Source organism: Streptosporangium sp. NPDC004379 (assembly GCF_042873875.1).
In the GTDB taxonomy this organism is placed as follows: Bacteria; Actinomycetota; Actinomycetes; order Streptosporangiales; family Streptosporangiaceae; genus Streptosporangium.
In genome coordinates, this window is record NZ_JBIAMC010000013.1 from 224,289 (window position 1) to 264,954 (window position 40,666).

At 71.4% G+C, this 40,666-nt stretch carries 38 protein-coding genes (1 of these 38 running past the window's edge); 15 read left to right on the forward strand and 23 right to left on the reverse strand.

The annotated features are described in order from the left end of the window. Positions 1 to 672, forward strand: the final stretch of a protein-coding gene (locus tag ACFYSC_RS26735; RefSeq protein WP_389967024.1) for an MFS transporter. The gene continues 702 nt to the left of window position 1, outside the view; only the last 672 of its 1,374 coding nucleotides appear in the window; the start codon falls outside the window, past its left edge; its stop codon occupies positions 670 to 672. Here the strand turns inward: ACFYSC_RS26735 and ACFYSC_RS26740 are convergent. Further along, the gene (locus tag ACFYSC_RS26740; RefSeq protein ID WP_389967027.1) at positions 605 to 2,959 is read right to left on the reverse strand and encodes an elongation factor G; all 2,355 of its coding nucleotides are present in this window, start codon (positions 2,957 to 2,959) and stop codon (positions 605 to 607) included. The two genes, ACFYSC_RS26735 and ACFYSC_RS26740, sit on opposite strands and share 68 nt — an antisense overlap. Before the next feature lie 643 nt (positions 2,960 to 3,602). After that, entirely contained in the window at positions 3,603 to 4,469 is an 867-nt protein-coding gene (locus ACFYSC_RS26745; protein ID WP_389967030.1) for a helix-turn-helix domain-containing protein, read from the reverse strand. 122 nt (positions 4,470 to 4,591) lie between these two features. Here ACFYSC_RS26745 and ACFYSC_RS26750 point away from each other — a divergent pair, with 122 nt between their 5' ends. Further along, positions 4,592 to 5,953, forward strand: coding sequence for an MFS transporter (locus ACFYSC_RS26750; protein ID WP_389967033.1), 1,362 nt, complete (start codon positions 4,592 to 4,594; stop codon positions 5,951 to 5,953). Positions 5,954 to 5,978: 25 nt separating this feature from the next. Here the strand turns inward: ACFYSC_RS26750 and ACFYSC_RS26755 are convergent, their stop codons facing one another. The 8 genes from ACFYSC_RS26755 to ACFYSC_RS26790 form a co-directional block, all read right to left on the reverse strand. Then, positions 5,979 to 6,302, reverse strand: a complete 324-nt coding sequence (locus tag ACFYSC_RS26755) for a MazG nucleotide pyrophosphohydrolase domain-containing protein (RefSeq protein ID WP_389967036.1) — start codon at positions 6,300 to 6,302, stop codon at positions 5,979 to 5,981. A 98-nt stretch (positions 6,303 to 6,400) separates the two neighbouring features. After that, positions 6,401 to 6,541 carry a hypothetical protein gene (locus tag ACFYSC_RS26760; RefSeq protein ID WP_389967039.1) on the reverse strand — a complete coding sequence of 47 codons (141 nt, stop codon included), beginning with the start codon at positions 6,539 to 6,541 and terminating at the stop codon, positions 6,401 to 6,403. Next, complete coding sequence (locus ACFYSC_RS26765) at positions 6,541 to 6,858, reverse strand: hypothetical protein (protein ID WP_362945082.1); 318 nt, start codon at positions 6,856 to 6,858, stop codon at positions 6,541 to 6,543. The genes ACFYSC_RS26760 and ACFYSC_RS26765 overlap by 1 nt, the downstream gene beginning before the upstream one ends. 247 nt (positions 6,859 to 7,105) lie before the next feature. After that, positions 7,106 to 7,483, reverse strand: a complete 378-nt coding sequence (locus ACFYSC_RS26770) for a hypothetical protein (protein WP_389967043.1) — start codon at positions 7,481 to 7,483, stop codon at positions 7,106 to 7,108. Between the two features lie 121 nt (positions 7,484 to 7,604). Beyond that, a complete protein-coding gene (locus ACFYSC_RS26775; RefSeq protein ID WP_389967046.1) occupies positions 7,605 to 8,789 on the reverse strand; it encodes a helix-turn-helix domain-containing protein in 1,185 nt (394 codons plus the stop codon). 178 nt (positions 8,790 to 8,967) lie between these two features. Then, the gene (locus tag ACFYSC_RS26780) at positions 8,968 to 9,306 is read right to left on the reverse strand and encodes a DUF6300 family protein (RefSeq protein ID WP_389967049.1); all 339 of its coding nucleotides are present in this window, start codon (positions 9,304 to 9,306) and stop codon (positions 8,968 to 8,970) included. Beyond that, complete coding sequence (gene dnaE / locus ACFYSC_RS26785) at positions 9,303 to 12,851, reverse strand: DNA polymerase III subunit alpha (RefSeq protein WP_389967052.1); 3,549 nt, start codon at positions 12,849 to 12,851, stop codon at positions 9,303 to 9,305. The genes ACFYSC_RS26780 and dnaE overlap by 4 nt, the downstream gene beginning before the upstream one ends. Before the next feature lie 302 nt (positions 12,852 to 13,153). Further along, positions 13,154 to 13,657, reverse strand: coding sequence for a MarR family winged helix-turn-helix transcriptional regulator (locus tag ACFYSC_RS26790; RefSeq protein ID WP_389967055.1), 504 nt, complete (start codon positions 13,655 to 13,657; stop codon positions 13,154 to 13,156). A 67-nt stretch (positions 13,658 to 13,724) separates the two neighbouring features. On the opposite strand from ACFYSC_RS26790, the gene ACFYSC_RS26795 reads away from it, so the two are divergent. Continuing rightward, a complete protein-coding gene (locus ACFYSC_RS26795) occupies positions 13,725 to 14,159 on the forward strand; it encodes a MarR family transcriptional regulator (RefSeq protein ID WP_389967058.1) in 435 nt (144 codons plus the stop codon). Here ACFYSC_RS26795 and ACFYSC_RS26800 read toward each other — a convergent pair. Both ACFYSC_RS26800 and ACFYSC_RS26805 read right to left on the reverse strand, forming a co-directional pair. Further along, positions 14,143 to 15,339: an acyltransferase family protein gene (locus ACFYSC_RS26800; protein ID WP_389967061.1), complete on the reverse strand. Its 1,197-nt coding sequence runs from the start codon at positions 15,337 to 15,339 to the stop codon at positions 14,143 to 14,145. The genes ACFYSC_RS26795 and ACFYSC_RS26800 overlap by 17 nt on opposite strands. Positions 15,340 to 15,488: 149 nt before the next feature. Then, positions 15,489 to 16,010 (reverse strand): TIGR03086 family metal-binding protein, encoded by a 522-nt coding sequence (locus ACFYSC_RS26805; protein WP_389967064.1) that lies wholly within the window; start codon positions 16,008 to 16,010, stop codon positions 15,489 to 15,491. Positions 16,011 to 16,029: 19 nt separating this feature from the next. On the opposite strand from ACFYSC_RS26805, the gene ACFYSC_RS26810 reads away from it, so the two are divergent. Further along, positions 16,030 to 16,875 carry a DUF6597 domain-containing transcriptional factor gene (locus tag ACFYSC_RS26810; protein WP_389967066.1) on the forward strand — a complete coding sequence of 282 codons (846 nt, stop codon included), beginning with the start codon at positions 16,030 to 16,032 and terminating at the stop codon, positions 16,873 to 16,875. Here ACFYSC_RS26810 and ACFYSC_RS26815 read toward each other — a convergent pair. The 3 genes from ACFYSC_RS26815 to ACFYSC_RS26825 all read right to left on the reverse strand — a co-directional run bounded on the left by ACFYSC_RS26815 (position 16,854) and on the right by ACFYSC_RS26825 (position 19,740). Next, complete coding sequence (locus ACFYSC_RS26815; protein ID WP_389967068.1) at positions 16,854 to 17,399, reverse strand: dihydrofolate reductase family protein; 546 nt, start codon at positions 17,397 to 17,399, stop codon at positions 16,854 to 16,856. The two genes, ACFYSC_RS26810 and ACFYSC_RS26815, sit on opposite strands and share 22 nt — an antisense overlap. A 148-nt stretch (positions 17,400 to 17,547) precedes the next feature. After that, a complete protein-coding gene (locus ACFYSC_RS26820) occupies positions 17,548 to 18,249 on the reverse strand; it encodes a helix-turn-helix domain-containing protein (RefSeq protein WP_389967071.1) in 702 nt (233 codons plus the stop codon). A gap of 132 nt (positions 18,250 to 18,381) precedes the next feature. Beyond that, positions 18,382 to 19,740 carry a PHB depolymerase family esterase gene (locus ACFYSC_RS26825; RefSeq protein ID WP_389967074.1) on the reverse strand — a complete coding sequence of 453 codons (1,359 nt, stop codon included), beginning with the start codon at positions 19,738 to 19,740 and terminating at the stop codon, positions 18,382 to 18,384. Positions 19,741 to 20,272: 532 nt separating this feature from the next. Between ACFYSC_RS26825 and ACFYSC_RS26830 the strand changes: the two genes are divergently transcribed. Both ACFYSC_RS26830 and ACFYSC_RS26835 read left to right on the forward strand, forming a co-directional pair. Continuing rightward, a complete protein-coding gene (locus tag ACFYSC_RS26830) occupies positions 20,273 to 21,766 on the forward strand; it encodes an endo-1,4-beta-xylanase (RefSeq protein WP_389967077.1) in 1,494 nt (497 codons plus the stop codon). Between the two features lie 182 nt (positions 21,767 to 21,948). After that, the gene (locus ACFYSC_RS26835; protein WP_389967080.1) at positions 21,949 to 23,985 is read left to right on the forward strand and encodes a cellulose binding domain-containing protein; all 2,037 of its coding nucleotides are present in this window, start codon (positions 21,949 to 21,951) and stop codon (positions 23,983 to 23,985) included. Positions 23,986 to 24,065: 80 nt separating this feature from the next. Here ACFYSC_RS26835 and ACFYSC_RS26840 read toward each other — a convergent pair whose 3' ends face one another. After that, positions 24,066 to 25,661: an MDR family MFS transporter gene (locus ACFYSC_RS26840; RefSeq protein ID WP_389967083.1), complete on the reverse strand. Its 1,596-nt coding sequence runs from the start codon at positions 25,659 to 25,661 to the stop codon at positions 24,066 to 24,068. Between the two features lie 368 nt (positions 25,662 to 26,029). Continuing rightward, complete coding sequence (locus ACFYSC_RS26845) at positions 26,030 to 26,455, reverse strand: hypothetical protein (protein WP_389967086.1); 426 nt, start codon at positions 26,453 to 26,455, stop codon at positions 26,030 to 26,032. Positions 26,456 to 26,696: 241 nt separating this feature from the next. Between ACFYSC_RS26845 and ACFYSC_RS26850 the strand changes: the two genes are divergently transcribed. The 3 genes from ACFYSC_RS26850 (at position 26,697) to ACFYSC_RS26860 (ending at position 29,497) form a co-directional block, all read left to right on the forward strand. Further along, positions 26,697 to 27,068: a YciI family protein gene (locus ACFYSC_RS26850; RefSeq protein WP_389967089.1), complete on the forward strand. Its 372-nt coding sequence runs from the start codon at positions 26,697 to 26,699 to the stop codon at positions 27,066 to 27,068. After that, positions 27,065 to 28,306, forward strand: a complete 1,242-nt coding sequence (locus ACFYSC_RS26855; RefSeq protein ID WP_389967093.1) for an RNA polymerase sigma factor — start codon at positions 27,065 to 27,067, stop codon at positions 28,304 to 28,306. The genes ACFYSC_RS26850 and ACFYSC_RS26855 overlap by 4 nt, the downstream gene beginning before the upstream one ends. Positions 28,307 to 28,531: 225 nt before the next feature. After that, complete coding sequence (locus ACFYSC_RS26860; protein ID WP_389967095.1) at positions 28,532 to 29,497, forward strand: hypothetical protein; 966 nt, start codon at positions 28,532 to 28,534, stop codon at positions 29,495 to 29,497. 70 nt (positions 29,498 to 29,567) lie between these two features. Here the strand turns inward: ACFYSC_RS26860 and ACFYSC_RS26865 are convergent, their stop codons facing one another. After that, positions 29,568 to 31,163 carry a serine/threonine protein kinase gene (locus tag ACFYSC_RS26865; RefSeq protein WP_389967098.1) on the reverse strand — a complete coding sequence of 532 codons (1,596 nt, stop codon included), beginning with the start codon at positions 31,161 to 31,163 and terminating at the stop codon, positions 29,568 to 29,570. A 222-nt stretch (positions 31,164 to 31,385) separates the two neighbouring features. Here ACFYSC_RS26865 and ACFYSC_RS26870 point away from each other — a divergent pair, with 222 nt between their 5' ends. Next, complete coding sequence (locus ACFYSC_RS26870; RefSeq protein ID WP_389967101.1) at positions 31,386 to 32,282, forward strand: hypothetical protein; 897 nt, start codon at positions 31,386 to 31,388, stop codon at positions 32,280 to 32,282. 180 nt (positions 32,283 to 32,462) lie between these two features. On the opposite strand, the gene ACFYSC_RS26875 is transcribed toward ACFYSC_RS26870, so the two are convergent. Further along, positions 32,463 to 32,693, reverse strand: a complete 231-nt coding sequence (locus tag ACFYSC_RS26875) for a hypothetical protein (RefSeq protein WP_389967104.1) — start codon at positions 32,691 to 32,693, stop codon at positions 32,463 to 32,465. 220 nt (positions 32,694 to 32,913) lie between these two features. On the opposite strand from ACFYSC_RS26875, the gene ACFYSC_RS26880 reads away from it, so the two are divergent. Together ACFYSC_RS26880 and ACFYSC_RS26885 are read left to right on the forward strand one after the other, a co-directional pair. Further along, the gene (locus tag ACFYSC_RS26880) at positions 32,914 to 33,567 is read left to right on the forward strand and encodes a 1,4-alpha-glucan branching protein (RefSeq protein ID WP_389967107.1); all 654 of its coding nucleotides are present in this window, start codon (positions 32,914 to 32,916) and stop codon (positions 33,565 to 33,567) included. Between the two features lie 269 nt (positions 33,568 to 33,836). After that, positions 33,837 to 34,880: an NBR1-Ig-like domain-containing protein gene (locus ACFYSC_RS26885; RefSeq protein WP_389967150.1), complete on the forward strand. Its 1,044-nt coding sequence runs from the start codon at positions 33,837 to 33,839 to the stop codon at positions 34,878 to 34,880. 80 nt (positions 34,881 to 34,960) lie between these two features. On the opposite strand, the gene ACFYSC_RS26890 is transcribed toward ACFYSC_RS26885, so the two are convergent. Further along, positions 34,961 to 35,899, reverse strand: a complete 939-nt coding sequence (locus ACFYSC_RS26890; protein WP_389967110.1) for a SpoIID/LytB domain-containing protein — start codon at positions 35,897 to 35,899, stop codon at positions 34,961 to 34,963. A gap of 61 nt (positions 35,900 to 35,960) precedes the next feature. Further along, entirely contained in the window at positions 35,961 to 36,806 is an 846-nt protein-coding gene (locus tag ACFYSC_RS26895; protein WP_389967113.1) for a peptidoglycan-binding protein, read from the reverse strand. 141 nt (positions 36,807 to 36,947) lie between these two features. Here ACFYSC_RS26895 and ACFYSC_RS26900 point away from each other — a divergent pair, with 141 nt between their 5' ends. Next, positions 36,948 to 37,172 carry a hypothetical protein gene (locus ACFYSC_RS26900; protein WP_389967116.1) on the forward strand — a complete coding sequence of 75 codons (225 nt, stop codon included), beginning with the start codon at positions 36,948 to 36,950 and terminating at the stop codon, positions 37,170 to 37,172. 70 nt (positions 37,173 to 37,242) lie between these two features. On the opposite strand, the gene ACFYSC_RS26905 is transcribed toward ACFYSC_RS26900, so the two are convergent. Next, a complete protein-coding gene (locus ACFYSC_RS26905; RefSeq protein ID WP_389967119.1) occupies positions 37,243 to 37,767 on the reverse strand; it encodes an Lrp/AsnC family transcriptional regulator in 525 nt (174 codons plus the stop codon). 99 nt (positions 37,768 to 37,866) lie between these two features. Here ACFYSC_RS26905 and ACFYSC_RS26910 point away from each other — a divergent pair, with 99 nt between their 5' ends. Together ACFYSC_RS26910 and ACFYSC_RS26915 are read left to right on the forward strand one after the other, a co-directional pair. Further along, a complete protein-coding gene (locus ACFYSC_RS26910) occupies positions 37,867 to 39,090 on the forward strand; it encodes a PLP-dependent aspartate aminotransferase family protein (RefSeq protein ID WP_362945130.1) in 1,224 nt (407 codons plus the stop codon). Positions 39,091 to 39,277: 187 nt separating this feature from the next. Next, the gene (locus tag ACFYSC_RS26915; protein ID WP_389967123.1) at positions 39,278 to 39,640 is read left to right on the forward strand and encodes a nuclear transport factor 2 family protein; all 363 of its coding nucleotides are present in this window, start codon (positions 39,278 to 39,280) and stop codon (positions 39,638 to 39,640) included. Between the two features lie 114 nt (positions 39,641 to 39,754). Here the strand turns inward: ACFYSC_RS26915 and ACFYSC_RS26920 are convergent. Next, positions 39,755 to 40,666: IS256 family transposase (locus tag ACFYSC_RS26920; RefSeq protein WP_389967126.1), on the reverse strand; the 912-nt coding region annotated here is incomplete at its 5' end.

Below are 40,666 nucleotides of genomic sequence, written 5' to 3' on the forward strand. Positions count from 1 at the left end.
GGCCCGCAGGCGGTCGGGATGTTCGCGCTGGTCAACGCCGTCACCATGGTGTGCACACCGGTCGCGGGACGTCAGGTGGACCGGCGGGGATCCGATCCGGTCAACCTCGTCTGCATGATCGGGGTCATCGTGTCGGCCGCCGTCCTCGCGGCGGGGAGCCTCGGCGGTGTCGCCGGCCTGGTGGCGCTGGCGCTGGGCACGCTGCTGCTCGACGTCGCGATGCAGTCCGGCATGGTCGCCAACCAGACGCGGATCTACCGGCTCCGCCCCGAAGTGCGGAGCCGGCTCAACACCGCCTACATGACCTGCGCGTTCCTCGGCGGCAGCGCGGGCTCCTGGCTCGGCGCCCGGGCCTGCGAGAGCCTCGGCTGGCCGGCCGTGTGCGCGCTCGTGGCTCTGCTCGCCACGGCGGCCCTGATCCGTCACCTGGCGGCCCTGAGGAGACGAGACGCCGGACCGGCGGCCTCGCGGCCACCGCGCCCGGCGTCGGTCCCCACCACGCCGGCGCCGGCCCCTCCCGGACCTGCGTCCCATCGGCAACCGCACCCGGCACCGGTCCCTCCCGGGCCTGCGTCCCTTCGGATACCGTGCCCGACGTCCGTCCCTACCGGGCCGGAGCCCCTTCGGGCACCGCGCCCGGCACCGGGGCGTACCCGGCGGCCCGGCTGGTGAAGGTCCCCCGGCCCCGGGTGCGGCCGCGCAGCGCGGTCGCGTAGCCGAACAGCTCGGCCAGCGGCACGGTCGCGGTGACCGCCACCGTACCCGCCCGGGTGACCGATCCCGACACCCGGCCGCGCCGGGCCGCCAGGTCGCCCAGCACCCCGCCGACGGCGTCGTCCGGAACGGTGACCGTGACCTCGGCCATCGGCTCCAGCAACGTCATCGCGCAGGCCCTCAGCGCCTCCCGCAGCGCGAGCCGGCCGGCCGTACGGAACGCCATCTCCGAGGAGTCCTTGGGATGGGTCGTCCCGTCGGTCAGCGTCACCCGCAGGCCGGTCACCGGATGACCGCCCAGGGGGCCCTCGGCCAGGGCGTCCCGGCAGCCCGCCTCGACCGCCCGGACGTACTCCTTCGGCACCCGCCCGCCGACGACGGCCGAGCGGAAGACGAAGCCCGCCGTACCACCGTCGCCGCCGCCGCTGGAACCACCGGAGCCGCCGGAGCCGTCCGGGGCGCCGATGCCGCCGGGTTCGCCCGGGGCACCGGGGGCGCCGTCCGGGGCGGAGCCCAGCGGCTCCACGCCGAGGACGACGCAGGCGAACTGACCGGCGCCGCCGTCCTGCTTGACGTGCCGGTACGACAGCCCGGACACCCCGCGCACGACGGTCTCCCGGTAGGTCACCCGCGGCCTGCCGACGCCGACGGCCAACCCGTGGGCACGGCGGATCTTCTCCACCGCGACCTCCAGGTGCAGCTCGCCCATCCCCGACAGCACCGTCTGACCGGTCTCGGGGTCGGTCCGGACCGACAGCGAGGGGTCCTCCTCGGCCAGCCGGGCCAGCGCCGCCGCGAGCCGGCCCGCGTCGGCCCTCCCGCGCGCCTCGACCGCCACGGAGACCACCGGATCGGCCGTCACCGGCGGTTCGAGGACCAGCGGGGCCTCGGGAGCGCACAGCGTGGCCCCGGTGCGGGCCGTCTTCAGCCCGACCACCGCGACGATGTCCCCGGCCACCGCCCGGTCCACCTCCGTGTGCCGGTCGGCCTGCACCCGCAGGATCCGGCCGATCCGCTCGGTACGGCCCGCGCCCGCGTCCAGCACCACGTCCCCCTTCCGTACGGTCCCCGAGTACACGCGCAGGTAGGCCAGCCGCCCGGTGGCGGTCGAGCTCACCTTGAAGACCAGCGAGGCGAACGGCGCCGCCGGGTCGGCACGCCGTACCTGTGCCGCGTCGTCCGCGGCGGACGGCGTCGCCTGGCCGACGGGCCGTGCCGGTGTCGTACCGTCCGGTGCCGATGGCGTCGCCGGGCCGGTGGGTCGTACCCGTTCCGGATCGTCCGAGGCGGGCGGCGCGACCGGGCCTACGAGCCCTACCCGCGCCTCACCACTGGAGGCGCCCCGTACCGGCGGCACGTCCAGCGGCGAGGGCAGGTAGGCCACGACGGCGTCCAGCAGCGGCTCGATCCCGCGGTTGCGGTAGGCCGACCCGCACAGCACCACCACGCCCTCGCCGGTACGGGTCAGGTCGCGCAGCGCGGCGGCGAGGGTCTCCCCGGAGATCGCGGGCTCCGCGCAGAACTCCTCCAGCGCGCCCGGATGCAGCCCGGCCACCGCCTCCTCGAGGAGCCGGCGGCGCCGGTGCGCCTCCTCGCGCAGACCGTCCGGCACCGGACCCTCCACCGGGCCCTCCCCGGCGGCCTCGCGGTCGCCGGGCCAGACCAGAGAGCGCATGCGCGGCAGATCGACCACTCCGGTGAACCCGTCCTCCCGCCCGATCGGCAGCTGGACCACCAGCGGGGTCACGCCCAGCCGGTCACGGATCGCCGTAGCCACCGCGTCGAGGTCGGCGCCGGCGCGGTCGAGCTTGTTGACGAAGGCGATCCGCGGCACGCCGTGCCGGTCGGCCTGCCGCCACACCGACTCGCTCTGCGGCTCGACCCCCGCGACGCCGTCGAACACCGCGACCGCGCCGTCGAGCACCCGCAGCGAGCGCTCGACCTCGTCGGAGAAGTCGACGTGGCCGGGGGTGTCGATGAGGTTGATCCGGTGGCCGTCCCAGGCGCAGCTCACCGCCGCGGCGAAGATGGTGATCCCGCGGTCGCGCTCCTGGGAGTCGAAGTCGGTGACGGTGGTCCCGTCGTGCACCTCGCCACGCCGGTGGACGGCGCCGGTGGCGTACAGGATCCGTTCGGTGATCGTGGTCTTCCCCGCGTCGACGTGGGCGAGGATGCCCAGGTTCCGGACGCCGGTCAGCGGTTCGGTGAGGTGGTCGGTGAGATGAAGGTGCGGGTTCGCACGCATGCCCATGGCTCCTGAATGGATTTCGGACAGGACAGCGCGATTAATGACAAAACGCCCAAGCCTAGATCAGGCGAGGACCCCTTCCCATGGAACCGCCACGCCGGTGCACGCCCGAGGCGTGCCGCACCGGAGCACAGCCGGACGACCGATCCGGCTTCGTAAGGGCACCGCCGTCGCGATGCCGTACCGGGGCACGGCCGCTGGTGAGGCTTCCGGCTCTATGCGGGCACCGTACCGGGGCACGCCAGGACGGCCGGTTCGCCGTCCGGCGGAAGGGGGTCAGGCGTTCGTCACGGACATCCGGCGCCGACCGCGCGGCCGACGCCGGGAACCGTCGAAGACACCAGAATCACGTCGTACCGTGACCGTGACCGTGACCGGGGGACGATCCCGACGGTGCGGTGATGGTGACGCACGGCCGGTTCCCCTCTCATTCGTCAAGGCACGCGCCGCGGTGCGCGGCAGCGTTTTCCCGACGAATGTAGCCAACCGGCCAATCCCAGGAAACCGGTTTTCCGAGTGGCGCCGTACGACCGCGGACGTCCCGGCCATGGACCCGCGCGACCTGGCCGGGACGGTTTCCTTCGGAGGCCTCGTACGGCGCGGCGGGCCCGGTGGGTCGCACGCGGCCGTCCCACCCGTCTCAGGCCGACGACGCGGGGCCGGACGGTGCGCGTGTGGTGGTGGCGGCCAGGTGCCGCAGCTTCTCCTCCGACGCGGAGCCGGGCTCGGCGGCGAACAGGTCCATCCCCTGCAGCTCGGGGTCGCCGGGGAGGCCGACGAGTTCGGCGGACAGCCGCAGCTCACCCACGAGCGGATGGTCGAGGACGTAGTCGCGGTGCGTCGCGACGGCCACGTGGTGCTCGTGCCACAGGCGGCCGAACTCGGGGCTCCGCCGGCAGATCGCGTCGACGTGCTCCATGACCCGCGGGTTCGTGGGATACCGCGCGGCCAGGACACGCAGCTGGGCCACGTGCTCGCGGGCGAGCCGCGGCCAGCCCTCGCCGTGCATGCGCCGGATGTCCTCGTCCAGGAAGATCAGATGGGCGATGGTCCTGCGCTCCTCGGGGAGCGCGGCGAAGTCGGCGAAGACGGCGGCGGCGAGCCTGTTCCAGGCGATGACGTCGGCGTGCCGTCCGAGGACGAAGGCGGGCGTGAGGACCATGGAGTCCAGCAGCCGCTGCAGCCCCGGTCGGAGCGGGACCTGCGGGACGTCTCGGCACCGGTGCGCGGGGTGGGCCAGCGCGTGCAGGTATCCCCGCTCGTCCCCGGTGAGCCGCAGCGCGTCGGCGATGGCGTCCAGCACCTCGGCCGAGACGTTCCGGCTGCGGCCCTGCTCCAGCCGGGTGTAGTGGGTGACGCTCACCCCGGCGAGCATCGCCAGCTCCTCCCGGCGCAGCCCGCGCACCCGCCGTGTCCCGGCGCTCCGGTACGGCAGGCCGGTGTCCTCCGGACGCAGCCGCGCCCTGCGGGACTTGAGGAACTCGCTCAGTTCGGCACCACGATCCACGATCACCCAGCCTAGGCAGAATTTGACCAGTCAGAGCACGGACCTGGCTGGCGGCCGGGGCCCCGAGCAGGCTGTCCGGCATGCGACCTGTGATCCCTCTTGTCCTCCTCGGCTTGGGCAGCATGACCACAGCCCTGGACTTCACCATCGTCTACGTCGCGCTGCCGCAGATCGCGCGTGACGTGGGGTTCTCCCCCTACGCGCTGCAGTGGGTGGTCAGCGCCTACGCGGTGCCCTTCGGAGGCTTCCTGCTGCTCGGCGGCCGCCTGTCCGACCTGCTCGGCAGGCGGCGCATGTTCGTCCTCGGCCTGCTGCTGTACGGCGTCGCCTCGCTCCTCGGCGGCCTGGCCACCGCCCCGGCCCTCCTGGTCGGCGCGCGGGCGCTGCAGGGACTCGGCGGCGCGGTGCTGATGCCGGCGACCCTGTCGCTGGTCGTCACCATGTTCGAGGAGGGGCCGGCCCGCAACCGGGCGATGACCGTGTGGGCGGTGTGCGGCGCCGGTGGGCTCAGCCTCGGCGCACTGCTCGGCGGCGTGCTGACCGGCGCGTTCGGCTGGGAGGCGGTCTTCTTCGTCAACCTGCCGCTGACCGCGGCCGGCGCCGCCGCGGCGTTCGCCGTCCTGACACCGGACGGCCCGCGACGGGCGGGCGGGTTCGACCTGCCCGGCGCGCTCACCGGCACCGCGGGCGTCACGGCGCTCGTGTTCGCCATCGCGCGCGGCGCGGAGCCGGGCCCGCTCTCCCCCGAGGTCCTGGCGTCCCTCGCCGCCGCCGTGGCGCTGCTCGCCGCGTTCTTCGTGATCGAGGCGCGCAGCCGCAACCCGCTGATGCCCCTCCGGCTGCTGGCCAACCGGCACACGAGCGCCGCCGCCGGAGCCATCCTGGTCTACGGCCTGACCCTGCAGTGCGTGCCGTACTTCCTCACCCTGCATTTCCAGGACGTGCTCGGCTACGACGCCCTGCGGTCGGGCCTGGCCTTCCTCGGGCCGACCCTGGGGATCACGGCGGGCAACCTGGCCGCCGAACGACTGATCCCGCGCGTCGGGACGCGCGGCACGCTGGTCCTCAGCGTGCTCGTGGGAGCGGCCGGCACGGCGGTGCTGGCGTCGAGCCTGTCCGCCGACGGCTCCTACCTCGGCCTGCTGGCCGGGCTCGCCGGTTTCGGCCTGGGGTCGGGGTTGTCGTTCAACACCATGTTCATCGTCGCCTCGACCGGCGTGGCCCCGCACGAGCAGGGCGCGGTCTCCGGCCTCTCCTCCACCGTCCTGCAGGCGGGCGGCAGCGCGGGCCTGGCCGTACTGGTGGCCGTGGCCGGTCGCGACACCGCCGGCCTGACCGGGCACGCGCTGCGCGCCGCCACCGCCGACGGGTTGCGATCCGCCCTCTTCACCGCCGCGGCCCTCGCTTTGATCGGCGTGGTGGCCGCGCTGGCGATCCCCCGGACCGCCGCCCGGGAGGCGGGTCACCGCGTACCGTCCTCGTAGTCCTCGTAGCTGATACAGCCTCGGCCTATGTCCAGACGCGTGTCTCGTTGACCTGCTCTTTCTCCCGCAGGGCTTCGGACAGGTCGACTCCGGCGCGGTTGGCGATCGACGCGACGTAGATGAGGACGTCCGCGAGCTCGGCGCCGACGCTTCCCGTCAGGCTGGTGGGGTCGATCGACAGGGAGGTGTGCTTGCGCACGGCCTTGCACACCTCTCCGGTCTCCTCGCTGAGCTTCAGACACTGCTCGATGATCGTGCTGTCGGAGAAGCCGCGTTCCTTCTCCATCTCCGCGACATACCGCTGGAGCGTCTCCAGCGACGGAGAATGCGTACTGGGAAGAGGCTGCATGGTGATCCCGGATGTGACGGGTGAGAACGCCGCCACGCTAGCAGCACCGCCTGTAGCCCCTCACGAAAACCAGGCTTCCGCATGCCGCGAAGCGCGCCTCAGCCCGGGACGCGGTGAAGACCGGACCGCAGGATGGCGGCCGCGGCGACTGCGACGCGGGCCTCGGTGTGGCCGGCGTTGACGATGCCGCGCAAAGCGTCACGCTCCCGGAAGCGCAGCGTGGCGGCGGCGAGCTCCATCAGGGGACCGGTGCCGGTTCGGCGTAGACCAATTCGGCGATCCGGCGGGCCGCGCCGGCCAGGTCGGAAGCGGGGGCGTTCTCAACAGGGATGCCCGGTTCGGGGCTCCAGTAGACGACCTCGCCGTTGTAGCCGGTCCACACGGTCAGTGCCTCGCCGATGAGCAGGTGGGGCCGGCTGTCCTCCCGGATGAGCCGGGGGAAGATCTCGTGGTCGGTGAGCCTGGTGCGCAACCGCTGAAGGGTGGCGGTGGCCAGGCCCCATCGGGTGATCTGCTGGAGCCGGTCGCTCGCGGGGGTGCCGGGTGTCGGAATCATGCTGGTGCGGGTCCTCTCGTGCGGTGAGAGCGGATGAGGGAGATGAGCGGCCCCGGGGTCTTCCGGCGGGGAACGCCGGTGATCGTCTCGGGGCCGCCTCCGGCGGGCGTCGGGCGGCCGGGCCGTGTCGGGGGCGTGGGCCACGGCCGGTACAGAGCCCCGCCAGAGCTGGAAGTCAAGAGCCGTCGGCCGGACGGGGCCGGACGAGTCGGACAGGTGTTGAGCGGGGTGGACGGGGTCGTCCGGGTCAGACGGGTGCGGCTCCGGCGGGCTTCGTGAGCGTGTCCAGATACTCCCGTTGACGGCGCAGGCTCGGGTTCCGGCCGAACAGCTTCGCCAGGAGGCCGGCGGCCCCCTCGGGGTCGGTCGAGGGGTGGCGGACCATGCCGCCGCCGTCGAACCAGCGGAATGCGTCCGGGACGCTCCAGACGAGCAGGCCCGGTGCGAGGCTCAGCGTGTAGTGGCCGCCGGACGTTCTCATGACGTCACCGTCCGGCGTCGCCACGCCGTGGCCGTGCAGGGCCTGGCGAAGCAGCCGCATCGCGTCGGCGGGGGTGGCGGAGGCGTGTGGCGGCTCGGGGAGGCCGTGGAGGCCGCGCCGTTCATCCGCTCGGTAACGGGTCATGTACCGATGGTGATGGCGCGGGAGATGGACCACCAGGGACGCGATGTCCCGCCCTCTCACTCGCCCGCCGGAGGAGGAGGACGCCCTGCCCCACCCGCCTTGAGGCGAGCGGGACGCGGGTCTACCGGGTCAGGTGGAGGGAGCGCACCAGCGACCGGACGGAGGGCGACGGGCGCGTCTCCTGCTCCCGGATCTCGGCCACCAGGGAACGGGCGACGCCTTGGTGACGGAACCACACCGGCGACAGCGCGTGCGCCTCCTGGAGTCGTTCGACGGCCGCCTGCCGGTGCCGGGCGTCCAGGTGTGCCTGGGCGACATCGATGAGATGACGACCGTAGGAGATGCCTGAAAGATCGCCGGGCCGGACGCGGCCGGCCGCGTTCAGTGCCTTGTCCGCCTCCTTCCGTACGGCGTAGACGTGCGTGGCCTGCATCGCCACCGTTGCCGGGCCGAACGCGGTGTTGTAGACCGGTGTCCGCCGACCGAGCCGTTCGGCACCCGCGGAGGCCAGCGCGATGTAGTCCGCGACCTCCCGGCCGGCCGCCGCCGCCGGGGCCAGGGCGGTCATCAGCAGGTTGCCCCACGCGGCCACGTGAGCGGCCGGAGCGGAGAACGACGGCTCGATCCGGGCCGCCATACCGGCGGCGAGCTCCTCGGCTTCCCTGGTTCGGCCCTGGTGCAGCAGCACCCATGAGTACGTGGCGTGCAGGGTCATCCACAGCAGCTCGTCATCGCCGCCGTGTGCGACGGTGATGGCCCGCTCCGCGCCGATCGCCGCCAGGTCGTCCCGTCCGAGGTGCACCATCACGCTGGCCGCCAGGTCATAGGCCATGGCCAGCGGATACACCGCCGCCGCGCCGTACGCCGCGTGGGACAGCCGCGCCTCGGCGATCAGTCCGGGAAGCCGGGCGATCAGGGCGGGGAAGTCACCGGCCCAGTAACGGCGGCAGGCGTCGTCCACCGCGGCCCGCACGTCCGCCACCGGCGTGGGCTCCCCGTCGTGGCCGTCGTCCACCCCGGGCAGCAGGGACGCCGACAGCAGGGCGTCCCGCAGCTTCAGGACGCTGGCGCCGTCGCGTTCGCCGCCCATGCGGTCGCGTTTGCCGGTCAGCGCCGACAGGTCCACGTCCAGCGCGTTCGCCAACCGCATCAAGGTGGTCAGCCGCGCCGACTCCCGGCGGCCCTGCTCCAGCTTCGCGACGATGTCCCTGCTGACCCCGGCCCGTTCGGCGAGCTCCTCCTGCGTCCAGGAACGGTCGCCACGGATCTTCCTGAGCCGGTCTCCGATGGTGCAACCGTCGTCCATGGGCTCCGCCTCCCCCTGGTGATGTCGCGTTTCCAGGCTAAGCCGCGGACCCGCTCATTGACAGGCGTTCCCGGGTGGAAGAGCCTGCTCATCGCCATGCCGTCGGGACCACCGGGCGTCGGCCTCCAGCACGGTCTCCGCCCCGGTGGAACGAGGCCGGGGCGGAGGCCGTGCCTCGTCACAGTTCGCCGCGGCGCCAGGCGTCGGCCTCCCGTGTGGACTCGTCCGGCGCGGGAGGCCGCACGCAGCCGGTCCACCGGTCGAGCAGCCGCGCGAACTCCTCGGCGACCTCGCCGGTGACGGTCTCGTGGACGTGGAACCAGGTGATGAGCGGCGCGGCGAGCGGGTCGCCGGAGTCGCATCCCGCGCACAGCACGACCGGCACGTGGCCGCGCACCGCGGATCCGCGGGCGTTGGTCCAGCCGTGGCCGACCATCACCGACAGCAGGCCCTCACCGTCGCAGCGCGGGCACACCGGAGGCTCCACGACCGAGACGACCTCGACGGGGCGGCTCACAGGGCGATCGCGTCCGACCCGAACAGCGCCTTGACGTCCCCGGCGAAGGACGGGGCCGCGTCGACCTGGTAGTCCGGCAGCGCCATGACCACCGTCCGGCCGGTGTGACGGCGCAGCCGTACCTGCACCGGCACCTTGCCCTCGTGTGTCTTGAGGATGTTGCGCAGCTCCTCGACCAGTTCGGCGGTGACCCGCTCCTCCCGCAGGAAGATCGTGACGGGCGGTCCGGAGTCGCCGGCGGCGATGGAGACGTCGATGACGGTGAGGTCCTGGGCGAAGATCGAGATCGCTCCGTCGCGGTTGTTGACCTGGCCCCCCACCGACACCACGGCGTCCTCCCGCAGCATCGGCCCGTACAGCTCGTAGTTCTTGGGGAAGAACAGGCACTCGACGGCGGAGTCCATGTCCTCGACCACGACGATCGCCCAGAGGTTCCCGGCCTTGTTGACGCGCTTGTCGACCTTCGTGATGAGACCGCAGACCCGGACGTCGCCGCGTTCCCGGCCGCTGTCGAGCAGTTCGACGATCGTGGTGTCACGGTTGCGCGCCAGGAGGCGCTCGGTTCCGGCGAGGGGGTGGTCGGAGACGTACAGGCCGAGCATCTCCCGCTCGAAGTCCAGGCGCGTCTTCTTGTCCCACTCGGTGTCGGGGACGGTGACGGTGAAGACGTTCTCCTCGGTGTCCTCGGTACCGCCGAAGAGGGAGTCCTGGCCGTTGGCCTCGTTCTTCTTGATGTCGATGACGGAGTCGACGGCCTGTTCGTGGGTGAGCAGCAGCCCCTTGCGGGGGTGGTCGAGGGAGTCGAAGGCCCCGGCCTTGATCAGGGACTCGATGACGCGCTTGTTGCAGACCTGCAGCGGCACCTTGCCGAGGAAGTCGTTGAAGTCGGTGTAGCCGTCCTTCTCCTGGCGGGCCTTGATGATGCCCTCGACGACGTTCTCGCCGACGTTGCGGACCGCGCCGAGACCGAAGCGGACCTTGTCGTCGCCGACCGCGGCGAACGTCAGGTCGGAGTCGTTGACGTCGGGCGGCAGGACCTGGATGCCCATCTTGCGGCATTCGGCGAGGTAGATGGCGGCCTTGTCCTTGTCGTCGCCGACGCTGGTGAGCAGGGCCGCCATGTAGTCGGCGGGGTAGTTGGCCTTGAGGTAGGCCGTCCAGTACGCGACGAGGCCGTAGCCGGCGGTGTGGGACTTGTTGAAGGCGTAGCCGGAGAACGGCAGCATGACGTCCCACAGCGCCTGGATCGCCCCGTCGCTGTAGCCGTTGCCGCGCATGCCCGCCTGGAAGTTGACGAACTCCTTGGCGAGGATCTCGGGCTTCTTCTTGCCCATGGCGCGGCGCAGCAGGTCGGCGCCGCCGAGGGTGTAGCCGGCCAGCTCCCGGGCGACCGCCATGATCTGCTCCTGGTAGACGAGCAGGTGGAAGGTGGATCCGAGGATCGGGTCCAGGGCGTCCTTCAGTTCCGGGTGGATCGGGGTGATCTCCTGGCGGGCGTTCTTTCGGTGGGCGTAGTTGGTGTGGGCGTTGGCGGCCATCGGGCCGGGCCGGTACAGCGCGAGGACGGCGGCGATGTCCTCGAACCGGGTGGGCTCCATCAGCTTCAGGAGCTGCCGCATGGGGCCGCCGTCGAGCTGGAAGACTCCCAGGGTGTCGCCGCGGGCCAGCAGCCTGTAGGTGGTCGCGTCGTCGAGGGGGATCTCCTCGGTACGGATCGTCACGCCGCGGTTCTGCTCGATGATCTTGATGGCGTGGTCGATGATGCCGAGGTTGCGCAGGCCCAGGAAGTCCATCTTGATCAGGCCCATGGACTCGCAGGACGGGTAGTCGAAGCCGGTGATGACCACGCCGTCCTTGTCCCGCATGTGCATCGGGATCAGGTCCAGCAGCGGCGCGGACGACAGGATGACCGCGGCGGCGTGCACGCCGGTGCCGCGGATCAGGCCCTCGATGCCGCGGCCGGTGTCGATGACCTTGCGCACGTCGACGTCCGACTCGTACAGGGAGCGGATCTCGCCGCCCTCGACGTAGCGGGGGTGCTCGGGGTCGAACATCTTCGCCAGGGGGACGCCCTTGCCCATGACGTCCGGCGGCATCGCCTTGGTGATCTTGTCGCCCATCGCGAAGGGGTAGCCGAGGATGCGGGAGGCGTCCTTGACGGCGGCCTTGGCCTTGATCGTGCCGAAGGTGTTGACCTGCGCGGTGTACTCGTTGCCGTACTTCCGGGTCACGTAGGACACCATGCGGTCGCGCTGGCGGTCGTCGAAGTCGAGGTCGATGTCGGGCGGGCTGATGCGCTCGGGGTTGAGGAACCGCTCGAACAGCAGGCCGTGCTCCAGCGGGTCCAGCTCGGTGATGCGGGTCGCGTAGGCGACGATCGAACCGGTCGCCGACCCCCGGCCGGGTCCGACGGCGATGCCGTTGTCCCGGGCGTACTTGCAGATGTCGGCGACGACGAGGAAGTAGGAGGAGAACCCCATGGGGCCGATGACCTTCATCTCGGTCTCGTACCGCTCCCACACCTCGGCGGGGACCGGGTCGCCGTAGCGCATGACCAGGCCCTGCTCGACCTCCTTGCGCAGCCACGACTCCTGCGTCTCCCCCTCGGGCACGTCGGGGTACTGCGGCATCCGGTCGATGTAGCCGAACACCTCGTCGTAGTCGCCGACCATCTCGGCGACCAGCAGCGTGTTGTCACACGCCTCGGGCAGCTCGGTGAACAGGCTCCGCATCTCGGCGGGGCTCTTGACGTAGTAGCCCGACCCGTTGAACCGGAACCGGTTCGGGTCGTCCTTGTTGCGGCCCACGCCGACGCACAGCAGGCTGTCGTGGGCGTCGGCCTGGTCCTCGGTGACGTAGTGGGAGTCGTTGGTGGCCAGCAGCGGGATGTTCAGCTGCTTCGCCAGGCGCAGCAGGTCCTCGCGGACGTCACGCTCGATGTCCAGGCCGTGGTCCATCAGCTCCAGGAAGTAGTTCTCCCTGCCGAAGATCTCCTGGTAGCCGGCCGCCGCCTCGACGGCCTGGTCGTACTGGCCGAGCCGCAGCCGGGTCTGCACCTCCCCCGAGGGGCAGCCGGTGGTGGCGATGATCCCCTCGGAGTGCCGGGCGACCAGCTCCCGGTCCATGCGGGGCTTGCCGTAGTAGCCCTCGAAGGAGGCCAGGGACGACAGGCGGAACAGGTTGCGCAGGCCCGCGACGTCCTTGGCCCACATGGTCATGTGCGTGTACCGGCCACCGCCGGAGACGTCCTTGCCGCCCTCGCCGTCCGCGACGCCGGTCTCGGCGCGTTTGCCCCAGAACACCGGCTTCTTGAAGGAGCGGGCGGCGGGCGCCACGTAGGCCTCGATGCCGATGATCGGCTTGATTCCCGCCTTCTTGGCCTCGCCCTGGAACTCGTAGGCGCCGAACATGTTGCCGTGATCGCTCATGGCGATGGCGGGCATCTCCAGCCGCGCCACCTCCTCGAACATCCGGCCGATCTTCGCCGCACCGTCGAGCATCGAGTACTCGGTGTGGACATGCAGATGCACGAAAGATTCGGTCACCTGTTCCCCTTTTCTCCAGGCCGGCCGCTGTTCCCGAGCCCCGGAGCCTACGCCTCCCGCCGCCCCGTCTCCACCCTCCGGCTCGCCTGACCCACCGGTGGACGCGAGCCACGTCTCCCCCACCGGTACGGCACGAGCAACTCTTGCTCTACCCGATCTGACCTGCGGTTATCTATCGGGGCGGGGTGGGCGGCGTGTGGCGGGCCCGCCGCGCTCACAGCACCCGCCCGGCTCCCGGCAGCCGCCGCACCAGGTAGGCGAGGCCCCGGCACAAGCGCCCGTACGGCCGCGCCGGGCCGTCCTCAGCGGGTGACCGTGCCCAGGGACTCCACGAACCTGGCGAGAAGGCGGGCGAACTCGGCGCGGTCCGCGGCCGGCCAGCCACTCATGGCCTCGGCGTAGATCCGCTGCCGGAAGGCGTGTATCTCCTCCGACAGGCGGCGTCCGGCCGGCGTGCGCACCAGGAGTGCCCTGCGGCCGTCCGCCTGGTCGGCCTCCCGCCGTACCAGACCCGCCGCCACGGCGGCGGCGACCAGCTTGCTGGCGCGTGGCTGGTCGATGTTCAACGCGGTGGCCACACCGGTGACGGTCACCGCGTCGCCCGCGTCCTCGGCCGCCTCGATGACGTCCAGCACTTCGGCGCCGGCCACCGGCGCGGCGGTCGCCGCCGTCTCCGGGCCGCCGCCGGAGCCGGCCTCCCGGCGGTCGGCGGCGAGCCGCGCCAGGGTGCGCCGGCTCTGGCTGCGGCGGATGGCCACCATGGCGCGTTCGACCGTCTCGATGTGATCGTCACCGTTGCGCTCCACGGTTCAGAAGCATATGCTCTCGCGCAGTTAGTTGTTAAAGTACATGTATATGTGAAAGGACATTCTCATGGAACGACCCATCGGCTACTGGCTGAAGCACCTCGACCGTCTCATCGAAGCCGCGGCCGAACAGGCCCTCGCCGAGGAGCGGCTCACCCGGAGGCACTGGCAGATCATGAACACCCTGCACGGGTCCCCGCAGACCCCGGGCGGTCTCGCCGAGACGTTGCGGCCCTTCTGGGGCCCCGGCTCGGTCACCCTGGAAGACGTCACCGGCGAGCTGACCCGCCGCGGCTGGCTCACCCTGGACGGCTCCGGCCGCCACGCGCTCACCCCGGACGGCCGGGCCGGTCACGCCATGGTCCGGGAGAAGATGAACGGCGTCCGTTCCACCTTCCTCACCGGTCTCACCGAGGCGGAGTACCTCCGGACCGTTCAGTCCCTGCGGCACATGACCGGCAACCTGGAGCGCGCCGCCGGGGGCGTCAGCCGCCCGGGGTGATGAGACGCCTGCCCAGCCGCTGCGCCGGGGCCTCCACGAAGCGCCAGGTCAGCGCGCTGAGGCCGAGCAGCGCCGCCACCACGCCGGCCAGCGCCGCCAGCCGCGCCCCCAGCGGTACGGCCGCCGGCTCGGGCCAGAACCACTGGACGCCCTCCAGCAGCAGCGGGTGGAGCAGGTAGACCGAGTAGCTGACCAGCCCCAGCCAGGTCAGGACCCGGGGCATCCGCCGGTGCCGCAGCGCCATCGCGGCGACGAAGGTGAGCCAGGCGGCGGCCTCGGCCGTCTGGGTGCCGAGGTCGCCGCGGGCCAGCCAGATCCCGGCCGCCGGCACCAGCGCCGCCCAGCCCGCCCGGCTCCAGGGGATCTGGCCCTGCTCGGCCCGGTACAGCGCCGTTCCGGCGAACATGGTGGCCAGGATCAGCAGCCCCTGCCAGGGGCCGGGGTAGCTCTGGTTGACCGCCAGCAGTCCCAGCACGACGGCCCCGACGACGATCGCGCCCGCCCGCCGTACCGTGCCTGAGCCCGCGAGCACCGCCGCCAGGCCCGCCGTCAGCGACGCGGCCACCACCAGTGTCACCGTCAGCATCCGGCCGGAGCCACCGGCCGAGAGGAGCGCGACCGGCAGCGTGCCCGCGCCCGCCACGGCCGCCGCGGTGAGGGCGAGGGCGTACGCGGTGCTCCGCCGGTGCAGGCCGAGGGTGAACATCGCGGTCAGCAGCAGGTAGAACGCCATCTCGTACGACAGCGTCCACAGCACGTTGACCAGGTTCGGCATGGCCAGCAGGTTCTGCAGCATCGTCAGGTGGCCCACCGTCAGGGAGAGCGGTCGCGAGCCCCACCAGACGTGCAGTTCGTCCCAGCCCATCGCGGCCAGCAGCGCCATGCCCGCCGCGCACACCACGAGCGGCGGGTACAGCCGGAAGAAGCGGGAGACCCAGAAGGCGCGCACGTCGCCCCGCCGTTCCAGCGACGCCGGCACGATGTAGCCACTGACCAGGAAGAACACGGTCACGCCGTACCATCCGGGCTCGAAGACCGCCTTGACCGGCATCCGCGCCCCGGGCAGCAGGGGCTGGAGCGTGTGCTCGAAGACCACGACCAGGGCGGCGAGGCCGCGGAGGGCGTCGAGCCAGGCCATGCGCCGTCCGGCCTGCCGGGACACCGCCGGAACAGTGAGCATCCGACGATGCTAATGATCAATGCCCGGAAAATGGGTCGATGCTCAGAAATAACGACCGATGAGCACCTTCGGTCACCGTGACCATGGATCAACCGGTATGCCGTCCTGTCCGAGCGGCCGACGGGAGCGGGAGCGGGAGCGGGAGCGCGTCAGGGCGTCCAGGCCGGGTCCCGGCCGATGACGCCGAGCAGGCGGTCGAACGGCGGGGCGTCGTCCGGGACGGCCACCGGCGGCCCGAAGGCGCCGCGCTGCCTGCCCGTCTCCACCATCCGGTCGGTGAAGTCCAGCGCCCGCGCGACCGTCCCGGGGTCGGGCTCGTACTCCCGGCCGACGGCCCTGGCCAGGTCCCAGCCGTGCACGACCATGTCGACGAGGTACATGTGGGCCAGCACGTCCATCGGCAGGCCCATGCCGGGGCTCGTGCCCTCCCACGCCTCCGGCCGGGACCAGGCCGCCAGCGTGCGCTCCGCCCTCTCGGGGAAGTCGCCCGCGTACGGTCCCCGCTCGGTCCTCGGCCCCCCGTGGGCCAGCGACTCGAACATCTCCGCCACCCACTCCAGGTGGTTGATCAGCTCCCTGACGTCGAACTTCTCACACGGCGTCGGCAGCCCGAGCTGCTCGGGCCCCACCTCGCGCACCAGTCCCGCGGTCCGTTCGGTGGCACGCCTCATCAACGGCATCATGTCGTCCATGACAGCCAGCGTGCCCCATTCGCCCGAGGCGCGGCTTGTAGAAACGCGACAGCGCGGCTGGGTCGACCCGTACGCGGGACTCGACGCCTTCGACTACGTCCGGCGGGCGCCGTCACCCGGGCTCGCGGCGTACGTCGAGCACTTCTGGGTCGTCACGTGGACCGATCTCGCCGAGCCGTACGAGCAGCGCATCGTCTCCCACCCCACCGTGAACATGACGATCACCGATGACTTCCACCGGATCGCGGGGGTGATCAGGGGCGGGTTCTCCTACACGATGCGGGGCGGCGGCCGCGTGCTCGGCACGCGTTTCCGCCCCGGCGGCTTCCGGCCGTTCCTCGACGGCCCGGTGTCCCGGCTGACCGACCGCTTCCCCGGGATCGGTGAGATGTACGGCGCGGCGGGCGAGACCCTGGTCCGGCGCGTCCTGACCGAACCGGACATCCCGGCCGCCGTCGCCCTCGTCGATGACTTCCTGCTGGGGCTGGGACCCCGCCGGGATCCGGTGGCCGAGGAGGTCGCGGCGCTGGTGGCGACGGCGGAGAACGACGTGTCCATGACCCGGGTCGACGCGCTGGCGGCCAGGGCCGGGCGGTCGGTGCGCTCACTGCAGCGGCTGTTCCGCGACTACGTCGGCGTCGGCCCCAAGTGGGTGATCCGCCGCTTCCGGCTGCACGAGGCCGCGGAGCGGGTCTACCGGGGCCTCGACCTGGCGACGCTGGCCGCCGAGCTCGGATACGCCGACCAGGCCCACCTGACCCGCGACTTCACCGCGGCGGTCGGCATGTCGCCCGCGGCCTACGCCCGGCTCGGCGGCACGGGTCAGCCGGCGTCCGGGACGTAGGTCAGGTTGAGCACGCCGGACCGGAACGTCTCGGACTCGACCAGTTTCAGCCTGTGGGTCGGAGTGTCCTCGAACAGCCGCTGACCGTGGCCGACGGCGATCGGGTGGACGAGCAGTTTCAGCTCGTCGAGCAACCCGTTGGCCAGCAGCCACCGCACGGTCGTCGCGGAGCCGGACATCTGGATGGTGCCGTCGGTCCGCTCCTTGACCTCGCGCAGCCTGGCCGCGACGTCGCCGGAGACGACGGTGGTGTTGCTCCACTCCGCCTCCCGCAGGGTGTTCGACACGACGTACTTGGGGGTGCCGTTGATGAACTTGGCGAAGTCCTGGTCCTGGTCCGTCGTCGTCCAGTACGCCGACCACTCCTCGTACAGCCTGCGGCCCATCAGAAACGCCGTCGCCTCCTGCATGCCCGCCCCGATCGCCGCGCCCATCTGGTCGTCGAAGTACGGGGTGTGCCACTGGTCGGGCGACTCGATCACGCCGTCCAGCGAGATGAAGAAGTTGGAAACGATCTTGGCCATTGCGCTGTTCCTTCGTCGTCAGGGGCACGGGAGGGGCCTCGCGTCCGCGGACCGGGGCGACCGGCCCTCCCTCCTCGCCGGCGTCGGCGGCGGAACCGTCCTCCGCCGTGACCGTGGCTGTGAAAAGGAGATTAGACGGGCGCGGGGCTCACATCTTGTACAGAAGCGACAGCGGCTCCGACGGGCTCCGGGCGCTCAGCTGCGTGGCGGTCCGCCCGATGTAGCGGGACAGCGACCGCGCCAGGTGCGGCTGGTCGAAATATCCGAGCCGGTGGATGACGTCGTGCACCGGCACACCCTCCAGGAGCAGGACCGCCGCCCGGCGGGCGCGGCCGATCTGCCGCACGGAGCCGGGGGTGAGTCCGGTCGCCGCCGCGAAGCGCCGCTGTACGGTCCGCTCGGACACGTCCGGCGGGGCGCCGCGGAACACCGCGGCGACGATCGGGTCACGGACCAGGACGCCCTCGCGCACCATCCGCCGCACGAATGCCTCGGCGTCGTCGTAGCCCGGAACACGCCAGGTGGAACCCTTCAGCCAGAAGGATCCGGGGGTCGCGTCCGGGATCTCCGCGGAACCGCCGACGAGCCGGCTGGCCGGGAGGTGCGGCATCGAGGTCCCGAGCGAGAAGCTGATCCCGAAGAACGTGGCCTCCTCGGGCACGGGGGCCGGGCACGCCCGGGGCTCCGGTCCCTGAACGGCCGCGCTGAACCGGCCGCGGTGCTCCCAGAAGACCAGGTCCCAGTGTGCGGTCGCGACCGAGGTCATCGTGTCGACGCCGTGGCTGGTGCTCCGCCACACCCGATCGATGTACGGCGAGTCGGACGGCCGGTCCTCGATCTCCAACCCCATCCGAGCCGTTCCTCCACCCTGTCGACGCCGACGCGGTCGGACATGAGTGTGGCACGGGACCCGCCGGCTCGCCGTGCCGCCCGGTGGACCGGAGGGCACGGCGAGCCGGCGAGGGGCCGGTCGGAGAATGTGTCAGGAGAGGGTGCAGGGGGCTCCGTTGAGGGTGAACGCGGTGGCCTTGCCGGCGTCGCCGGTGTGGGTGGCCTGGAAGCCGATCTCGGTGGAGGCTCCGGGCGCGAGGGAGCCGTTGTAGGTGACGTTCGTCGCGGTGACGCGGCCGGTGGCGGGGGTGTAGGTGGCGTTCCAGCCGCCGGTGATGGTCTGCCCGCCGGGGAGGGTGAAGGCCAGGGACCAGCCGTTGACCGCCGAGGTTCCGGTGTTGGTGACGGTGAGGTTCTCGGTCAGCCCGTTGTTCCACGCGTTGACGGTGGCGCTGACCCGGCAGGCGCCGGGAGGCGGCGGCGTGTCGCCGGGCGTCGGGGTCACCGTGGGAGTCACCGTCGGGGTGGCCGTGGGAGTCGCCGTCGGGGTCACCGTCGGAGTGGGTGAGGACGTGGGCGTGGTGCCGTCGAGGCCGAGGAAGGAGATGGCGTAGGCGAGTTGCCCGTTCATCGGCAGGGAGTGGCCGACGCCGCTGATGCTGATGCCCTCGACGGTGGCCTGGGTCGTGGTGTTCCCGTAGCGGGTACGGGTCCAGGACGACTGCGGGTGGTCGGTGAAGGCGGGGGTCTGGGACAGGCCGTGGAGGTTGGTCCACTGCTTGATCTCTTCACCGAAGTTGGGGTAGGCCAGCGTGGTGTCCGTGGTGCCGTGCCACAGCTGCATCCTCGGGTAACGGCCGGTGTAGCCGGGATACATCGCCCGCGCCTGGTCGCCCCACTGCTGCGCGGTCTTGATGAGGTTGCCGCCGGAGCACTGGCTGTTCCACAGCGAGCCGTTGGTGGTGGCGAAGCATCCGGCCGGGACGCCGGAGAAGGCCGAGCCGGCGGAGAAGACGTCGGGGTACTCGGCGGCCAGGACGTTGGTCATCATCGCGCCGGAGGAGAAGCCGCTGACCACGATCCGGGCGGGGTCGACGTTGTAGCGCTGGCGGGCGTAGGCGACCATCGACATGATGCCGGTGGAGTCGCTGCCGCCGTCGCGGCGCAGCGCGGCGGGGGTGGACACGTCGAAGCACTTCTCGCTGCGGGTGGCCTCGGGCAGCACGATGATGTAGCCGTAGCGGTCGGCGGCGGTGACGTAGTCGTGCCCGTTTCCGTTGAAGATCGCCGAGGCCGTGCCGGTGCAGTAGTGCACCAGCACCAGCAGCGCCGGCCGGGGGGCGACCCGGTCGGGCACGTAGAGGTACATGTTCAGGTTGGTCGGGTTGTTGCCGAAACCGGTCACCCGGGTGAGGGACGCCGCGGCCACCGGTTTGGTCGCCATGAACATGCCCGCGATCAACAAGGGCAGGGCGACGGCTGCCAGCACGACCCTGAATGTTCGTTTCACGCCAAGTCCTCTCTTCGTCAGATGGGTGGAGAGGGTGGTGGTGGGCGGAGCAAATACGACGCGGGGAAGCGCGTCAAGGGCCCGCGGCCCGTCGTACCGGTGTGCGCGGCGGCCGGACGGGGCTCATCTCGCGTTATCGGGTGAGCCGAGCCCGGACAAGGCGGACGCGCCGCTGAAAATTTCACCCGCGACGCCCTGGAGGGCATGAGTCCACGCCGTACCGTCCGGCAGGGAAGCACGGCGAAATCCCAGGAGAAGAGCCGGACATCGGAACACTCGTGGAGCCGAGACCCAGAATGCGTTCCGAAAGTTTCAAGAAGGTGTTGACAAGTTTCAAGCACGTTTCCAAACTGAGTCCCCAGGACGGCCCCGCGGGTGGTGGTACGCAGCGGGGGCCACCGTCCGCGACGCCCGGCGGTGCACGGTTCCCCGTGAGGCGATGGGACGCGGCGTCGGTCCCGCGGGGTCTCTCCCCGCTCCCCCTTTTCCCATGATCCGGTTTTCTCGTGATCCAGTTATGGAGGCTCAAGGCATGGGCGCAAACGCCACACCCCCGCCCGGAACCCGGAGACCCCGCGGCGGCCTCCGCCGGGCTCTGATCGCCGGCGCCCTCGGCGTCCTCGGCACGGTCACCGCCCTGACGGCGGTACAGGCTCCCGCCGGCGCCGCGGAGAACACGCTCGGCGCGGCGGCCGCGCAGAGCGGGCGCTACTTCGGCACCGCCATCGCCGGAGGCAAGCTCGGCGACTCGGCGTACACCACGATCGCGAACCGCGAGTTCAACATGGTGACCGCCGAGAACGAGATGAAGATCGACGCCACCGAGCCCCAGCGGGGCCAGTTCAACTTCTCCAGCGGAGACCGCATCTACAACTGGGCCGTCCAGAACGGCAAGCGGGTCCGCGGGCACACCCTGGCCTGGCACTCACAGCAGCCGGGCTGGATGCAGTCCCTGTCCGGATCCACCCTGCGCCAGGCGATGATCGACCACATCAACGGCGTGATGGCCCACTACAAGGGCAAGATCTACGCCTGGGACGTGGTCAACGAGGCCTACGCCGACGGCAACTCCGGCGGCCGGCGCGACTCCAACCTGCAGCGGACCGGCAACGACTGGATCGAGGTCGCCTTCCGCACCGCGCGGAACGCCGACCCGTCCGCCAAGCTCTGCTACAACGACTACAACATCGAGAACTGGACCTGGGCCAAGACCCAGGGCGTCTACAACATGGTCCGCGACTTCAAGCAGCGCGGCGTGCCGATCGACTGCGTCGGCTTCCAGAGCCACTTCAACAGCGGCAGCCCCTACAACAGCAACTTCCGCACCACCCTGCAGAGCTTCGCCGCCCTCGGCGTCGACGTGGCCATCACCGAGCTCGACATCCAGGGCGCCTCGGCCACGACCTACGCCAACGTGACCAACGACTGCCTGGCCGTGCCGCGCTGCGTCGGCATCACCGTGTGGGGCGTGCGCGACAGCGACTCCTGGCGTTCGGGCGACGTTCCGCTGCTGTTCGACGGCAACGGCAACAAGAAGGCCGCCTACAGCTCGGTCCTCAACGCCCTCAACTCCGCCTCCCCGAACCCGAGCCAGACGCCCACCGCGACACCCACCGTGACGCCCACCGACCCGCCGCCCGGCGGTAACGGGCAGATCAGGGGCGTGGCCTCCGGCCGCTGCGTGGACGTGCCCAACAGCAGCACCACCGACGGCACCCAGGTCCAGCTCTGGGACTGCCACGGCAACGCCAACCAGCAGTGGACCTCCACCTCCGCCGGAGAGCTCCGCGTCTACGGCAACAAGTGCCTCGACGCCGGCGGCACCGCCAACGGCGCCGTCGCCCAGATCTACTCCTGCTGGGGCGGCGACAACCAGAAGTGGCGTCTGAACGGCGACGGCACCATCGTCGGCGTCCAGTCCGGGCTCTGCCTGGACGCCACCGGATCGGGCACGGCCAACGGCACCAAGCTCCAGATGTACTCCTGCCACGGCGGCAACAACCAGAAGTGGACCCGGACCGGCTGACCTCGCTCACCGACCGGCCCTCGTGAGGGCCCCCGCGGCGCGGTACGACCCGCCGCGGGGGCCCTTCGGCGTGAAAGTTTCACCCTCGGTTGACGGGCGTGAGGCGGCCCCCCACGATCATGTTGCCTCCGGGTCAGGGGAGGCGTCGAATGAAGGCCGCTATCACATTGAGGTGTCCATCGATGCCAAGACCTCTGTTACGGGCCGCGTCCGCCGTACTGCTGACGCTGGCCGCGCTCCAGGCGCCCACGGCGTACGCCGACGAGGCCGGCCCGGTCGCGGTGACCGTCAACGCCCGCGCCGCGCTCGCCACCGTGCCCGAGACCGCCGTCGGAGCCAACCACGCGATCTGGGACTCCCGGCTGGGCACCGACGAGACCGCCGACCTGCTGAAAGACGCCGGCGTGAAACTGCTGCGCTATCCCGGCGGCTCCTACTCCGACATCTACCACTGGGCCGACCACACCGCCCCCGGCGGCTACGTGGCCCCCGGCACCGACTTCGACACCTTCATGCGCGGGGTACGGCGCACCGGGGCGCAGCCGATGGTGACCGCCAACTACGGCACCGGCACGGCGGCGGAGGCCGCGGCCTGGGTACGGCACGCCAACGTCGACAAGGGCTACGGCGTCAGGTACTGGGAGATCGGCAACGAGAACTACGGCAACGGCCACTACGGCGCCGCCTGGGAGGCCGACGACCACGCCGACAAGAGCCCGGCCGAGTACGCGCGCAACGTCGTGGCCTACTCCGACGCGATGAAGGCCGTCGACCCGACCATCAAGATCGGCGCGGTGCTGACCACCCCGGCCAACTGGCCCGACGCCCTGACCGCCGACGGCGACGCCGGGAGCTGGAACGACGTCGTCCTGGCCACCGCCGGGTCGAAGATCGACTTCGTGATCCTGCACTGGTACCCCGGCTCCTTCGACAGGGCCGACCAGGTTCCGGACATGATCCAGCTCACCCGGAAGCAGATCGCGAAGCACGTGGGAGCCGGATCCGAGCGGATCGGCATCGCGATGACCGAGTTCAACACCGGGTCGAGCGACCGCGGCACGACGACCCAGCCCGGCGCCCTGGCCGCCGCCGACGCCTACGCGACGCTGCTGGCCAACGGGGTGTTCACCGTCGACTGGTGGAACGTCCACAACGGGATCGGCAAGGTCACCGAGGTCGAGGGGCACACCGACTACGGCGACTTCGGCCTGCTGTCGAGCGGGTCCTGCGCCGACGGCGGCGTCTGCGAACCGGCGGCGAACACGCCCTTCGCGCCCTACTACGCGCTCCAGATGGTCAGCCGCTTCGCCCGCCCCGGTGACCGGTTCGTCCGGGCCGCGACAGACCAGGCGAAGGTCACCGCGCACGCCGTACGGCGCCCCGACGGCTCGCTGGCCGTCATGCTGATCAACACCTCGTCCGACACGTCGTACCCCGTCGCGATCGACTACTCCGGGTTCGGCCCGGCGTCCGGGGCCCCCACCGTGCTGACCCACGTCAACGGCGCCACGAGCATCACCACCTCGGCCACGGGCGGCGCGACCGGCCGGACGCTGCCTCCCCTCTCGCTGACCACGATCATCGTGCGTCCCGCCTCCACCCAGGCGGGTCTGCCGGGCGAGCCGGGACAGCCGTCGGCCTCGGGCGTGACGGACCAGGCCGCCACGATCTCCTGGTCCGCCGCCTCCGCCGGCGCCCGCCCGATCGTGAAGTACGAGGTGTACCGCCAGAACGGAGCCGTCAGCGAGCAGATCGGCGAGACCACCGGCACCTCGCTCACCGCGCGCAACCTGAAGCCGGGCACGCGCTACACGGTCAACGTGCTCGCCCGTGACAGCGGCGGCGGGGTCTCGCCCCCCTCCGCGCCGCTGACGTTCACCACCGGCACGCCCGCCTCCGGCTCGTGCTCGGTACGGCTGACCAAGCAGTCCGACTGGGGCAGCGGCTACGTCGGCTCCATCGACATCACCAACAACGGCGCACCGGTCAGCGGCTGGACCCTGGCCTTCGGCTGGCCCAGGGCGTGGCAGAGCCTGGGCAGCGGCTGGAGCGCCGTCTGGACGCAGAACGGCCAGGACGTCAAGGCCGTCAGCGAACCCGGCAACGGCTCGCTGGCCACCGGCGCGACGGCCACGATCGGCTACGTCGGCAACTACAGCGGCCCGAACGTGCTGCCCGAGGTCTTCACCCTCAACGGAACCGTCTGCACGACCCGATGACGACGCCCGGGGGCCGTCCGCACGGACGGCCCCCCAGGTCCTGCATCACCACACGGACGGCCTGCGGGCCGCCGCCGGTCTCAGTGGCCGTGCCCCCCGTGTCCGCCGGCGTTGTCCGCGCGGGCGGGCAGGAGCAGGGCGGTGACGATCACGACCACGGACAGCACCGCGCCGATGACGAAGGCCATCCGCATGCCGCCGAGGGTGGCGAGGGCCTCGGTGGCGCCCGTGGCCCTCAGGGCGTCGGCCCGCGCGCTCATCACGGTGATCACGAGCGCGGTGCCGAAGGCCGCGGCGACCTGCTGCAGCGTGCTCAGGATCGAGCTGGCGTGGGAGTAGAGGTGCGGGGGGACCGCTCCGAGCCCGAGGGTGAACACCGGGGTGAAGGTCGCGGCCAGGCTCACCATCAGCAGCGCGTGCAGGCCGAGGAGCTGCCAGAACGGCATGGTCATCGTGACCTGGGTGAAGCCGGTGAGCGTGAGCGCGATGCCGATCGCACCGGGAATGACCAGGACCCGGCCGCCGAACCGGTCGAACAGCCGGCCGACGACCGGGCCGAGCAGCCCCATCGCCAGGCCGCCCGGCATCACGAGGAGCCCGGTCTGCAGGGGGCTGAGCTCGCGGACGCTCTGCAGGTACAGCGGCAGCAGGATCATCGAGCCGAGCATCGCCATGAAGGACACCGACATCAGGATCAGCGCGACCGTGAAGGTGCGGTGGCGCAGGGCGCGCAGGTCCATCAGCGGCGTGGTGTGCTTCTTGGGAGGCTTCACCGGCGACGCGCTGCGCAGGTCCGCCGGCTGCGCGGTGTGCTCCCTGTGGAGGTCCTCCGGCGAGGCACTGCGCTTCTGCAGCACCAGCTGGCGGACGACGAAGACGATGATGGCCACCAGACCGGCCGCCACGGTCGCGGCGGCGACGAAGGCGTCACCGCCCTCGAACAGGCTGAGCCCGTAGACCAGACCGCCGAAACCGGCGGCGGCGGTCACCACGCTCAGCCAGTCGACGGTGCTGTACTCGGGCTCCCCGACGTTCTTGAGCCGCGCGAGGCCGCGCCACGTGATCAGGGCGGCGATGGGGAGAACCACGGCGAACAGCAGCCGCCAGGACCCGAACTGGAGGATGAGTCCCGAGACGGCCGGGCCCATCGCGGGCGCGACCGAGATGGCCAGGGACATGTTGCCCATGACCCGGCCCCGGTCCTCCTCGGGCACCACCTGCATCAGCGTGGTCATCAGCAGCGGCATCATCACCGCCGTCCCGGAAGCCTGGACGATGCGGGCGCCCAGCAGCACCTCGAACGTCGGCGCGGCGGCGGCCAGTGCCGTGCCGAGCAGGAACAGGCCCATCGCGACGGTGTACGCCTGGCGGGTGGAGACCCGCTGCAGGAACCATCCGGTGATCGGGATGACGGCGGCCATGGTCAGCATGAAGGCGGTCGAGAGCCACTGCGCGGTCTGCGCGGTGATGCTCAGCGCCTCCATCAGCTGGGGGATCGCATTGACCATGATCGTCTCGTTGAGGATGACGACGAACGTGGCGAGCACCAGCAACCGGATCACGGGCGGGGTGCGCCCCGAAACAGGCCGGGGGCGATCCGGAACGGCCTCCGCGGGCATGGCGGGAGAGTCGAGCTGGGGGACGGACACGATACCTCGATCAGGGTCGTCGGACATGATGTCGTCATGGCCGGCACCCCGGCCACGGGTCTCGCAAGAAGTCGCGGTCATGTAAAGAGTGACCGATGCCACCGACAAAACTCATCGACCGTGTCCAGCATTCCGGCAGACGATGTGAGATGTCACCCGGTTTTAACCGGCGGGTGACGGTGACCGGCCGGGAAACGACGACCGGCGGGGAAGGACCGACCGGCAAGGGAACAGTGACCGGCGGGGAAGAACCGACCGGCCGGAAAGCGGCGACCGGCGGGGAAGGATCCACCGGCCGGGGAACGGTGGCCGCCCTGGCAGGCGGGCCTCACCGATCCCCGGTGTCCGGAGCGGCGGTACGGGCTCACAACACGGGCCCGCGGTACGGGCCGGCCTCAGATCCGGGTCATGGTGGTCTCGTACCCGCCCCCGCCGGGGTAGACCCACCCGCCGGTGGCCGTGTCGCCGTCGGCGCTGAAGGTGCCCCGGTAGTAGGCGGGACTGCCCTTCGCGCCGCACCAGATGGTCAGCTCGTCGCCGATCAGCTCGTAGACGTAGTCGAGGGTGTCGCCGGACGAGCCGTAGAATCGCGACACCACTTCCGTACCGGCCGGCTCGCCGAACGGCCGCAGGTTACCGATCACCTCCAGGCCGGTGGCCGACTCGCCGGACTGGCTGAGATCGACGTGCTGGAGCAGGAAGAACCCGCCGGGCATCCACTCGTACCGCACGGTCCCCTCCGCGCCGCCGGTGATCGCCCAGGTGCCGACCAGGCGGTCCAGAGCCTTCAGGCCGGCGCTCGGCTGGTAGTTCTCGGACATCTCGTCTCCTCGGTGAGTCGTGGTGAGTGCTCGCCGGTACCTCGGAGGCGGCCTGTCCGCCTTGACACGCATCTGATGTGATCTGAATCACAGTCGGATCGCGTCGAATTCTCCGGCCCGGCCACGAGGTACCGGTGTGATCCGGTCGAGGAGGAGGTCATGACCGCCGTCGCCGCACCCGGCGGCCTCCGCTCCGCCTGATCCTGCGTACATTCACTGGGAACGAACAGGGAGGATTCCCATGAAATACCTGCTGCTCGGCTACACGCCGGCCGCCGCCTGGGACGCCGCCACCCCCGACGCGCTGTCCGAGGAGGCGATGACCGCCTTCGCCACGTACCAGAGGTTCGAGCGGGAACTGATCGAGACCGGCGAGTTCGTCACCGGCGTGGGCCTCGGCCACCCGGTGGTCAGCACCACGGTCCGCAGGACCTCCGACGGCGTGGTGGCGACCGACGGGCCCTTCGCCGAACTGAAGGAGGTCCTGGCCAGCTTCGCCGTGATCGACGTGAGCGGCCGGGAGAGAGCCGTGGAGATCGCCTCACGGATCGTCGAGGTGCTGGGCGAGCCGATCGAGATCCGGCCGATCATGGGTGAGGAGTTCACGGCGTGAGCGCGGACGTCGAGCACCTGCTGCGCGTGGAGGCGCCGCAGGTGCTCGGCGCGCTGACCCGGCGTTTCGGCCACTTCGACGTCGCCGAGGACGCGGTTCAGGAGGCGCTGCTCGCCGCGAGCCGGGCATGGCGGGTCGACGGCGTGCCGGACGACCCGCGTAGCTGGCTGATCCGGGTCGGCTACCGGCGGATGGTCGACCTGCTCCGCTCCGAACAGGCCCGGCGCCGGCGCGAGCGGGAAGCCGGGGCGGCCGACCAGGCCATGTGGGAACCGGCCCGCCGGCCGTCCCCGCCGCGGGAGACCGATGACAGCCTCACCCTGCTGATGCTCTGCTGCCATCCCGTGCTGAGCCCCGCCTCCCAGGTGGCGCTCACGCTGCGCGCGGTCGGCGGCCTGACGACCGCCGAGATCGCCCACGCCTACGGGACGACCGAGAACACCATGGGCACGCGGATCAGCCGTGCCAAACAGCGGCTGGCCGGCGCCGGCGCGCGCTTCACCCCGCCGGACGACGCCGACCGCGGCAGCCGTCTGGCCGCCGTGACGCAGGTGCTCTACCTGATCTTCAACGAGGGGTACACGGCCTCCGCCGGCGAGGAACTCGCCCGCGTCGACCTGACCCACGAGGCGATCCGGCTGACCCGCATGCTCCACGCCTCCCTGCCGGGCGACGCCGAGGTGACCGGGCTGCTCGCGCTGATGCTGCTCACCGAGTCGCGGCGCGCCGCCCGCGTCCGCGGCGCCGACGAGCTGGTGCCATTGGACGAGCAGGACCGGACACTGTGGGACGCCGCCCTAATCCACGAGGGCACCGAACTGATCGACGGCGTCTGGAACCGGCACGAGGTGGGCCCGTACCAGCTGCAGGCGGCGATCGCCGCCGTGCACGCCGCTGCCGTGTCGCCGGAGCGGACGGACTGGCCGCAGATCGCGGTGCTGTATCTGTGGCTCGAACGGCTCACCCCGACCGCACCGGTACGGCTCAGCCGGGTGGTGGCGGTGGCCCGGGCGTACGGTCCGGGCCGGGGGCTGGCGCTGCTCGACGACCTCAACCGGCGTCACCGGCTGGACCGGGACCCGCTGACCCGGCGCCGGGAACGCGCGGTACGCGCTCATCTGCTCCAGATGACCGGCGAAACGGCCGGCGCGGCGGCGTTGTACCGCGAGGCGGCCGCTCTGACGGACAACCAGGTCGAACAGCGGTACCTGCTCGACAGGGCCGACCGTCTCGGCTGACGGCCCTGTCCGGAGGGCCGGTGCCATCAGGCGCCCATCCCGGTCCCCTCGACATCACCCACGGCCGGATGACGCCGACAGCGTGTCGGACGACCGGGCCGGGGCGCCGCCGGCCCCGCGGGAGGCCGGGCCGGGGCCCCGCGCCACGGCGTCGCCCCCGCGGGCTCCGGGGCGCGGACCCGCGACGGAAAGCAGGATGCAAGCGGACTTCGCACAATGACCGGCATGGAAGCCTCCTCCCCCGGCCGCCGCGGCGTGCCACCCCTCCGGCTCGCCGCCGGAGCGGCCTTCATGCTCCTGATCGTCACGGGATGCGGCGCCGGCGCCGGTTCCCTCGGGGACGACCGGTCCGCCCCGGAACGCGTGCCCGTCACGGTCACCGCCGAGGCTCCCCAGACCACCCAGACCACCCGGGCCGCCGAGTCCGGCCGCCCTCCGGAGAACGACGACCCGGCCGGGACGGATGACCCGGCCGGATCAGACCGGACGGATGACCCGGCCGGGGCCCGGACGGATGACCCGGCCGGGGCCCGGACGGCGGTGCAGCCGGGAGGGGTCCTCACCGACGGCGGCGTCGTCGCGGCAGAACTCACCCGGGCCGGGCAGCGGGACAGGTTCGCCCTGGACCTGGGCGACGCCAGGGAGTTCTACGTCACGGACATGACCGGCGACGACATCCGGCTCCAGGTGTACTCCGAGGTGGACGGCCGGCCGGTGGGCCCGTCCGACATCGCTTTCAGCTGGGGCACGTCCGTCGTCAAGCTGACCAAGGCGGGCAGGCACCGGCTGGAGGTCTTCGGGAACACGAACGTCGTCGGGCCGTACGGTTTCCGGATCGCGACGGTGAAGGTCCGCACGTTCCCGGCGGCGATCGGCCTGCGGATCGGCGAGGGCGGCCCGGACGGCGCGGGGCGGCTGGACGTCCCCGGGCGCATCGACCGCTTCGAGTTCGACGCGGACGGCGCGTCGGCCATCAAGGTCCTCGGCGGGACCGGGGCGTGCGAGGCCATCGAACTGGAGCTCGTGGACGCCGCGGAGAGGAACGTCGCGAGCCCGCGGCAGCCCATCCCCCTGTGCGGATACGAGGCCGACATCCCGCTCTCCGGCGGGGACGGCCGGTACGCGCTCGTGGTCAGGTCGGGCTCGGCGAAGACGGGACCGTACTCGTTCCAGATCGCGCGGGCGGGCTGAACACCGGTCCGGCGCCGGTCCGACGTCGGACCGGTGTTCAGCCCGGCGTCGGACCGGTCCGGGACCGGGCTCAGGGTCTGCCCAGGATTCCGCGGTACTCCAGCCCGCCCCCGCCCTCCTGACCGACGAAGTCCAGCGTCGCCGGGTCCTTCAGGGTGAGGGTCATGTCTCCCCCCACGCACTGGTCCCGCTGCACCCGGGTCAGGTCGAGCACGTTCCCGGCCCTGACCTGGGTCAGCGTGACCTGCTGGTCGCACGCGCCGGACCGCCACGTCCCCGCCGGCCGGTCGCCCGGCAGGGTGAGCGTGACGTCGACGGCCTTCCGCCGGGCGTCCTGCGAGACGACGCGGCCGGTCCACGTCCCGGCGAACGCCTCCGGGACTCCCCCGCCCGGCCGGGCCGAGGCCGGGACCGAAGGCTGCGACGGCGGCGTCGTGGACGTCGTGGACGTCGTGGAGCGCGACCGCTCGTCCGCGACCGGGCGTGACGGGTCCGACCGCCCGTCCGCGGCCGAACGCGATCCGGTCTTCCCGCCGGTCCCGGCCTGCGACCCCGCCGCGTCACCGCCGGGGGAGCCGCCGAGGACCCCGGTGGCGTACAGCACCGCCGCCGTCGCGAGCACCGCGACGGCACCGGTGACCGCGATCAGTACGGCGGGCCTCCGCCTGCGCCGGGGCGGCGGCTCGCCGTACCGCGGCGCTGGCTCACCTCGCCCATGGACCGGCTCACCATGCCCGGGGACCGGTCCGCCATGCCCGGGGACCGGTCCGCCGTGCTCCGGCGTCGTCTCCCGGTCCGCCCAGCCGCCCCAGCCGGCGGGCAGGTAGGCGGTGGGCACCGGGCCGACCTCGGGGACCGTGACGGTCGGGACGCCGGGCTCGACCAGGCGGATCATGAGCGTCCGGGCGGAGGGGCGCGCTCCGGGATCCTTGGCCAGGCAGACGGCCAGCGTCTCCCGCAGCGGCGACGGAACGCCCGTGAGGTCGGGCTCGGCGGCGAGGATGCGGCGGAAGATCGCGGCGACGGTGTCGCTGCCGAACGGCGCCCGGCCGGTGGCGGCGTAGACCATGGTCGACGCCCAGGAGAACACGTCGGCCGCGGGCGAGCCGTACACGCCGTTGAGCTGCTCGGGGGCCATGTACGGCGGAGTTCCGGACATCGACGATGGCATCGTGCTCGCGTCGAGCAGCTGGGCGATACCGAAGTCGACCACCCGCGGGCCGTCCGGGCCGAGCAGCACGTTGGCCGGCTTGAAATCCCGGTGGACGACCCCCGCGCTGTGGATGGCGGCGAGCGCGGTGGCCGTCGCGACCGCCAGGCGGTCGAGGTCGCCTCCGCGCAGGGGCCCTCCACCACGCACCCGTTCCTGGAGGGAGGGACCCGCGACGAACTCGCTGACGACGTAGGGGTCAGGCCGGCCGGTCTCCGCCGTCAGCACCCGGGCCGTGCAGAAGGGGGCCACCCGCAGCGCCGATCGCAGCTCCCTGGCCAGCCGGCGGCGCGCGGCGGGATCCGAGCCGCTGCGCAGCACCTTGATCGCCACCCGTTCGCCGGACCGGCTCCGTCCTTCGTAGACGATGCCCTGCCCGCCCTCGCCGAGCCGCCCGACCACCTCGAACTCCCCCAGGGCGCGCGGGTCTCCCGGCTCCAGCGGACCAGCGGGCATCGGCTCCTCCACGCGCGGGGTCGTCCCCTCACCCTAGCGACGCGGAACCCACCCCACCACGGTCCCGTCGAGGCGACGGCCGGGGGCCCGAAGTGGAGGACGCGGCCGAGCATCGAGCACCGAAGTGAACCGGGTTTGGATGGAGCGTGCAGGTTAATATCACTTTCACCCTTATCTTTCAGCTCAGGCACCCTGACGTCGAAGCAGAAGGACGAACCCCCCATGAGACGATGGGTCGTGCTGGCGGCCGCCGTACTGACCGGGGCCGCGCCGGTCGCCACGAACCCCGCCGCCGCGCAGGCGGACGCCCCCGACCCGGCACGTGCGATCAAGCGGCAGCTACGCGGCGAGCACGGCGTACGGATCTCCGAGACCGACCGCTTCCACTACGGCGCGAAGTCGACGGTCTCCGGAAGCGGGACCCGGATCGCCGGCAGGCTCCGGCTCGCCCCGTCGGGCCCGGTCGCCGCGGACCTCACCTGGCGGGATCTTCCCGCGCCGAAGGCCGGGAAGCCCGCGAAGCCCGGGAACCCCGGTAAGCAGACCTCCCACCGCATGATCCGCGTCGGAGAGAACACCTACGACGACGCCGCCCACTACCCCGGCGGGCCGGTCCCGGAGGGCAAGAAGTGGATCCGGTTCCCGGCGAAGCACCGGGGAAGCGCCAACCGGGACATGGCCCGGGACGCCAGCCTGCAGCCGATCGACCTGTACGACACGTCCCTGATGAAGACCCTGCTGAAGTGCTCGAAACGCGAACGCGTCTCCGGCGGCCTCCTCTACCGGGGCACCCTGAGCCGCAAGGAGCTGGGCAGGCTCTCCGGAGGCGCCTTCGTCGACTGGACCTCGGGACGGCTCGTCGGCGCGAAGAGCAAGGGGAAGGTCTCCTGGCGGCTCTGGACCGACCGGACCGGCCTTCCTGAGCGCCTCGTCACCACCGACACCGTGGGAGAGGGAAAGAACGCCCTGGTCAAGCGGAGTGACACCCGCTACACCGGCTGGGGGACCCGTCTCGTCATCACCGCCCCGCCTGCCGACGAGGTCATCGACGAATCCGACCTGCTGGAGTACGTCCGCGAGCGGAACGAGCCCATTCCGGAGGACTCCGGCAACACCTGACGCGTCCCGTCCCACCGGACGACGGTACGGCACGCCGTACCCCCGTTCGGCCGCCCCCCGAGACCGAAGCCGGCCGCACCGGGACCCGCGACGACACCTGACCGGCTGACCGGCGGAGAGCGGATCAGCCGGTCAGGGGGTCGCCCGATCAGGCGGTCGCGTGATCAGGTGGTCGGGCGGTCAGGGGCGCTCGCCGAGGGCGTCGGTCCAGCCCATCGCCTCGTAGGCCACGGACCGGATCGGCTTGGCGGCATCGTCGAGGGCCTCGTCGGCCAGCAGCCGGCCGGTCTCCGGGTCGACGACGAGGCGGAACCCGGGCACCCGGTCGGAGGCGTATTCGGGATCCCCCTCGGCCGTTCTCATCACGATCGCGGCACCGTGGCGCCCGAGCGGGTCGGTCACCTTCCTCACTGGCCACGTCCTCGGCGGTATCGCGTTCGGTCCGCATGAGCGCGTAACCGAGCACGCTGCGGTAACGCCTCTCGTAGAGGTCGGTGAAGCGTTCTTGGGGATCGTCCACACCGAGTTGTCCCTCTCCGGCCCCGTCGATTACCGGTCGTACGGAAAACACGTCACGGCCCGGTGGCAGGATGTGGAGCCCGTATCCACTCGATGGAAGAGGATCCCGGACATGGCCGTCATCCACCACACCACCCTCACGCCGACCAAGCTGGAACTGCTGACCTCTTGGCTGCCCTCGCGGCCGTGGTACTCCGGTGGAGTGAGCGAACCACGGCTGACCAAGGCCGGCGGCTTCCGGCTTGACGATCCCCGGGGTGAGGTCGGGATCGAGTTCATGGTGGTCACCGACGACTCGGCCACCCACCCGGCCGGTTACCTGGTGCCGCTCACCTATCGCGGTGCCCCGCTCGACGGGGCGGAGCACGCCCTCATCGGCACCATGGAGCACGGCGTGCTGGGACGACGCTGGGCCTACGACGGCTGCCACGACCCGGTGCTGCTCGACCGGTTGTCGGCTCTGATCGAGGGTCGGGCCCAGGCGCAGAAGCAGAGCGTCAGCGACACCCCCGACCCGGAGGTCACCCGCTCCTACACCGGTGACGGCCTCGCCCCCGCGGACCTCACCGCCACCGCCACCGACGACCGGGAGGGCACCGACCTGCCCGCCCCTCCGGGCATGGCCCTCCGTCTGCACCGGGTCCTGCGTCCCGCTCCGGACGACGCGTCTCTCCTCCCGCCGGAAGCGGTCGGCCACGTCGCGGGCGTCTGGGACACACCGGACGGCGCCCGCGCGCGGGGCCTGTTCGTCGTCCTGCACGCCTAGATCTCAGTGAGGGGCGAACCTCCGAGCGGGTGACCCGCACGGAGGCCTTCCCGCCTCCGCGCGGTCGGGAGCGGCAAGAGGGCGGCGTCACCGTACCCGCCTGCCGTACAGCGCTTTCCCGGACGTGACCTGAGCCGACGGAGACGAGCCGGGCGCAGGTCACTCTCCCGGTCTCGCCGCGGCGGGTGAGGCGCGGGAGGACGTATGCGAGATGCTCCGGGACCTTGAGTGAACACCGTGGGCGCTGTTAGCTTCACTCGGTGGATGACATGCCCGCGCGGACGGAGGCGATCGAGGACTTCGCGGCGACGCTGCGAGAGCTTCGCAGGTCGGTCGGCAACCCGCCCTTCCGGGAGATGTCCGGCCGGTCGGGGGCGATCTCACACACGACACTGCACGAAGCCGCGAAGGGTAACCGGCTCCCGAGCTGGGAGACCACCGTCGAGTTCGTCAAGGCGTGCGGCGCGGACCCGGCGGCGTACCGCGAACGCTGGGAGAGGGCGAACGCGGCGGTCAGATCGGTGAGCGCCGGAGATCCCCCGAGCCGCACGGACGCCCCGGGAGCCCGTCCGTCCGACGGGCTCGAAGCCTCCGCCACGGACGTCGCGGAAGGCCGTACCGCGCGCGGCGCCACCGGGTCGCAGGCCCCGGCGCCTGCCGGTGAGACCCCGGTGTCTCCACCCACACCGCCGCCGCCCGATGAGACCGCGGGCGACGTCCAGGCGGTCTCCTCCACGACGGGAGACCGGAGACGGTTCCGGCCGGCCCGCCCGGCCGCGCTCGCGGCAGCGGTGGCGGCCGTCGTCGCGGTGGCGGCGGTCTTCATCGCGGTCGCCGTCAATCGCGGCTCCGGGACCGACGGGGACGACCTGAACCCGTCCGAGAGCTCACCGGAGACCCGGTTGTCGGCGACCGACTGCCCGGTGCGCGCCACCAACCCGCCGTGGAGGCCGGCCGCCCACGAAGGTGACTCGGCGAAGTTCATCGGGGACATCACGCTGCCCGACTGCACGCGCGTCGGCCCCGGCCAGACCGTGACCAAGGTGTGGCGGCTCAAGAACACCGGGACCGTGCCGTGGAAGGGGTATTCGCTGCGCCGCCTCGGCCTGCCGCAGCGACCCGACCAGTGCCGGACCCTCTCCGACGTGCCGATCAAGGACACACGGCCCGGAGAGATGGTCGACATCCAGACCGACATCACCACGCCGGGGAAGCCCGGCCTGTGCTACGTGCGGTTCAAGATGATGGACGGTTCGGGGCAGGTCGCATATCCCGGAGGCCGGCCGATCAACTTCCAGGTCATCGTCGGCTGACGCCTGATTCCCCGCCGTGCGGGGCACGACGGGGAATCAGAGGCACGACGGGGAATCAAGGGCGGACGGCCTCCCGGGGCTCAGGAGCCGAGAACGATCCCCCTGTAGTAGTACTTGAGAATCCTGGAGTAGCCCCAGCCCGCCCTGGCCTTGTCACGGGAGCCGGTCTGCGACATCCAGTCGCCGGTGACCCAGTCAGAGCACTTCGTGGACGTGGAGCAGTACTGGGCCTTGAAGATCTCCCCGTTGCGCGTCATCCGGGTGCCCCATGTCGCGTCCACCGCGGCGTTCGTCGCCGCCGTCGCGGAGTTCGGCTTGTACATCTGGCTGGACGTGCTGTCGGTGACGTCGTAGCACTGGCCACTCGGCGTCTTCTTCGTCGACTTCAGCGCCCAGCGCCAGCCGAAGTTCTTGACCGCGATCGCCCCGGCCCTGAGAGACTCCCTCGGCCAGTACGACGGCCACTCGTTGGGCAGGACGTTCTTGACGTAGGTCCTGAAGTCCACCCGCTCAACGCGGTTGAGGGATTTCCGGTAGACGAGGATCGTCGTGGGCATCCTGGTGTGCGTGCCGTCGGTCTTGCACCCGGTCGGCGGCGCGGAGCCGCTCATGAGCCGGTGGGAGGCGTTCTGGTTCTTGAGGCCGGGCTTGAGGTCGCCCTTGGCGCCGGACGCGAAGTCCTGGGAGCCGCCGCCGTAGTTGCTGTTGAAGTAGACGCGGACCGTCTTGCCGGTACGGTTCCAGACCGAGGCGGCGGAGTTCTTGACGCACTTGCCCTTGCCGGCGCCGGGGCCCTTGAAGTCGAAGCAGGAGGGCTGCTTGGTGCCGTAATCGGCGACGGATCCGGTGAAGTCGGACAGGGATCCCTGGTTGCCGCTGTTGAAGTAGTAGCAGAACTCGCCGGGCTCGCAGACGCCGTTACGGGCGGCCGCCGAGGCGGGAGAGGCGGCGGCGAGCACCGCCCCGCCGAGCACCATCGCGGTGGCCGACGCGGTGAGGATCCTGTTGAGCGTCTTCATGGTGTTCTCCTTCGTGTCCGTGCAGGTGGGGTTCGATCTGTTCGGTCGGGGTTCGGGACGGTCAGCGACGCCGGTACTCCTCCCAGGTGCGGATGGTCACCTTCGGGCCGTCGTCCGGGCCGCGGCCGGAGAGGCCGTTCAGGCCGAGGTAGTAGTCACCGGTCTGGTGCTGGGCCTGGCTGGAGAGGTCGGTGTCGTTGATGGCGGCGGCGTGGATGTGCCACGGCCAGTCGGCCTGGTCGGGGCTGCGCAGCCATGCCGCGAAGCCGACACGTCGCAACGTGCGGACGGCGGCGGTGCGGGTGGCGGAACTCATCCCCTTGACCGAGATGTCGACGACGCCGCCGCCGTCGTGGGTGCCCGCGGACGTGGGGTCGCCGCCGGGGTTGTACGACCCCTGCAGCAGCACGAGGTCGCGGCCGAGCAGCCGCTCCGCCTCGGCCAGCATGCTCCGCGTGCGGGTGTCGACGACGAAGTCACCGTCGGGCACCCGGGCACCCGGTGCGATGGCGTGGGTGACCGTGAAACGGCCGGCTCCGAGCTTGGTGAGCGACGTCTTGCCCGGAAGGCCGTTGGCGGCGAGACCGCTGAAGCCGAGTGACCTCTGGAACTTCGCGAAGGCGGTGACCGTCGTGGTGCCGAAGTAGCCGTCCACCCACTTCGCGTCGAGCATCTTCCGGTCGCGCAGCGCCCGCTCGATGAGGAGCACGCCGGCCTTGGCGCCCGGAGTCACCGTGTCGTCAGGCCGCCGCGGGTCGATCTGGGCCGCCTTGACGACGGCTTCCATGTTCACGCTCGGAAGAGCCCTGGCGTCGGCCGCCCGCGCCGCCGGCATCCCGGACACTCCGGTCAGGCAGGCGAGCAGGGCGGCCGCCGTGAAGGCGGTGGCGCGTGGAGGCGGCTTCATCGTTTCTCCCGGTGTGGATCCGCCGCCAGGTGGTCCCTGCGGCGAATCCACCGTTTCGGAACGCTCAAGCCGTCCACAACGAGATCGTGTTGTCAGCCTGTTCGACGATGCTCCGTACAGGCCGTACGCGCCATCTGACAGGTGATCCCAACGTCCCTGATGAAGACCCTGCTGAAGTGCTCGAAACGCGAACGCGTCTCCGGCGGCCTCCTCTACCGGGGCACCCTGAGCCGCAAGGAACTGGGCAGGCTCTCCCGTCTCGTCATCACCGCCCCGCCCGCCGACGAGGTCATCGACGAATCCGACCTGCTGGAGTACGTCCGCGAGCGGAACGAGCCCATTCCGGAGGACTCCGGCAACACCTGAGTCGCTCCACCGTGGCCGGTGCCCGGCCGGCCTGGATGACGTCGCCCCGGAGGACGGACGCGGCCGCTCGCTACCGGGTGGGCCTGGTCGTCTTCCTGGCTTCGGGGGCCGGAGAGGGCGGCAGGACGCCGACGCCGGCACGGGCCTCGAAGACGAGCTGGGTCTGCGTCTGCCGTACGCCGGGATGCACGGTGATCCGTTCGAGGATCAGGTCACGGAGGTCCTGTGGGGTGGCGACGGCGGCATGCACGAGGAAGTCGTCGTCACCGCTGACATGGAAGACCGCCAGGACGCCGGGTGTCTCGACCAGCCGATCGAACAGGGTGCGGACCGGGTCGCGGTTGTGGCCGCCCAGCCGGACCCGGATGATCGCCTGCAGCGGACGGCCCAGCGCGGCGGTGTCGATGTGCGCGTGGATGGCAGTGATCACACCGGAAGCGCGCAGCGCGCGCACCCGGTAGGCGCACGTCGACTCGGCGACACCGACCTGAGTCGCGAGTGCGGCGTTGGTCAGGCGGCCATCCCGGGACAGGGCCGCCAGGATCTTCAGATCGGTGCCGTCGAGCTGTGGATCCTGCGGTACACGTCGCGACATCGCGCCTCCCGTTTGCGGATTCCGCACCAACTATCCGGAAACAGGCCGCCTTCCACAACACATCTTGAGAATGATCGACGATTCCCCGACAGTCGGGCCATGACATCCCGTTCTCTTCATCCCGACACCGTCGCCGTACACGCTGGGCGTGAGGATTTGGCGGATCTCGGGGTGCACGCGCCTCCGATCGATCTCTCCTCGACCAACCCGCTGCCGGACATCGAGACCGGAGGACACGCCTACGAGACGTTGGCCTCCGGTGGTGATCCGGAGGGAACGGCTGTCTACGCCCGGCTGTGGAACCCGACGGTGGCGCGGTTCGAGGCGGGATTGGCGAGATTGGAGCACGCGGAGGCGGCGGTCGCCTTCTCCTCCGGCATGGCGGCGCTGACGGCGGCGCTGCTCGCGGCGACGCGGGAGACCGGGCGACGCCATGTAGTGGCCGTCCGCCCCCTGTACGGCGGCGCCGATCACCTGCTGGCATCGGGCCTGCTGGACGTCGAGACGACGTTCTGCGAGGGCACGGGAACGGCGGTGACCGCGGCGATCCGCCGCGACACCGCGCTGGTCGTGCTGGAGACTCCCGCCAACCCCACGCTCGACCTGGTCGACATACGTTCCGTCGTGACGGCGGCGGACGGGGTGCCGGTGCTGGTGGACAACACGTTCGCGACGCCCGTACTGCAGAACCCGCTCGGGTTCGGCGCCGCGATGGCACTGCACAGCGCGACCAAATACCTGGGCGGGCATGGCGACGTGGTGGCGGGTGCGATCGCCTGCGACCGGGAGCGCGCCGCGGCACTGCGCCGGGTACGCGCGATCACCGGTGCGCTGCTCCATCCGCTGGGCGCCTACCTGCTGCATCGCGGGCTGGCGACGTTGCCGGTGCGGGTACGCGCCCAGCAGGCGAACGCGCGCGCCGTCGCCGCCTGGCTCGCCGACCACCCGGACGTGGCCCGCCTCCACTATCCCGCCGATGACCATCCGCTGGTCGGGCGGCAGATGAACGGCACCGGCGCGATGCTGTCGATTGAGTTGCGCGGCGGATACGACCAGGCCGCCCGCCTCACCTCAGCCGTCCGGGTGTTCACGCACGCGGTGTCGCTGGGCGGCGTCGACTCCCTGATCCAGCACCCGGGCGCGCTCACCCACCGTCCGGTGGCCTCCGACGCCCGCCCCACCCCGGCCCTGGTCCGCCTGTCCATCGGCCTGGAGAACCCTGTGGACCTCATCGACGACCTGGACCGCGCCCTGTCCGTGAACCGCCGTACTCGCACCCACCGTTCGGCGATCAGGTCCCGGACCCCGGATCTCCAGACCTGACCTCCTCCGGGACGAGTCATACGGCTCGCACGGCGACGGAGTCCCCGCCCTGGCGATGGTTCGGGGAACTTCGACGAGCCGTACGGCTCGCACGGCGACGGGATCCCCACCTCGGCGATAGTTGTACGCCGTTCCTCGCCCCGTATCGTCCCCACCAGTGACCCCGGCCGTACGAGAAGGGGACGGCATGACCGACGACGTGGTGCGACGCGTTTTCCAGGTGGTCGACTCATTCGACCCCGACGAGTTCGCCCGGCTGCTGACCGAAGACGCCACGCTGGTGTTCGGCAACGCCGAACCGCTGGCGGGACGCGAGGCCATCGTCGCCGGACTACAGGCGTTCTACTCCACCATCGGCGGCCTGCGGCACCGGATCGTCAGAAGCTGGCAGGTGGACGCCGACGTCATCGCCGAGACCGAGGTGACCTACCGGCGGCTCGACGGCAAGGACACCGGCGCCGTGGCCGTGTCGATCTGGCGCACCCGCGACGACGGCCTGATCACCGACTACCGCATATTCGTCGACCTCGCCCCCGTCTACGCGGCCTGAGGCTCCGGCGAAACCACGGAAACTCATACACCACCTCCGTGGACGCAACCTAGGCGGGTCGCGTCCAGCGAAGTGGTGTATGAGCCGCCCTTCGCGTGATCCTGTTTCTGCAGGTTAAGCGGTGAGTGTCTGCGGGAGAGGACTCTGTTGCGGTGTGTCGCCGGCCAGCAGGCGCATCCGGCACTTGGCCAGGATGTCCAGGCCCATGTAGCGGCGGGCCTCGGTCCACTCATCGGTCTGCTCGGCCAAGACCGCACCGACGAGACGGACGATCGCGCCGCGATCGGGGAAGATCCCGACCACGTCGGTGCGGCGCCTGATCTCCTTGTTCAACCGCTCCTGGGGATTGTTGGACCAGATCTGCCGCCAGGTCTCCTTGGGAAAGGCCGCGAAGGCCAGGAGTTCCTCGCGGGCGGCGTCCAGGTGCTCGGCGGTGGCCGGGTACTTCGCTTCCAGGGCGTCGATGACCCAGGCGTGCTGGGTGCGGACCTGCTCGGCGGTGGGCTGGTCGAAGATGGTCCGCACCAGCGTCGCGACCCACGGCTGGGCCGATTTGGGGACCGTAGTCAGCAGGTTGCGCAGGTAGTGGGTGCGGCAGCGCTGCCAGGACGCGCCCGGCACGGTCGCGCCGATCGCCTCGACCAGACCATGGTGGGCATCGGAGATCACCAGTTGCACCCCACTCAGGCCGCGGGCGACCAGGCCGCGCAGGAAGGCCAGCCAGCCGGCGCCGTCCTCGGCCGCCGACACCTCCAAGCCGAGGATCTCCCGGCGGCCATCGGCGTTGACGGCGGTGGCGACCAGGACGTGGACGTTGACCGTCCGGCCGCCCTCGCGGACCTTCTGGGTCAGCCCGTCCAGCCAGACGAAGGCATACGGCCCGGCGTCCAGGGGCCGGGTCCGGAAGGCCTCCACCTGCCCGTCGAGAACTTTGGCCATCTGGCTGACCTGGCTTTTCGAGATGCCGGTGATGCCGAGCTGTTCGACGAGTTTGTCGATGCGGCGGGTGGAGACCCCGAGCAGATA

Excerpts from the sequence above, each read along its gene's own strand:
- ACFYSC_RS26740 (WP_389967027.1), bottom strand. The coding sequence starts at position 2,959 with ATGCGTGCGAACCCGCACCTTCATCTCACCGACCACCTCACCGAACCG.
- ACFYSC_RS26750 (WP_389967033.1), top strand. The coding sequence starts at position 4,592 with ATGACCACAGCCCTGGACTTCACCATCGTCTACGTCGCGCTGCCGCAG.
- ACFYSC_RS26755 (WP_389967036.1), bottom strand. The coding sequence starts at position 6,302 with ATGCAGCCTCTTCCCAGTACGCATTCTCCGTCGCTGGAGACGCTCCAG.
- ACFYSC_RS26760 (WP_389967039.1), bottom strand. The coding sequence starts at position 6,541 with ATGGAGCTCGCCGCCGCCACGCTGCGCTTCCGGGAGCGTGACGCTTTG.
- ACFYSC_RS26765 (WP_362945082.1), bottom strand. The coding sequence starts at position 6,858 with ATGATTCCGACACCCGGCACCCCCGCGAGCGACCGGCTCCAGCAGATC.
- ACFYSC_RS26770 (WP_389967043.1), bottom strand. The coding sequence starts at position 7,483 with ATGACCCGTTACCGAGCGGATGAACGGCGCGGCCTCCACGGCCTCCCC.
- ACFYSC_RS26775 (WP_389967046.1), bottom strand. The coding sequence starts at position 8,789 with ATGGACGACGGTTGCACCATCGGAGACCGGCTCAGGAAGATCCGTGGC.
- ACFYSC_RS26795 (WP_389967058.1), top strand. The coding sequence starts at position 13,725 with ATGGAACGACCCATCGGCTACTGGCTGAAGCACCTCGACCGTCTCATC.
- ACFYSC_RS26800 (WP_389967061.1), bottom strand. The coding sequence starts at position 15,339 with ATGCTCACTGTTCCGGCGGTGTCCCGGCAGGCCGGACGGCGCATGGCC.
- ACFYSC_RS26805 (WP_389967064.1), bottom strand. The coding sequence starts at position 16,010 with ATGAGGCGTGCCACCGAACGGACCGCGGGACTGGTGCGCGAGGTGGGG.
- ACFYSC_RS26810 (WP_389967066.1), top strand. The coding sequence starts at position 16,030 with ATGACAGCCAGCGTGCCCCATTCGCCCGAGGCGCGGCTTGTAGAAACG.
- ACFYSC_RS26815 (WP_389967068.1), bottom strand. The coding sequence starts at position 17,399 with ATGGCCAAGATCGTTTCCAACTTCTTCATCTCGCTGGACGGCGTGATC.
- ACFYSC_RS26820 (WP_389967071.1), bottom strand. The coding sequence starts at position 18,249 with ATGGGGTTGGAGATCGAGGACCGGCCGTCCGACTCGCCGTACATCGAT.
- ACFYSC_RS26830 (WP_389967077.1), top strand. The coding sequence starts at position 20,273 with ATGGGCGCAAACGCCACACCCCCGCCCGGAACCCGGAGACCCCGCGGC.
- ACFYSC_RS26835 (WP_389967080.1), top strand. The coding sequence starts at position 21,949 with ATGCCAAGACCTCTGTTACGGGCCGCGTCCGCCGTACTGCTGACGCTG.
- ACFYSC_RS26840 (WP_389967083.1), bottom strand. The coding sequence starts at position 25,661 with ATGTCCGACGACCCTGATCGAGGTATCGTGTCCGTCCCCCAGCTCGAC.
- ACFYSC_RS26845 (WP_389967086.1), bottom strand. The coding sequence starts at position 26,455 with ATGTCCGAGAACTACCAGCCGAGCGCCGGCCTGAAGGCTCTGGACCGC.
- ACFYSC_RS26850 (WP_389967089.1), top strand. The coding sequence starts at position 26,697 with ATGAAATACCTGCTGCTCGGCTACACGCCGGCCGCCGCCTGGGACGCC.
- ACFYSC_RS26860 (WP_389967095.1), top strand. The coding sequence starts at position 28,532 with ATGGAAGCCTCCTCCCCCGGCCGCCGCGGCGTGCCACCCCTCCGGCTC.
- ACFYSC_RS26865 (WP_389967098.1), bottom strand. The coding sequence starts at position 31,163 with ATGCCCGCTGGTCCGCTGGAGCCGGGAGACCCGCGCGCCCTGGGGGAG.
- ACFYSC_RS26870 (WP_389967101.1), top strand. The coding sequence starts at position 31,386 with ATGAGACGATGGGTCGTGCTGGCGGCCGCCGTACTGACCGGGGCCGCG.
- ACFYSC_RS26880 (WP_389967107.1), top strand. The coding sequence starts at position 32,914 with ATGGCCGTCATCCACCACACCACCCTCACGCCGACCAAGCTGGAACTG.
- ACFYSC_RS26885 (WP_389967150.1), top strand. The coding sequence starts at position 33,837 with ATGCCCGCGCGGACGGAGGCGATCGAGGACTTCGCGGCGACGCTGCGA.
- ACFYSC_RS26890 (WP_389967110.1), bottom strand. The coding sequence starts at position 35,899 with ATGAAGACGCTCAACAGGATCCTCACCGCGTCGGCCACCGCGATGGTG.
- ACFYSC_RS26895 (WP_389967113.1), bottom strand. The coding sequence starts at position 36,806 with ATGAAGCCGCCTCCACGCGCCACCGCCTTCACGGCGGCCGCCCTGCTC.
- ACFYSC_RS26905 (WP_389967119.1), bottom strand. The coding sequence starts at position 37,767 with ATGTCGCGACGTGTACCGCAGGATCCACAGCTCGACGGCACCGATCTG.
- ACFYSC_RS26910 (WP_362945130.1), top strand. The coding sequence starts at position 37,867 with ATGACATCCCGTTCTCTTCATCCCGACACCGTCGCCGTACACGCTGGG.
- ACFYSC_RS26915 (WP_389967123.1), top strand. The coding sequence starts at position 39,278 with ATGACCGACGACGTGGTGCGACGCGTTTTCCAGGTGGTCGACTCATTC.